Annotated in this window: 28 protein-coding genes and 1 pseudogene; 11 read left to right on the top strand and 18 right to left on the bottom strand. The window is 41.7% G+C overall.

Annotated features, from left to right (window positions below):
- The first annotated feature begins 162 nt into the window (after nt 1–162).
- The 5 genes from ACM5QX_RS25400 (at nt 163) to ACM5QX_RS25380 (ending at nt 5,217) form a co-directional block, all read left to right on the top strand.
- Nucleotides 163–306, top strand: a complete 144-nt coding sequence (locus ACM5QX_RS25400) for a hypothetical protein (protein WP_414756063.1) — start codon at nt 163–165, stop codon at nt 304–306.
- Nucleotides 307–434: 128 nt separating this feature from the next.
- The gene (locus tag ACM5QX_RS25395; RefSeq protein WP_414756062.1) at nt 435–587 is read left to right on the top strand and encodes a hypothetical protein; all 153 of its coding nucleotides are present in this window, start codon (nt 435–437) and stop codon (nt 585–587) included.
- Nucleotides 588–595: 8 nt separating this feature from the next.
- Nucleotides 596–3,103, top strand: coding sequence for a cell division protein HetF (gene hetF / locus ACM5QX_RS25390; protein WP_414756061.1), 2,508 nt, complete (start codon nt 596–598; stop codon nt 3,101–3,103).
- Between the two features lie 197 nt (nt 3,104–3,300).
- Entirely contained in the window at nt 3,301–4,677 is a 1,377-nt protein-coding gene (locus tag ACM5QX_RS25385; protein ID WP_414756060.1) for an ATP-binding protein, read from the top strand.
- A gap of 84 nt (nt 4,678–4,761) precedes the next feature.
- Entirely contained in the window at nt 4,762–5,217 is a 456-nt protein-coding gene (locus ACM5QX_RS25380) for a DUF2141 domain-containing protein (protein WP_414756059.1), read from the top strand.
- A 159-nt stretch (nt 5,218–5,376) separates the two neighbouring features.
- Here ACM5QX_RS25380 and ACM5QX_RS25375 read toward each other — a convergent pair whose 3' ends face one another.
- The 3 genes from ACM5QX_RS25375 to ACM5QX_RS25365 form a co-directional block, all read right to left on the bottom strand.
- On the bottom strand, nt 5,377–6,546 hold the full coding sequence (locus tag ACM5QX_RS25375) for a peptidoglycan-binding protein (RefSeq protein ID WP_414756058.1): 1,170 nt from the start codon (nt 6,544–6,546) through the stop codon (nt 5,377–5,379).
- Between the two features lie 437 nt (nt 6,547–6,983).
- Nucleotides 6,984–8,054, bottom strand: a complete 1,071-nt coding sequence (locus tag ACM5QX_RS25370; RefSeq protein ID WP_414756057.1) for a DMT family transporter — start codon at nt 8,052–8,054, stop codon at nt 6,984–6,986.
- Nucleotides 8,055–8,258: 204 nt separating this feature from the next.
- Nucleotides 8,259–9,911 carry a Ppx/GppA phosphatase family protein gene (locus tag ACM5QX_RS25365; RefSeq protein ID WP_414756056.1) on the bottom strand — a complete coding sequence of 551 codons (1,653 nt, stop codon included), beginning with the start codon at nt 9,909–9,911 and terminating at the stop codon, nt 8,259–8,261.
- Nucleotides 9,912–10,332: 421 nt separating this feature from the next.
- Between ACM5QX_RS25365 and ACM5QX_RS25360 the strand changes: the two genes are divergently transcribed.
- Both ACM5QX_RS25360 and ACM5QX_RS25355 read left to right on the top strand, forming a co-directional pair.
- Nucleotides 10,333–11,205: a 4-hydroxybenzoate solanesyltransferase gene (locus ACM5QX_RS25360; protein ID WP_414756055.1), complete on the top strand. Its 873-nt coding sequence runs from the start codon at nt 10,333–10,335 to the stop codon at nt 11,203–11,205.
- A gap of 446 nt (nt 11,206–11,651) precedes the next feature.
- Nucleotides 11,652–12,254: a hypothetical protein gene (locus tag ACM5QX_RS25355; protein WP_414756054.1), complete on the top strand. Its 603-nt coding sequence runs from the start codon at nt 11,652–11,654 to the stop codon at nt 12,252–12,254.
- Between the two features lie 900 nt (nt 12,255–13,154).
- On the opposite strand, the gene ACM5QX_RS25350 is transcribed toward ACM5QX_RS25355, so the two are convergent.
- The 4 genes from ACM5QX_RS25350 to ACM5QX_RS25335 form a co-directional block, all read right to left on the bottom strand.
- Entirely contained in the window at nt 13,155–14,798 is a 1,644-nt protein-coding gene (locus ACM5QX_RS25350; RefSeq protein ID WP_010997705.1) for an acetolactate synthase large subunit, read from the bottom strand.
- An 85-nt stretch (nt 14,799–14,883) separates the two neighbouring features.
- Complete coding sequence (locus tag ACM5QX_RS25345) at nt 14,884–16,251, bottom strand: NAD-dependent succinate-semialdehyde dehydrogenase (protein ID WP_414756053.1); 1,368 nt, start codon at nt 16,249–16,251, stop codon at nt 14,884–14,886.
- A 126-nt stretch (nt 16,252–16,377) separates the two neighbouring features.
- Nucleotides 16,378–21,792 carry an AAA family ATPase gene (locus tag ACM5QX_RS25340; RefSeq protein WP_414756052.1) on the bottom strand — a complete coding sequence of 1,805 codons (5,415 nt, stop codon included), beginning with the start codon at nt 21,790–21,792 and terminating at the stop codon, nt 16,378–16,380.
- 397 nt (nt 21,793–22,189) lie between these two features.
- Nucleotides 22,190–24,715 (bottom strand): cyclic nucleotide-binding domain-containing protein, encoded by a 2,526-nt coding sequence (locus ACM5QX_RS25335; RefSeq protein ID WP_414756051.1) that lies wholly within the window; start codon nt 24,713–24,715, stop codon nt 22,190–22,192.
- A gap of 301 nt (nt 24,716–25,016) precedes the next feature.
- Here ACM5QX_RS25335 and ACM5QX_RS25330 point away from each other — a divergent pair, with 301 nt between their 5' ends.
- Complete coding sequence (locus tag ACM5QX_RS25330; RefSeq protein ID WP_414756050.1) at nt 25,017–25,574, top strand: hypothetical protein; 558 nt, start codon at nt 25,017–25,019, stop codon at nt 25,572–25,574.
- Nucleotides 25,575–25,698: 124 nt separating this feature from the next.
- Here ACM5QX_RS25330 and ACM5QX_RS25325 read toward each other — a convergent pair whose 3' ends face one another.
- The gene (locus tag ACM5QX_RS25325; RefSeq protein WP_414756049.1) at nt 25,699–26,541 is read right to left on the bottom strand and encodes a D-alanyl-D-alanine carboxypeptidase family protein; all 843 of its coding nucleotides are present in this window, start codon (nt 26,539–26,541) and stop codon (nt 25,699–25,701) included.
- Between the two features lie 243 nt (nt 26,542–26,784).
- Between ACM5QX_RS25325 and mnmG the strand changes: the two genes are divergently transcribed.
- Together mnmG and ACM5QX_RS25315 are read left to right on the top strand one after the other, a co-directional pair.
- On the top strand, nt 26,785–28,707 hold the full coding sequence (gene mnmG / locus ACM5QX_RS25320) for a tRNA uridine-5-carboxymethylaminomethyl(34) synthesis enzyme MnmG (protein WP_414756048.1): 1,923 nt from the start codon (nt 26,785–26,787) through the stop codon (nt 28,705–28,707).
- 330 nt (nt 28,708–29,037) lie between these two features.
- Nucleotides 29,038–30,420 carry a hypothetical protein gene (locus tag ACM5QX_RS25315; protein WP_414756047.1) on the top strand — a complete coding sequence of 461 codons (1,383 nt, stop codon included), beginning with the start codon at nt 29,038–29,040 and terminating at the stop codon, nt 30,418–30,420.
- Here the strand turns inward: ACM5QX_RS25315 and ACM5QX_RS25310 are convergent.
- Complete coding sequence (locus ACM5QX_RS25310) at nt 30,415–32,403, bottom strand: ATP-binding protein (RefSeq protein WP_414756046.1); 1,989 nt, start codon at nt 32,401–32,403, stop codon at nt 30,415–30,417. The two genes, ACM5QX_RS25315 and ACM5QX_RS25310, sit on opposite strands and share 6 nt — an antisense overlap.
- A gap of 315 nt (nt 32,404–32,718) precedes the next feature.
- Complete coding sequence (locus ACM5QX_RS25305) at nt 32,719–34,083, bottom strand: ATP-binding protein (RefSeq protein ID WP_414756045.1); 1,365 nt, start codon at nt 34,081–34,083, stop codon at nt 32,719–32,721.
- Nucleotides 34,084–34,574: 491 nt separating this feature from the next.
- Between ACM5QX_RS25305 and ACM5QX_RS25300 the strand changes: the two genes are divergently transcribed.
- Nucleotides 34,575–35,624 (top strand): L-histidine N(alpha)-methyltransferase, encoded by a 1,050-nt coding sequence (locus ACM5QX_RS25300; protein ID WP_414756044.1) that lies wholly within the window; start codon nt 34,575–34,577, stop codon nt 35,622–35,624.
- 77 nt (nt 35,625–35,701) lie between these two features.
- Here the strand turns inward: ACM5QX_RS25300 and mtnA are convergent, their stop codons facing one another.
- The 8 genes and pseudogenes from mtnA to ACM5QX_RS25260 all read right to left on the bottom strand — a co-directional run.
- Nucleotides 35,702–36,745: an S-methyl-5-thioribose-1-phosphate isomerase gene (gene mtnA, locus ACM5QX_RS25295; RefSeq protein WP_414756043.1), complete on the bottom strand. Its 1,044-nt coding sequence runs from the start codon at nt 36,743–36,745 to the stop codon at nt 35,702–35,704.
- A 72-nt stretch (nt 36,746–36,817) separates the two neighbouring features.
- Nucleotides 36,818–38,863, bottom strand: a complete 2,046-nt coding sequence (locus ACM5QX_RS25290; RefSeq protein WP_414756064.1) for a cation:proton antiporter — start codon at nt 38,861–38,863, stop codon at nt 36,818–36,820.
- 125 nt (nt 38,864–38,988) lie between these two features.
- Nucleotides 38,989–39,888 (bottom strand): MBL fold metallo-hydrolase, encoded by a 900-nt coding sequence (locus tag ACM5QX_RS25285; RefSeq protein ID WP_011320262.1) that lies wholly within the window; start codon nt 39,886–39,888, stop codon nt 38,989–38,991.
- Between the two features lie 11 nt (nt 39,889–39,899).
- The gene (gene panD, locus ACM5QX_RS25280) at nt 39,900–40,283 is read right to left on the bottom strand and encodes an aspartate 1-decarboxylase (protein WP_010997719.1); all 384 of its coding nucleotides are present in this window, start codon (nt 40,281–40,283) and stop codon (nt 39,900–39,902) included.
- A gap of 178 nt (nt 40,284–40,461) precedes the next feature.
- A complete protein-coding gene (locus ACM5QX_RS25275) occupies nt 40,462–40,971 on the bottom strand; it encodes an inorganic diphosphatase (protein WP_190567359.1) in 510 nt (169 codons plus the stop codon).
- A 330-nt stretch (nt 40,972–41,301) separates the two neighbouring features.
- Nucleotides 41,302–41,487 carry a hypothetical protein gene (locus ACM5QX_RS25270; protein ID WP_041456303.1) on the bottom strand — a complete coding sequence of 62 codons (186 nt, stop codon included), beginning with the start codon at nt 41,485–41,487 and terminating at the stop codon, nt 41,302–41,304.
- 840 nt (nt 41,488–42,327) lie between these two features.
- On the bottom strand, nt 42,328–42,477 hold the full coding sequence (locus ACM5QX_RS25265; protein ID WP_414756042.1) for a hypothetical protein: 150 nt from the start codon (nt 42,475–42,477) through the stop codon (nt 42,328–42,330).
- A 200-nt stretch (nt 42,478–42,677) separates the two neighbouring features.
- A pseudogene (locus ACM5QX_RS25260) lies at nt 42,678–42,759 on the bottom strand (photosystem II protein D1); the annotation flags it as partial.

Genomic DNA, 42,759 nt, shown 5'->3' with positions numbered 1-42,759 from the left:
TTGTTCTACCCATATTTAGGCAATTCCGGATGAATCTGCACAATGATTCTGGTTATTTATGAACATAAAAAAAGCCCCCAGTCGGTGTTAGCCAGCTAGGGGAGTTAGTTATCAGGGTGCATCTACCAATTAATTGTTCTACCCATATTTAGGCAATTCCGGATGAATCTGCACAATGATTCTGGTTACTGGGTAAATATCAAAGATGGCTATTCCATGTTTGCCAACTGGGAAATTAATGATGAAACTTTTTTAAAAGTTAGACAAAATACTTATTCGTTAAGGTCTGTCTTTGAGAATTGGTAAATTTTCTCTGCCCAAGACAGTAGAATAATCTAAGTATATGCTAGTTATAGAAAAAACCCCCAGTGGCTATCAACCAACTAGGGGAGTTAAAGATCAAGGTGCATCTACCGTTAAAGTGTTCTGGGCAGATGCTAACCAATCCGGATAAAGTTGTAGATGTAGAACCAGCAAAACCTTTGAGTGGAGAAACATTCAATGGCTTGCTGCATCTAGATTTACAGGAAAAGAAGGAAATCGAATTGAAACTTTGGGGTTTCAAACTAGATTTAGGAGGCAGATAGGAGAAGTTGTGTCCCAGGAATTTCACATTTCTGTAACCCCAGTAGGGCAGAATGACTACTTGGTGCGGACGGAAGAAGTCGCGCCTGGGGTACCTTTGGCAGAAGAACTGGTGACATGGCCTGTAGCTGATTGGTTAGCGGCGGCTGGGCATTTGATGAATGACCCATTGAAATCAGTTTTACAGGGAGATGCGTTTCTTTCTATGGGGCGGGAAAGTGCGATCGCTCGCAACTCTGTTAATTTGGTAGCATTAGGTCAACAATTATATAATGCACTGTTTCAAGGTACTCTCAGAGATAGCTTAATTACAGCCCAAGGTATTGCTCAAAACCACCAACAAGTACTACGTTTACGGTTAGGTCTCAAGGATACTAGGTTAGCACGTCTGCCGTGGGAAGTAATGCACGCAGGCGATCGCCCCCTAGCCACAGGCCCTTATATTGCTTTCTCTCGCTACCAAAGTGGTATTTCCCCAACTTCTCGCGTACCTTCAGCCAACAGACTCAAGCTGCCAGAAGATGGGGTTGTGAGAGTTTTAATGATCCTCGCATCACCCACTGATCAAGCGAGTTTGGATCTGCTGAAACAAGAATCTATTCGACTGCAAGCGGAACTACATCGTCAGCTACCGAGATCAATCGAAGGTGGTAATTATCTCCCAGAAATTGATCTCACCCTACTCAACCAGCCAGGGAGGGAAGAAGTAACCCAGGCTTTAGAACAAGGCAGATATCATGTTTTGCACTACTCCGGTCATAGTAACTTAGGGCCGAACGGTGGGGAAATTTATTTGGTTAGTAGCCGGACTGGCTTAACAGAAACCCTATGTGGTGATGATTTGGCGGGTTTGTTGGTTAACAATAATATCCAAATGGCGGTGTTTAACTCCTGTTGGGGTACTTACACCGCTAGCTTTGATAATAGTGGCGACACAGGAGAACGCAACCTTACAGATAGCTTAGTTAAGCGGGGTATTCAAAGCGTCTTGGCAATGTCGGAACGTATTCCTGATGAAGTGGCATTGACTCTCACACAATTGTTTTATCGAAACTTGAGTCAAGGATATCCTGTAGATTTATGTGTGAGCCGGGTACGTCAGGGATTAATTTCTGCCTATGGTTCACACCAGCTTTACTGGGCATTACCAATTTTATATCTCCAACCGGAATTTGACGGTTTCCTTAGCCCCAAACTCTCGGCAGCTACAAGTGTTGGTTCACTGGATGAATATAGTTCATCTTTAGCAGCCAATACCGCATCTACTTACTCTGGTGTGCTGGATGATGGGGAAATGTCTTTACCAATTGAGGATATGATGCCCTCTGGTTTGGTGCATGACTCTTCAGGAGTGGATTGGTTAGGGGAAGAAACTTGGGGTGATCTTGTGGATGAGATTGAGTATGATGACCCAAGTTATGCCGAAGATTCAGCTTTTGTTTCCGATATATTTCGCCAACTAGACCAGCAAATTATAGGGGATGAAGAACCTGAAGTACCTCCAGAAGTTAGACAACCTTTGCCAGATAGTCATCTAGAACGACCGATTGCAACTGCACCCAGGGAAGATTTCTCCAGAATTGTACCTCCGGCAACTCATCATACTGCTCAAAACCTGAACCAAGACTTAGAAAATTTCCGCCTCCTGGCATCGAGAAATCGTGTCCGTCGCCAGCGTTGGCAGATTTTCGGGATGATTGGGGTGGGTGCGATCGCCATTATACTGATATTTAGTTGGTGGCAAAGTCGCCAGACATCAGTAGTACGCGACATACCCCCCATTCCCACCCCATCTTTACCAGTTGAGACTCAGCCCCCAACGGATTTACGCCAAATGCCTACGGGAATGGTGACAGCCACTGCCACAGAAAAATTGAATCAAGGTGATTTGGAACCAGGATTAGCAGCTGTAGAAGAATTACTCAATCGCAACGCACTACAACCCGCCCAAGCGGCATTACAATTAATTCCTTCCAACCAAGAAAAACAGGCATCAGTTAACTTCCTCAGAGGAAGATTAGCTTGGCAATCTATCCAAACAGGAGATAAAAAATACAGTATTGATGATGCCCGTCGTTATTGGGAAAGAGCGGTGAAAACTAACCCAAAATCGCTTTCATATATCAATGCTTTAGGATTTGCTTATTATGCTGAGGGTAATATCAATCGAGCCAATAACTCTTGGTTTCAAGCAATAAGTTTAGGACTTAAACAAGTGAATGCTGCTGATGTTGCCGAAGTTTCCCCTAAATCAGATGTACCGATTGAGGCTTTACCTGCCTATGCTGGTTTAGCATTGGGGATGTATAAAAATGCCCGTAACCGTAATTTCCCTCCCGATAAACAGGCGCAATATATAAATGAAGCCCTCAAATTACGACAAACCGTTTTAGAAAAAGATCCCATCAATTTTCAGCTAGACGAATTGAGCAAAAATTGGCTATGGACAGAAAATAGTCTCCGAGACTGGCGATCGCTTCTGCAACAAAAAAGCCCCAAGCAAAGTAGGGGAAGATGAGGAAATGGGGAGTAGGGACTAACTGACACATATAAAGATTTCGTGAAGTGCAGGCTAGATAGTCGCTATTGTGAAAATTTGTAAAAGTACTTTGGGAAAAATAAATATGGGGATACTGCTTTTTTAGTAATTGGCTGAACTGTAATTGTTCGGAGTGAAAAGTAGCAAAAATACTTAAGGCCCAAAGGAACAAAATTATGCTCGCCAGTCAAAGCGTAAAAAATGGTCATGATTTGAGCCTGAGATTAGATTCTACGTTACAAGAATTACCTGTGTGGGATATTGAGGTGGAAATTCATCTTCCAGGTAACAAATTGATTAGATTTTTTGAGCATGAGCCTTTATTGCCGGGAGTTATCTTAACTGATCATCAACAAGTTGTAGGGATGATTTCACGACAGAGTTTTTTTGAGTGTATGAGTCGTCCTTATAGTTTTGGCTTGTTTTCGATGCGCCCGATTGAAAGCCTCTACAATTTTCTCAAACCACAGGTTTTTACTTTTCCTGCACATAAGTTAGTTACAGAAGCTACTCAGGAAGCATTGCAGCGATCGCCTAGACTTGTCTATGAACCAATTTTAGTGAAAAGTTCATCAGGAAAGTATAAGGTACTTGATTTCCATCAGTTGCTTTTAGCTAACTCCCAAATTCATGCTCTCACCCTAGAAAAACTACAACACGTTAAAAAACAATCCCGAATAGCTAAGGCAGGATTTCGTGACCTGCAAAATAACTATACTCAACTACTGCAAAATGAGAAAATGGCGGCTTTAGGTCAGTTAGTCGCTGGTATTGCTCATGAAGTTAATAATCCCATCAACTTTATTGCTGGTAATCTTGTCCACACTATTGACTATACCCAGCAATTACTCAGCCTCATCAATTTATACCAAAATAATTATCCCCATCCTGTAGAGGAAATTGCAACTGCGATCGCTGAAAGTGAACTTGGCTTTATTACCAATGATTTACCTAATCTACTAACTTCTATGCGTAGTGGGTGCGATCGGATCGTACAAATTATTCGCTCTTTACGCAATTTCTCTCGTCTAGATGAATCTGATAGAAAATTGGTGGATATTCATGAAGGTATTGATAGTACTCTGCTAATTTTACAAAGTCGGCTCAAAAACCCAAACATTACTCACCCTATTAACGTTATCAAAGAATATGAGAACCTGCCTCTAGTTGATTGCTATGCTGGTTTACTCAATCAAGTATTTATGAATCTTCTCAGCAATGCCATTGATGCTTTAGAAGAATCCACAGTCAAATATCCGGGAATGGTAACTAAGCCACAAATTATCATTCGGACAGGAATCATAGATGATCAGCAAGTAGTAATTCGCATTGCTGATAATGGGATAGGAATTCCAGAAGAGGCAAAACAGCGATTGTTTGACCCATTTTTCACTACTAAACCTGTAGGTAAAGGTACTGGCTTAGGGTTATCTATTTGCCATCAGATTATCGTTGAGAAACATGGTGGACAAATGGATTGTGTATCTAGCTTAGGACAAGGAGCCGAGTTCATTATTAAAATTCCGCTTAAATTTCAAGGATTCGGCAAATGAATCAATATTTTTATACAAAATACTTGCGTATATTGACTGAATCGTGTCAGGATCAGTCTGCATAAACCCATAAATTAATATCTTATGAGCAAAAAATGGGCATTTAGCCTCATACTGCTGACAACTTTGGGAAATTTAACGTGGTCAGGGAGTGCTAGGGCTAATTTTAATGGCAAGCTGACTGTAGAAATTGATGGGTTAAAAAACAAACAAGGACAAGTCTGCGTCAGCATATTTACTAGTAGCCAAGGATTCCCCGGCGATCGCAAACGGGTGTTTGATAGGCAGTGTACTCAGATTAACGAAACACCCTTGAAACTTACTTTTAACAACTTAAAAGCAGGAACTTACGCTGTAGCTGCTATTCAAGATTTGAATGGTGATGGTACTCTCAATCGCAATGACTTAGGTATGCCTGTGGAACCCTTTGGGTTTTCCCGTAACCCGGAAGTTCGCACCAGCGCCCCCAAGTTTGGAGATGCGGCTTTTATTTTGGCAGGCAGCAACACTACTATTCAAGTACAGATGAAAAAGTTATAATTAGCCTCTTATCAGTGACTAAATCCCCATCTTTTTGTGAGTCCAAAATGTAGGGTGCGTCAGTATGAATAATTTCTTGGTACAGCTAGGTTTTTTGCACTGACGCACCCTACTAACCATCAATTTGGAATAATTTGTTTTTTGGTCTTCCCTAACTTTTTAGCGAGAATCTTCTGGAGTATTGTCTGCTAGGCTTGTTTTATCTACGTTCCGCATTCTATTCATCTGAGTTAGGGCATACCTTGCTGTTGCCTGAACTTCAGCATCAGGATCATCTAGGGCATGAGCTAACATCTGACTCATCTGAGCCATCATGTCATAGACGCGGGTCAAGTCACGAATGGCGTTTTGTCTGACTTGTGGGCTTTCATCCTGCATGGAGACGGCAAAAGCCTTGTTGATTGGTTTGAGTGAACGGACATTAATCTCTGATAAAGCAGCCAAAATTAAATTACGTTGTTGTGAATCGGCATCAATCAACATATTAACGAGTGGTTGAATTGCGCGTGAATCGCCCTGCTGTCCTAAATCCCAAATAGCTTTGTGTCGTTTTTTGGGGTCGGTACTGCGTAAATCTTGAACTAACTCATCAACAATGTTGAGTTTAGCAAGACGGGATGTCGTTTCAACAGGCATCACTGTTGCGGGGAATGATGCTGGCGCTGTTTGGGAAACGCTGGCTTGAGCAGTAGTTTCCTGATAATTAGATGTATGTGCTAACTCTTGTAAAACTGGGGCAATGGGATCTTGTTGATTGGCACTTAAAGCTTTTTGTGGTGCTGTTTTGAGTTGCTTTTGTGGTTTGTTGGGGTCGAACCGCCGTAATAAATATAGGATTGCGCCAATAGTTCCTAAAGTTCCTAAGCCCAATATTGACCACCAAAGAAAATCTCTAAAGGCTGAATTAGAGTTATTGGTAGTTGTGACGGGAGCTTCAGAAGATGAGGCGACAGCTAGTTTATTCTGATTATCTATCAAGGCTGTTTGTAAAACCCTTTTAGTGGCTAGATCCGCCACCCCATCAACTCTACTAAACACTTTAGCTTGCTGAAATTTTGCTACAGCCTTTTTTGTACTGTCACCGTATTTTCCATCAGCAATGCCACTGTAGTATCCTAGCTGCTTTAATTGCATTTGTAGTGTTTGCACATCCGGCCCTTGACTACCTGGCTTAAGAGCAACTTGCCCAGTCGTTGAAGTGGAACTGACTTGTGCGACTTCTAATTTTTCAGGTGCGAAGTTGGTTGTAGCTGTGCTGGCTTGAGTTGAGTAAAAACCCACACAAGAAACACAGGTAAGTATGACAATTGAGGGGTAGTTTAGCCTCATATTAAAAGTTAGAGCCTGAATGTGTTTTTAAAGTTATCAGGAAATTGATAACCTAAATCTATGTAAGTACTAATTTTTATTTTGACGCAAAAATCTAACCTTAGTTGCTAGTAATATACCTTATTTTGTCTAATTATTTTATTTTTTCTTCTGATTCAGGTAATCTCAAAACTCAGATTCTTGTGACTGTACTGGCTCTGCACACTCAGGGATTGATTATAGGACTTACGCACTCAGATTTTCTGTTGAGACCGGGTGTAAGGGTTTCAAACATTGATGGATAAGCCTTGATGATTTTTTATTGGCAAGTGTCTTATACCAATTCTCTATGAAGTTGGGCCAAATAAATCATGTAGAGACGTTGCACGCAACCTCTCTACAGTACAGAATAAAGTGCATCTATGGCTGCGCCAGACAAGCTACATCAAGAAACGGTATTAGGGTAGAGTTTCTGGCTCAGATTCTCTAACTTTTACAGCTAAGGGGTTGAGCTTTTTCGTAGTTGCTTCTGCGAGTATTGGCTGGGATTTTGCAGATATTTCCTCCATAACAGACTTTTTGTTCTGTCCTGCCAGGTTATCACGCTGATTTATGAGGTAGATGCTGATTAAAGTGAGGAATACTCCTACCCATTGCAAGGTAGAGAGAACCTCTGAAAGTAAGAGATGACCGAATAATAGGGCAAATATGGGAGTAAGGAAGGTGAGGGAACTTAGGCTAGTAAGACTACCACTAGAAGCGAAGTAGAAAAATAATCCGTAGGCGATCGCACTGCCAAAGACGGTAGCATAAGCTAAAGCCAGCCATTCCGAACCTACCAGATTTTCCCATTGTTGAGATTCTACAACTGCGGAAATTCCCCACAATGGCAAACCACCGATAATCATGTGCCAGCCTGTAGCCGTTACAGGGTCTACATACCGCGTCACAAATCTAATTAACACCGTTCCTACGGCCATTGACAAAGCCGCTAACAACATTAACCATTCACCACTGGCAAACAGGTTTTGCCAGTTGCCAATTGTCACCTCTGCACCTGTGCCTAGTAAACTGAAAATCCACTCATCAGGTAAGCCAATTAAACTAATTCCTGTGACTCCCAGACCTAATCCCAGCCATCCCCATAAACCAATCCGTTCTTGAAATAGCCACAACGACAGCAACGCCACCGCTAAAGGTTGGGAGTCAATCATGACTGAACCTAAACCCGCACTGGTACGGACTAACCCCTCAGCTAAGAACCCTTGAAATAAGGTTCCATCCACTAGCCCAAATAAAGCAATCCACAACCACCCTTGCCAACTATTAGGCTGGGGTCTACCTGACAGCGCGGCGGCAATTAAAATTAACACTCCCGCTGGTAGCAGCCGCACTCCCGCCATGAAAAACGGTGTGGTGTGGGGTATGACTCCTTTCATTGCTACCATTGCCGTCCCCCATAGGAAAAATGGAGCAATTAACAGTAGAGGGGCTATGGGAAATTTGGATGCACTGAGTTTCAGTTGCATGGTGTTGGTGATGCCTTTGGTTTACGGGTGCAGAGATTACTTTAACCAATTCTACCCAATTGTGTCTTTTTGTGAAGGAAATAATACTTAGGGGCTTTGGTCATGGGTAACGGGTAATTGGTAATTGGGAGAAGATTTTTAGCTATTACCTATGACCAGTCACCTATTATCACTCCTGAATTGATCACCAGCAACGTATATTGTTTAGGAGAAATTAGGAAGTAGATTTTTTTCTAAGTGGGTGAGTAATTTCACGCCAAATTCTGCTTCAAAGACTGCTTTTTTGTAGTCTAAACTCCATAGTTCTAAAGCGCAATCGTCATCGGGTCGAGATGGATAGATCAGCAAATTAAACTGCTGGAAGTGGTGATAATAATCACATTTGATTTGAGCGATCGCCCCAATTTGTCGCCGATCTAATGCTACTGCCAATCTTAACAGCGCACTTAATTGGCTCACGATTTGCCGATGCTCTTTACTCAATAGGTTTCGGTAATTTTCATGCTTTTTCTTGGGTGGTGATTTGCGGTGATAGCGGGCTAAATTGGCAATGATTTCGATCTCGGTTTCGTTGTAACCGAGTAGTTCACTATTGCGAATGAGATAGTAGGAATGTTTGTGGTGGGATGAATGGCTGACATGATGACCACAGTTGTGTAAAATTGCTGCCGCCCAAAGTAATCGCCGTTCGTTGCTGCCCCAGTGGTGTAGTAGTCCTTGGGTTTGGTCAAATAAACTCAGGGCAAATGTGGCTACGCGATCGCTATACTCTAAGTTAACTTGATACTTGCTGGCTTGTTTGAGTATACTACGCTGGCGAATTGAACTTTGAAACCGTAATCGGTCTTCAATTAGGCCGTGGCTTAACATCCAGTCAACAATTACCCCTTCCCGTAGTGCGCGACCACAAGCGGTTAATGAATCTACACCCAAAAGGGTCATAGCTTCTTGCAAGATGACAGCGCCGGCGAGTATGACTTCAGAGCGCTTTTCGGGCATTCCAGGGATAGCGGCTCTTTCGGCATTTGTCATTCTCCGCAGGCGATTTACCCACTCTCGCAAGTCTTTGAGGGTGAATTGATAGCCGTTGAGGGTAGAAGGGACTGTACCCGTTTTTTCCCGCGCATGAATCATGGCGATGGTTTCAACAGTGCCGGAAGTGCCAATTAAACGGGGAGATTCGCCGGGATTCAGGTTAGCTAGCACTTCTTCCACAGAACGTTCTAACATCCCCCTGGCGTAGGCTTGCAGGTATTGAAACTCGATATTACTGATGGGGTCTGTGGTGATTAACTCGCTTGTGAGTCGTACAGCACCAATTTTGGTACTGGTGAGAGTGCGCGGTTCTTGAGTGTCACCTAAAATTAATTCTGTAGAACCACCACCAATATCAATAATCAGGTGCGGTTGGTTATGAAATTCCATCCCCGACAAAACACCAAGGTAAATGCGTCGTGCTTCTTCTTGCCCAGAAATCAAGTCAACGCTTAAACCCAACTCTGTTTCTATCTGGTGTAAAAAATCTTTACCATTGGGGGCTTCCCGCACCGCACTAGTCGCCACAGCAATTAATGTTTCCGCATTGGCAGTTTTAGCCGCTTCTTGAAAGCGCTTCAACGTAGCGATCGCTTTTGCCATAACCTGTGGTTTTAACTCCCCAGTGGTAATATTGCGATCGCCCAGTCGCACTGTTTCTTTTTCTCTGGAAACAATGCTAAAAGCTGGTAGTGTCGGGTCAATCTTTACCACTACCATGTGCAGAGAATTGGTTCCCATGTCAATGGCAGCAATAATCCGGTGTTGCTGAACTGGTTGAGTGTTGACACTCTCCCAGCTAGATGAAACTAAATTCACCATCTAGTCTTCTCTCTGTATTCAGGATGGATGGTAATGAATGATGTGTCGGGGTAGTTGGCACTGATATTATGTTGCAACACACTTAATTTTCAGGTTGAGCGTAGTTGGAACTACCTGAAATTAAGTATATTCACCCTGCTGCTGACAATTTTCGTGACTATTTAATTAAATTTAGTTAAAGTTGCCACTGAAGATTATGTCTTTACAAATATCAAATAACGCTATTCTATAGATGTAAAGATGTGTGAAGTCGGGACTGGGGACTGGGGATTGGGGACTAGGGACTGGGGACTAGGGACTGGGAAGAGTAGAGAAAAACATAATAATCATAGGTAATCTACATCGATACCCAATACCCAATCCCCAACACCCAATCCCCAATACCCAATCCCCCATACCCAATCCCCCATACCCAATCCCCATGCTAGAGACTAACCAAGAACCTGTTTGGCTAACAATTTTCCGTCTTTTGCGGTGGCACAAACCAGAAGGACGATTAATTTTGATGATTCCAGCACTTTGGGCTGTGTTTTTGGCGGCGGCAGGCAAACCCCCTTTGCCTTTGGTGGGGGTAATTATCCTGGGTACTCTGGCTACCAGTGCGGCTGGATGTGTGGTTAATGATTTATGGGATCGGGATATTGATCCAGAAGTGGAGAGAACACGCGATCGCCCCTTAGCAGCTCGGACGCTTTCTATAAAAGTTGGTATTGCAGTTGGTATTATATCGTTATTTTGTGCGGCAATTCTCGCTTATTACCTTAACCCCTTGAGCTTTTGGTTATCTGTGGCTGCCGTGCCTGTAATTTTGCTTTATCCGGGTGCAAAGCGAGTGTTTCCTGTCCCGCAGTTGGTTTTGTCAATTGCTTGGGGTTTTGCGGTGTTAATTAGCTGGAGTGCGGTAACACAAAACATTTCTCAAGCAACGTGGTTACTGTGGGGGGCAACCTTACTGTGGACATTGGGATTTGATACAGTTTACGCTATGAGCGATCGCGAAGATGATCGACGCATTGGTGTTAATTCCAGTGCCTTATTTTTTGGTGATTATGCTCCTTTAGCTATTGGCATTTTCTTTTTAGGCACAATTATTTGCCTAACTTGGTTGGGTGTTGCCATCCATTTACATCTAGCATTCTGGATTACCTTAGGAATCGCTTCAGTTGGTTGGATTTGGCAGGTTTTACGTTTAAGGCAGCCACAATTGCCTAATCCTGCTTACGGTGAGATGTTCCGGCAAAATGTCTGGATTGGTTTTATTGTACTGGCTGGGATGATATTTGGTTCTTTGTGAGGAAGGGTGTAAGGGTATAGGGGTGTAAGGGTATAGGGGTGTAAGGGTGTAAGGCGTTTAAAATTGACATCCCCACTTAATACCTTGCACCGCTCTCTTATTGCGAAAATAACAAGGTAAAAGGCTAATTATTTCGTAGGGCAATGCCCACCACTTGCTGATTGATAAGCTGCAAGATGTTAGCCTACACCCTTGTCCAAACCCTTGATTTTTCATTTTCATCTGTAAGTCCCAATAACTTCACACTCAGAGGGACAAAGCGATGCTGTGTCCTTATTTTTCTACGTATTCCTACTGAACAATCTTTACCTGAATTTTATAAAAAAGCAGTATTTTCCGTACTTTTAAAAAGTTTTTATCAAAATATCTGCGATCGCCTCCGAAATATTACGAATCTAGTTTAGTAGTTGGGTATATAGCTATAGAAGTTAGACTCACCCAACTCTATGAAGCGATCACTTACATTGGGTCAGAACCCATCGCACCTAGTCAAAATCACGATGATAGTTTTATTGTCTCTTGGCAGCGTTGGTGTTGTTGGGGGAAGTTTCTTTCTAAGAAAAGCTTTTATCACTAGTAGCCAGTCGGAAATAGTCACAGATACATCACGCTACAAAGAAATACGCCATCAACTATGGTCTAGTCAGGACGACATTAAACACTTTCCTTCAGAAATACCTGCTGGAGTCGAAAATGAGCGCCTAGCCTATGCACCAGGAAGTTCACAAACTGGTAGTTACTTCCAAGTAAGGCTGAGAAAGTCACCAGAACAAATTCAACAATTACTCAACCAGTACCGCAAACTGGCTAAACATCAATATAGAGGCGGTGACACAAACGTTCACGCCAATTTACCTAATGGTGTACCGACTACGTTTTTCTACACCAGTGAATCTGCTGCCGAGTCTTTTCCACCTTCTTATGAAATACTTGTTTTAAATGCAAAGGATAAAGGTAGACCTGGTTTTAAGTGGAATCACGGTGATAGCTATGGCGTGGCCATTAATAGTTCAGCTTCAGAAATTATTTATTGGGCTGAAAAATGGTAATTGGTAGTTTAACTCATAAGATATGTATGGGACTTACGCATGAAAACGAAAGATCAAAGGTTTGGACAAGGGTGTAGGGGTGTAGGGGTATAAGGGTATAAATGATTGAAACCCTTACACCCGGTCTCAACAGATAACCTGTTTGCTTAAGTCCTAATGTGGTCATTATTCATTTGCTCCATTGGCTAATCATGGAAATTATTTGGGTTTAAATCAACAGGAAAAACAAAAAATTCTTTGTTTGCTTCAATGAGTGTTTTGTGATGAAGGTCAATTGCCTTTGATAAATTGCAATATTTAATCGGCACCCATAGTCCATCGCTGAAAAAATATATGACAACCCGATGATTTAGGTATTGATCCAACGGAAGTGGAATTTGCCAACTTGAATTCAACATCTAATTCTTAAGGATTATATAACGCATTATTTGCTTTATTCTTTCTCATACTATGGGCATAAAGCTAAAGCCTTATACTATCTGTAGTTAGGTTACTGAGTATCACAAAAGTTAGAAATTTATTTGATTATGTTAAATATTTAGTGGTTATATATATCTGCAAATCATGATAAAAAACTAATTTTGTGGTGGGTATTGCCCACCCTACGACTACGAGGATAAAAAATAATTATAAAAGTTTGGTGTAAAGTCTTCAGTAAACAAGTTTATGGAATAACTCCAGAAAAAATACTGTGATGATTCAATAACTTGATGGAAGTGCAGTTATATATTTTATTGGCACAAATTTCACTATAATTACTTTCTATGGTTTGCTGAGTCTTGACAACAATCGGCGACAACAGGAAAAGCCAAGAAAATAGTATTTGTAGTCAGCTTTTCAGTGCTGATAGAAATCAGAAATAAAGTGCTGACTACAAACTAAAACATTTCTAGAATATTACTAAACAGAACAACTTAACTCACCTGCTTTTTGTGTAAAGCGGCGATTTTCTCGGTAATCTACAGGACAATCAATCACGGCTGGTACATCTTGTGCTAGGGCTTCTTTGAGTACGGGAATTAAATCTAAAGCTGATTCAACTCTGTAACCTTTTAAGCCCATACTTTCGGCTAGTTTGACAAAATCTGGATTGCCGAAATGTACAAAGGATGATTGTCCTTTACCAAATTGATTTTCTTGTTTCCATTCAATTAAACCGTAGCCGCCATCATTGAAAATTAGAGTGACAAATGGTGTACCAACTCGTAAAGCTGTTTCTAATTCCTGGCAATTCATCATAAAACCACCGTCACCAGTAGCGGCGACAACTTTACGGTTAGGATAAACGAGTTTTGCAGCCAAAGCACCAGGAATAGCAATACCCATTGCGGCGAAGCCATTAGAAATAATACAGGTATTAGGGCTATGGCAATGATAATGACGGGCTATCCACATTTTATGAGCGCCAACATCAGAAATTACGATATCATCAGGCCCCATTACCTGCCGTAAGTCATAGATCAACTTTTGTGGCTTAATCGGATAACCATCATCATTGGCATATTGTTCGTAATCTTCCCGAATATTGCCTCTTAAGCTGATAGCATAAGGATTAGGTTTTCCTTGTCTATCTGCTACTTTTAATATTTCTACTAGAGAGTCAGAAATATCACCAATAACGGATACATTAGGGATATAGCTGCTGTCAATTTCCGCAGAATCTGCACCAATATGGACAATAGGAATTTTGCCTTCTGGGTTCCATTTTTTGGGTGAAAATTCGATCAAATCGTAACCAATAGCAATTACTAAATCTGTATTATCAAAGCCGCAAGTAATGAAATCTCTTTGTTGCAATCCTACCGACCATAAGGCTAAGGGATGAGTGTAAGGAATCACACCTTTACCCATGAAAGTATTAGCAACGGGGATATTCATTTGGGTAGCAAATTGGGTGACAGCATCACTAGCTTTAGCCCTAATTGCACCATTTCCTACTAAGATTAAAGGATTAACGGCTTGAGAAATAGCGGCGGCGGCGGCACGAATACTGGCGAAAGATGCGTATGTTTTTTCGATGTTGTCTTTCTGCAACGGTTTGCCCTCTACAGGCATAGCGGCAATATTTTCTGGTAAATCTATGTGAACTGCCCCTGGTTTTTCGCTTTGCGATCGCTTGAAGGCTTTACGCACAACTTCTGGTGTAATACTCGGTCGGACAATTTGTTTATTCCACTTAGTTACAGGGGCAAACATCGCCACTAAATCTAAATATTGATGGGATTCGATGTGCATTCTATCGGTTCCCACTTGTCCAGTAATCGCCACCAAAGGCGCACCATCTAGGTTGGCATCAGCCACCCCAGTCATGAGATTTGTTGCCCCCGGCCCTAAGGTAGAAAGACATACGCCGGCTTTTCCTGTCAAACGTCCATAAACATCTGCCATGAAAGCTGCACCTTGTTCATGACGGGTTGTAATAAATTGAATCGAGGAATGTTTAAGTGCTTCTAAAACGTGTAAATTTTCTTCACCAGGAAGTCCAAAAACATATTGCACTCCTTCATTTTCTAAACACTGTACTAACAGTTCTGCTGTATTCATTTTGAATTAATTCCTTATTTGCGAAAGAGTCAATAGTCAGTTGTCAGTGGCAAAGAATAAACAACTAACAACTGACAAAAACAACTTATTTCACCCAAACGGTTTTAACATTAACGAACTCGTGTATGCCTTGAATGCTTAATTCTCGGCCATACCCAGAACGTTTTATGCCCCCAAATGGTAGTCTGGGGTCGGATTTTACTAAACCATTAATAAATACTGCGCCTGCTTCAATTTCGGAAATCAGGCGATCGCGTTCTTGGTCGTTATTTGTCCAAGCACTTGCGCCTAAACCAAAGGGTGTAGCATTGGCCAGTTGAATTGCTGTATCGATATCTGGGACACGAAATAACAACGCCACTGGGCCAAAAAATTCTTCTTGGGCAATGGGCTGATCAACTGGGATATCTATGATAATTGTGGCCGGGTAAAAGTTGCCAGGACGATCTGCTAAAGGATAGCCACCGGTCAAGACTTTACCGCCACTTTTGACGGCAGTTTGTACTTGTTGGTCTAATTCTTGGAGGATATCGGGGGTTGCTAGTGGCCCTAAGTCTGTATCTAGATGTAAGGGGTCGCCAATTTTCAGCGCTGTGAATTTTTCTAACAGCAACTTTTCAAATTGATCGGCGATCGCTTCTGCCACAATAAAGCGTTTCGCGGCAATACAAGATTGTCCGTTATTTAACATCCGTGCTGATGTAGCTGTAGCGGCGGCTGCTTCTACATCAGCACTTTCTAACACAATAAATGGGTCACTTCCCCCCAATTCCAAGACTGTTTTTTTAATTTGTTTTCCCGCCGCCGCCGCTAGAGATGCGCCGGCTGGTTCGCTTCCGGTTAAGGTAGCAGCTTTTACTCGCTCATCAGCCATTAAATCGGCAACTTTCGCCGCACCGATTAACAGAGTTTGAAATACACCTCCAGGAAAACCTGCCCGATGGATAATATCTTCGATGGCTAAAGCGCACTGTGGTACATTCGATGCGTGTTTGAGTAAGCCGACATTACCTGCCATGAGTGCAGGTGCAGCAAAGCGGAACACTTGCCAGAAGGGGAAATTCCACGGCATGACTGCCAAAATTATCCCCAAGGGTTGGTAGCGGACAAAGCTATGACTGGCATCAGTTTTGACACTGACATCAGCCAGAAAATCGGCGGCATTTTCCGCATAGTAGCGGCAAACAGCAGCACATTTTTCGACTTCGGCAATGGCTGCTTTGTAAGGCTTGCCCATTTCCAAGGTCATTAACTTAGCGAAGTCAGCTTTTTCTTGCTCCAGTATATTGGCGGCTGCTTGCAAAGCTTGCGATCGCTCTGCAAAACTCGTATGTCGGTACTTTTCAAAAGCCTGGTCTGCCAAATCTAATTTAGCGGCAATTTCTGCATCGTTGAGTGGCTCAAAGGTTTTGAGCGTTTCCCCAGTGGCGGGATTGATGGTGGCGATCGCCATTGCCTAACCTCCCGTTTAAAAATAGCTTGAGGTAGCTTCTTAGTGTTACACATATTTTCCCAAGGAGGCTACCACCCAAATTTTAATCTTTTGGACAAAATTTAGTTCCTATATTTAAAAGCTTGCTCAACGAGTGAGAATCGGTAAGGTGATGACAAATTCAGTCCCTGCACCGAGTTGAGAATTTACAAATAGTGAACCATTGTGTTTTTCTACGACAATTTGCCGGGCGATCGCTAGTCCTAACCCTGTACCTTTACCAACGGCTTTCGTAGTAAATAAGTGGTCAAATATTTTTTGTTTCACTTGTTCATCCATCCCAATCCCATTATCAGCAATGATAATTTTCACTTGGTCATTATGAACTGTAGTAGTAATTGTAATTTGGTTAGGATGAGCTTTTATTTCCTCAAGAGTTTGTCCTTTATTTGCTGCTTCTAATGCGTCAATAGCATTGGCTAGAATATTCATAAACACCTGGTTTAATTGCCCAGGAAAACATTCAATTTGAGGTAAATTACCATAATCAGTTATCACCTCAATGGCGGGACGTTGTTCATTAGCTTTGAGCCGATGCTTGAGAATAAGAATGGTACTGTCTATACCTTCGTTGACATTAAAGCTTACTTTATGGTCTGTATCGGCACGGGAGAAAGTTCTTAAGCTGGTGCTGATATTTTTTAGTCTGTCGCTAGCCATCACCATTGCATCTATCATCTTTGGCAAATCTTCTAAGCTATAATCTAAGTCAATTTCTTCAGCATGGTTAATAATTTCTGCACTTTTGTTGGGGAAATTTGCTTGGTATAATCTTAGATGTTCAGCAATATCGGCAATTGTGGGTTTAGCTTGTTTTAAAGTCGCGGTAATAAAACCCAAAGGATTATTCATTTCATGGGCTACTCCAGCCACTAAATTACCCAAGGCAGACATTTTCTCACTTTGGATAATTTGTAATTGGGCTGCTTGTAAATCTTGTAATGCTTGTTGAGCTTTTTGATACAGGCAAGCATTTTCCAGAGATATAGCTGCTTGAGAGGAAAGCAAGTTAATTACTTGCAAGCGTTCTAGGGTAAATACTCCAGAGGTAATTTGATTCTCCAAATATAAAATGCCTAATAAATTGCTTTGTTTAATAATTGGCTGACATAATACACTTTTCGGTTGATGTTTGAGGAGATATTGATCTATCAGCCCAGGAATATCTATTTGATAATTATCAATTACCAGAGTTTCCAGGGTGTTTTTCACATAATTAATGATTGTTCCAGGGATATATTTACAAGTATCAATTGGTTGTAGAAGTAGAATGTTTTGAATTTTCCCTTCTGGTTTGTTCTCATAACTAATAAAAGTAATTGCTCGAACATACCAAGCATTGTCTTGGGGAAGGATTAAAACAATCTTTTTAGCTCCAGAAATTTCGAGGATAATTTTTGTCAAATTGACAATTAATTCTTCTAATTCGATGGTGCTGGATATTGCTTGAGCAGCTTTGAGGACAGAAGTAAAATCCAGGATATCAGAAATACTAGTGCTACTTGTGCCAGCAGTGTCAGTTGGGACGGCGATGGTGTTGCGGTTAATCGGTGCAATAGTTTCTAAGGGATTAAAGTTGAGTTGTCGCCGTTGCAAGATGGGTTTAAGCAGTTGAGGGTAGAGTTTTTCTAAGTTATCAATTTTAGCTTTTGCGCCCCAACGTGCATAACAATAATATGCCTCCTGCATATATATCTGGGCAACTTTGTCTTTGCCCCAGTCCAAGTAAAATTTAGCTGCTAGCTCATTGCTGAGTGCTTCTTCTTGAATGTATTGGGATTTTTTGGCTCCGGAGATAGCGTGATCGTAATATTCAATTGCTGAGGTTTTTTCACCCAAAACTCGATATCTTTCTGCTGCCACTAAATCAAGCTTATGCTGGTGATTCATGGGGGCATATTGCGCCCATCTTTGTAACTTGGCTTGGTTTTCTGCAACGTACTGTAATGTGGCTAATACTTCTTCTGAATTTTGTCTTAACTGTGCTAAAGCAATCAAAGAATCATAGAGATAAAATATTGGTTCACAGAAAAGTCCAGCAGCAGCCATTAAATGATCTTTAATCTTAATAGTAATGCTTTTCGCTGTCTCAATTTCGCCAAACAAGTAGCACAGCATCAGCTTGTACAAATAGAAAATATACAACCCATACCCATCATTGGCAGCTATTAACAGAGGGATAAATTCTTGTTCTTGCAAGGCTTCCCCAGACAAGATGGTGGGATGGACAGCAAAACCAAGTAAATTTAATGTAGATTGCCAATAAATGCGGACATAATTGGCTGTTGTTATTTGATTGAGTTGCTCCAACTCATTGCTGTAGGCGCGAGCATCTTCTTGTAAAGTGGCAAGGTGCTGACCACACCAAAAAGAATGGCTACAAAAATTGTGGGCATGATGACCGGCAAACTCTAGGTTGCCCACTTCTAGAGCGATCGCATAGCCTTTTTGCAAGAGTGGTAAAATCTCTTGGACATGAGATTTGCGTTGTAAAATATACAATGCCAAAACTAGCAAAACTTGGGGTTGAGTCGCCTTAGCGTCCACTTTTGACACTATTTGCAGTGCTAATTGACCAAATTCTGTTGCTGTATCCACATCTTGCAAAACATTACACAGCAGCACACCATAAGTACTATAGATATACCCTGTAGCTGGTGTATTTCCGTACTGGATGGATATTTTGACTAACAGCAAAGTGATTAATGGAAACAGGGGAGAGCCGGAGAGGTAAGCCACTGTCATGATGCTACTGGCAATCTGGACAATGGCAACTTTCTCCTCATCTGTGATGATGGGTAGGTGAACTAAATCTGCAATTGCTCTGTCACCAATCAGTTCCCTAATCTCTTGGATTTCCTGTTGAATAACTGCTGGTGTGGGTACTTCAGCAAAGGTTACCCCCAATTGTCGTAAGATTTTTTGGGCGATCGCAATTGCTTCGGCAAATTTATTCTGGGAAATATAAGCTTGAATCCTAATACGGTAAACGTTAACCTGTTCAATTAAAGTGTGCGCTTGGGCGGTGACAATATTAATAAACTGTTCCATCTGTGCAAAGTCACCACGCAGAGAAGCGACTTCCGCCGCAAATTCATGTAGATGCAAGGTGATTTCATACTGGTGCTGCCAAGCTTTCTCGCCCAACAATAACAAACCCACGGTAATATATTCATGAGCCGCTTGATAAGCTGTGGCACTCCTGGCTTTACGACAGGCGGTGAGATTGAGTTGGGCTAATTCATCTCGTTCTGTTTGTTGGGTAATTAAAGCAATTCCGTAGTTGAGTTGATTGACCAGTTCAAAAATTCGCTCTTCTCTAGCGACTGGAGAGATCTGTTTTAACAGCAGTTGTCCGATTTGGTAATGAGTCGCTTGTTTTTGGTCTTGGGGAATCAAAGAATAAGCAGCTTGTTGGACGCGATCGTGTAAAAATCGATATTCCACATTTTGGCTGTTGTTAACATGGGCATCTTGGCGATCATGATCCAAATAAAATTTGTAGACTTCGCTTTGAGGCAGAATTAATCCTTCCTGTAAAGCTTTCCATAAAGCATCTGCCGTATCTGCTGCTGATTTTTCTAAAACAATTGCTAAGGTATTTAAATCAAAAGAGTTACCAATACAAGCGGCTAACTTGAGTACATCTTGTGTTTTACTAGGAAATTTCTGCAACTTTTGTGCCATAAACTTCACCACATCATCAGTGAGGGATAGTTCATTGATTTGGGTAATATCACATTCCCAATAACCTTGATGGCAATTAAAAGTAATCAGCTGATCTTCGTGTAACGCCTTGAGAAACTGGGTGATAAAAAAGGGATTACCTTTGGTTTTACGCTCAATTAATTCCGTCAGGGGATGCGATCGCTCTGCTTTACAATGCAGGGTATCAGCAACTAAATGATTCGTATCACAGAAGGTCAGGGAGGCGAGAGTAATTTTATTAACAGTTTTTCCCGCTTTTTTCAGTTCTTCTACTGTCAAAATCAACGGGTGGGCGGTGTGGACTTCATTATCTCGATAAGCCCCCAACAACAGGAGATAACTCTGATCCTCCATCAGCAGTTTGATCAACTGTAGGGAACCCGTATCTGCCCACTGTAAGTCATCTAAAAACATCACCAAGGGATGTTTTGGGCTGCTAAAAATTGTAATAAACTTTTGGAACAATAAGTTAAAGCGATTCTGGGCGGCTATTCCCGACAGTTCCGGCGCAGGGTGTTGTTTACCGATGATGATTTCTAGTTCGGGAATCACCTCAATTAGCACTTGTCCGTTATTGCCTACAGTATCTAGGATCTTGGTGCGCCACTTAGATAATTGCGAGTCTGATTCTGATAACAATTGCCCCATTAAATCCCGCAGGGCTTGCACAAAGGCTGATAAGGGAAGATTGCGATTGAACTGATCAAATTTACCTTTGATGAAATACCCTTGTTGACGGGTAATAGGCTTGTGAACTTCGTTAACGACGGCGGTTTTACCAATACCCGAAAATCCTGCCGCTAACATCATTTCTGATTTGCCTTTGGTGACACGTTCAAAAGCTTGCAGTAAGACTTTAACTTCCGTTTCTCGCCCATAAAGCTTTTCGGGAATGAGAAAGCGATCGCACATATCCCGTTTACCAATTTCAAAAGCTGTAATTTTGCCGTTATTTTTGCATTGGTACAAACAAGTTTCTAAATCATGCTTTAATCCCAAAGCACTCTGATACCTATCTTCGGCATTTTTCGCCATCAGCTTCATGATGATATCAGATAACACTAGGGGAATATGTTGTTGGTGTCCCAAGGCGATCGGTGTTTTCGCTATGTGACAATACACCAACTCCATCGGATCATCAGAACTAAATGGTAACTCTCCCATCAATAGTTCATAAAGTGTTACACCCAAAGAATAAAAATCACTCCGGTAGTCGATTCCTCTGTTCATTCTGCCGGTTTGTTCGGGGGAAATATAAGCGAGAGTTCCTTCTAAAACATTGGGACTTCTGATTTCTTGCGTTTCTTTAGGTAATAATGAAGCGATGCTAAAGTCGATCAGGTGAACTTGTTTTGTTTGGGGATGAATCAGGATGTTTGCGGGTTTGATATCTTTGTGAATTACACGATTGAGGTGTAGTTCTTGCAGAATACTGGTTATTTGGATAGCGATCGCCAAAAATTCGATTATGGGAAGGGGAGTGGTTTTGATATATTCTCGTAAAGCAATACCTCCTGTGTCTTCCATCACCAAAATATAACCGTTACCATAGATTTCTAATGATAAGGGACGAATGATCCCGGTAACGTTGAGATTTTTGCTAATAGTGTATTGATTGCGAAACTGTAGTAATTCTTGGAAATTGGGATAATCGGAAGCTAGAACTTTAATGACTACTGGGAGCTGATCTTGCTCGCGGATAGCTCGATATACTCTTGTTTTGGAACCGGCATATAGTTGAGAACTAATTTGATATCCGGTGATGATGGGGTTGGAATATTGTTGAGTTGCCATTTATACATACCTCATAATGCAAACTTGTGTTTACTTCTCTAGCCTTAAGTCGCAATTCGCTGACGAAAAGCCTCACAAATTGCATACACACTTCGTTATTATTCCCATCAACTAGATGTTGACTAACAATGATCAGTGATCATTGATGAGTGATTGGTACTGATTACTGAGTGATCAGTGATATTAGCACTGGTAGGGCGTGTAGCTGGTACTGAGTCAGATATTTTCCCTCTGCTCCCTCCCTTATCAAATCATAGCTAGGACTTACGCATGAAAACGAAAGATCAAGGTTTTGGACAAGGGTGTAGGGGTGTAGGGGTATAAGGGTATAAATGCTTGAAACCCTTACACCCGGACTCAACAGATAACCTGTTTGCGTCAGTCCTAATAACAACACTTAAAGAACAATAATTATCCACATACTTATACCCAAAATAATAGCTGAGAGGTGTTGCCAAAGTAATGTTCTCAATGGTTGTCTGGAAATTTTTTGCGTCAATACTATCGTCAACAGCACGGAAAAAATCAGAGTTGCACCTTGTAAAAAGGCAATCACGGCTGGGTGCGCTACTAATATTGGTAATTGCTCACCACTCAGACCAAAGGTGGCAAAAGTAACGGGGAGAATCTTGCCACTTTCACCTAAACCTAAACGTAGATAGTGAGCGAAATTTCCCCCTAAAACTAATGGCAAATAACCATAAGCAAGTTCAATAAAGCGTCGAGGTTTACGGCGAGTATTGAAGATTTTAATTAAACTGTAGGTGGATAAAATAATAGCAGATGGCATTAATAATGCCAAAATTGATATTCCCAAATGTAGCCAAAATTGAGTTAAATCAAGTTGTAAACCTAGCCAATCTAACAACTCTGGTAAACGATGGAGATATATTCCCCCTAACAGCAAAAATAACAAAGCCACTTCATAATTGTGGGGTACATGAGTTGTCCAAAGTTCAATGCCAGGGGGACGCAAGTTAAACTCTACAGAGCGATGGGGACAAGCTTTAAGACAAGTCATACAAAGTACACAATCTCGGTTATCTTCCAACTGGGCTGGATGAGAATATAAAGGACAACCATCTGTTTCCATCCCTTCGCCTTTTTCGGGGCCGCCTTTATAACATTGATAGGTATTACAGGTAGCAGAACAGATACCTTGCTGCGCTCTTAGTTCAGTCATGGAAAGTTTAGCAAACAAACCATTCATTCCCCCGATGGGACAAAGATAGCGACACCAAAAACGTCGCTCAAACAGGGCAGAAAAAATCATTGCCCCAGAGGTAATTAATAATAGTAAACAAGCGGAAAGATAGGCTGTATTTTCTAAATGCCAAAGTTCTTCCCACAGGAAAATTAAGGTAAATAAACCAAATAAAAACCATCCACCCCATTTTTCTGCTTGTTCTCGCGGCCAGCGCTTGAGTTGGCGAGGGAATAGCCACAGAGAGAGTTTTTGGGTGATTTCGCCGTAAATCATGAAGGGACAGACAGCACACCACACACGCCCGAAAAAAGGGAAAATTAAGAGGATGAGAGGCCACCACCAAGCCCAAAATAAATTTAAAGCAAAATTGCGATCGCGTGTTTGCGGGCCGAGAAACAAAACGCCTACAATAAATGCAAACGCCGCAACCGTAAAACCATAGTTAATCTTGTCAGGCCACCAAGAACTGCGTAAAAATCGTCGCAACCCTGGATAAATATTTAAAAGATTGACCCGGAATTGTTTTTTCTTAGGTTCAGCCGCCCAGAATATTTCTTCGGTTAATTCCCTGCGTTCTCCTGCTTGGACAATTGCCCTTTCTACAAGGTTTTTTAGCTCCTTGAGATTACCGGGGAAATCGTAAGATTGTAGGCGGCGTAAAGCTTCTGGGGTAATATGGGGTTTCTTCACTCCACGCGATCGCACATACAAACTAGTGTAATATTCTACCTGGGCTTTAATATCAGCTTTCCTTACCCGTAGCGGTGGTACTTTAATAATATGTCCCACACAACGCTCAATCTTAGACTCGGTTTTTTCCGACACAAGTAAAATCCGGGCTTTACTTGTACGGGGTGTAGCAGCTGGTTCTCCTGGTCGAGAAACGGGAGTATATGTATTTGTTTGCAGTAACTGCGCTACAGGCTGTAATAACTCTGGGGGTAATTCTTGGATATTGTTGAGAATTAAACTACCTTCCCCCAACCACTCCAACAGTCCAGGTTTACCGCCTGCGCGACCAAATAAATCTGCACCGCTTGTCTGCAAAATCCCACAATTGATTTTAATAATCGGTTCCCGTCGCTTGGGGGAACTAAAGTGAATGAGAGTAGCGATATTATCTTTTTCTAAGCCTGGTTCGCCAAAGATTTCTACAGATTTGCGGTCAGCAGCCGCACCGCGAATTTGCTCTCGCAGGCGCACAGCGTAGCGACTCGTACCGACAATTCCCCGTTGCGCTTTGGTGACTAAATAGGGACGCAACGCCACAGAACGTTCTTGTTCATAAGTTAACGCAGATGTCACCTGGGCTAATTCCTGGGCTAATTGTCGAGAAAAAGCCTGATTAATTTCCGGGTATTGGCTAATTAAGTCCCGAAACTTAGCCGTAGGTATCGCCCACACATGAGATTCTGTCAGGGTGACAATTTTACATGGTGTTAATTCATCTAAGAGTAATTCTTGCAGATTGATGACTGCTCCAGGTAGAAACCCACGAGCTAAAACGGAACTATTTTGATTAGTAGTTTCACTTTCTAGTTGACCATCTTGGACAATATAAAGTGCTTCTGGGTGAGTGGCTTCTGAAACTAGAGTACTGTTGGCTGGTACAACTTGCTCTTCTAGAGTTTGGGCGATCGCATCCAACACCATCGATGAGAGAATACCTAAAGTTGTCCGTTCTCGTAGCCATATAACTGTGTTTGGAGATGTCATCCTGGGTTCTCCGTGCAGGCTGCTTGCTGTATAAAAGGAATTATCCCTGAAAATAGCTATCTGATGAGTTTATCTGATTTACCTAATCTTGGTGTTCCTTTGGCGCTTTTGGGTTTGATTGTGCTGGCGGCGGTGTTTTTTAGTCGCAGCCGTTAATTTACAAAGCATTACGTTTGTAATTTGTCACGAGAAATCCAGAGTAAATTTCCTCGCATAAGTTTTCAAGTTTTAGCTGATGTGTTAACAGAGATATTTTCTGCTCACAAAGCTAATCGTGAAAAACATATACAAGTAAACTGATATGCGCTTAAATTTTATAGATAGCAAACAAGCAATTTCTGTAAATTCTACTGTTTCCAAATTTGCCAGAGGTACATTAAATTTAACTCTTGTAGCCGGACTCGTTTCTCTTCCTAGCATCAGTAATGCTCAAACAGTAGTACCTAATCAACTACAGGGCGAATGGTCTTATGGTCGGATTTCATCTATCCAATACCAAGACCGCTATACAGGACAGTCAGCACAACCAAATGGTTCTAGCGATCGCTTTAAGGTAGCACCTAATGGTAATTATGAGCGTGCTAGATTACTCCAAATTAACACTTATGGTTGCGCTTCGTACCTATTTATTCAAGAAAAGGGCAAAGTCAAAATAGATGGTCAACAATTGACTTTTAAGCCAAGTGAAAGTCTGGTCAAAGGTCAGCAATGTAGTGCATCAAACACCTATCAACGACGCAATACAGCCAAGACAGAAACCTATAGTTGGTCTTTAGAGAGGAACGACCACGGACAAGAAGTTATGGTACTTGAAACCCTGGATGGCAAGGGTAAAGCTCATTACGGCCGTCCCCAGTAGCATTATAAGGTCTGATTGGTAATTATTTTCCCAATTACCAATTACCAAACCCCACAGAAATTATAACCACACAAACATACTAAATATAATCTTCAACAAACAATTGCTTTATTAACTCAAATAATTAAATTGGTGTCAACCAATAGCTAATTCCTCTAACAACTTTATTTTTTAAACCCAAGCTTGGCAGATTATCTGCATTAACACCAAGATAAGTCCAGTGTGGTATGTCATTTTCTACGGTTTGAAACCAACCATTATCATAAAGAGCTTGCCTTTGTTGAGCATTAGATACTCGTAAATCGATTGCTAAACCCCAAAGATGCTGTGATGCTCCTGGTGGTGCAACTACGCCAAGAATTGCTGTTTCTTTGCCTTCCCGGACTTTATCTAAAGTATATTTGTTAGCATATTTTCTCCAGAATCTTAAATTGGTGGCGTAGTTGCGAGTACAATCACTAGTACCATAGCCAGATTTGAGAGGAATATTTTGTTGAGAACGTGCTTTATTTAAAGCTGATGCTGCTGATTGTTGTAAGTAACAATTGCTAGTGCCTGTAATTTTCTCCATCGTTAAATTAGTTTGAAATATTTGCGTCTCCTGCTCGTTGTTAAAAACTACAGTAGAAGGAAATTTAACTGTTGGGTCTGGATCTACAAAAGCTGCACCATAGGCACGCAGCAATATATATTCATAGCTATTTGGCTGAGGAATTTCTGGTAGATTAGTAGCGATCGCAGATAAAAAACGTTCTTGTTCAGTTTGCGGAATGTTAGGAAGGGGTGTTGGTAATATCGGTTTTTTATATATTTCCAAACAAGATGTGGAATTATTGATTACACAGGCATTTAATGTTTGGTTTTCCTGGGAAATTTTGAAATAATTAATTTCATTACTAGCGACTAGTGTAAGCACCATAAAAGCGGTGACAAAAACAAATTTTAACCTTTTAATGAATCGCCGCATAAAATTACCAATAGTAGATAAATATAAAAAATCATATAATTATAGGACTTACGCAGTGTTACTAATTTTCTGGCTTTTTTGTCAATAGTCCATAGTCAATAGTATCTGTAGGGTGGGCATTGCCCACCATATCCGGGTTTTGCTGGGCAATGCTCACCCTAATATATGATTCACAAATCAAATATTAGTCTTATAGATTAGGTTAGAATCAGGAATAAATCTCAGCTTGTTAATCCTGTACGTATGACCATGCACAATTCAGTGGAATTTCAAGACGCTTTTGATGTCATTGTCGTCGGTGCAGGTCACTCCGGTTGCGAAGCGGCGCTCGCTACTGCTCGCCTCGGCTGTCGTACCTTGTTACTGACGCTCAATTTGGATAAAATTGCGTGGCAACCCTGTAATCCGGCTGTGGGTGGGCCTGCTAAATCCCAGTTGACCCATGAGGTGGACGCTTTGGGTGGGGAAATTGGCAAGATGGCAGACCGCACATATCTACAAAAGCGCATCCTCAACTCTTCACGAGGGCCTGCGGTGTGGGCATTACGCGCCCAAACTGACAAGCGGGAATATGCGGCTATCATGAAAAATATTGTTGAGAATCAAGAAAACTTGAGCATCCGCGAGAGTATGGTGACGGACTTGGTGCTGGGTGCTAATGATGAAGTGATAGGTGTGGAAACCTACTTTGGTGTAGCTTTCCAGTGTAAAGCCGTAATTTTAACCACAGGTACATTTCTAGGTGGGAAAATTTGGGTAGGTAACAAATCCATGCCAGCCGGGCGTGCTGGGGAGTTTGCGGCTGAAGGATTAACCGAAACCCTAAATCGTTTGGGATTTGAAACTGGTAGGTTGAAGACTGGTACACCCGCACGGGTAGATAAGCGGTCAGTAGATTACAGTAAGATGCAGATCCAGCCAGGGGATGAGGAAGTACGTTGGTTTAGTTTTGACCCGGATGTGTGGGTAGAACGGGAACAGCTACCTTGTCACATGACCCGCACCACCCCCGAAACCCATCGCCTGATTCGAGAAAACTTGCACCTATCGCCTGTATATGGTGGTTGGGTAGAAGCCAAAGGCCCCCGTTATTGCCCCAGTATAGAAGATAAGATTGTCCGCTTTGTGGATAAAGAAAGCCATCAAATTTTTATTGAACCAGAGGGACGGGATATTCCTGAATTATATATCCAAGGGTTTTCTACAGGGTTGCCGGAAAATTTGCAACTACAGATGCTACGTAGTCTCCCTGGGTTGGAAAATTGCGTTATGTTACGTCCAGCTTATGCTGTGGAATATGACTACTTACCTGCAACTCAGTGTTACCCCACACTGATGACGAAGAAGGTTGCTGGCTTGTTTTGTGCGGGACAGGTGAATGGTACAACCGGTTATGAAGAAGCCGCAGCCCAAGGCATTGTAGCCGGAATTAATGCGGCGCGGTTTGTCCGGGATCAGGAAATGATAGTTTTTCCCCGTGAGCAAAGCTATTTAGGCACTTTAGTTGATGACCTATGTACAAAAGACCTCCGGGAACCTTATCGGATGCTTACCAGCCGTTCCGAATATCGCTTGCTGCTACGTTCTGATAACTCTGACCAGCGCCTAACTCCTTTAGGCAGGGAAATTGGCTTAATTGATGACCGTCGTTGGCAAATGTTTACCCGCAAACAGGAGCAGATTACAGGTGAGAAAGAACGGCTGTATGCTACCAGAGTAAAAGAAAATGATGAAGTAGGCAAAGCGATCGCCTCTAATACCCAACAAGCCATTAAAGGTTCAATCACCTTGGCTGACTTACTGCGTCGCCCTGGCTTCCATTATGTAGACCTCGATAGATACGGGTTAGGAAACCCCGAACTTACCCCAGCCGAAAGAGAAGGGGCAGAAATTGACATCAAATACTCTGGCTATCTCGCCAGACAACAAAGCCAAATCGAACAGATTGCCCGTCAAGCACAGCGCCAATTACCAAGGGATTTGGATTACACAACTGTGGAAACCCTCTCCAAAGAAGCGCGGGAAAAACTGAATAAAGTCAAACCCATGACCATTGGTCAAGCAGCCCGAATCGGTGGAGTCAATCCAGCCGACATTAACGCCTTATTAATTTATTTAGAATTGCGTCAAACCAAGCACCAGACAGGATTAGCCGCTTTACCTTAACTTCATCTTTATCAAGGGTGAGTATAGTAGAGGGAGGGATGGGTATGATAGATGACAAGAATTCAGAACTGGCATCATCAACTGATCCCCGGTTTTGCGTTGGATTTAATACAATTAGGGTTTTTGTATGAGAACAAAAATCAACTATTTGGAAAAGGGGTGCAGGGGTATAGGGGTATGGTGATTCCAAGTTTTTGCACCTTCATACCCTCACACCCCACCAAAGCCAAGAGTCTCATTGCTTAAGTCCTCACATATTTTAAAAATCCTGATTCCCAGGCAGTAGGGGCGGTGTTGCCCCATCCTGGCAGCTACTACCCTAAAATGCTTATGTTACAAGAAGTTAGCACCCATCTCATTATTCCAGAACCGTCAGAAGACCTAATAGTTAACGAGCCTTGGTCGATAGAATTTTATGCTGATGGCTTGATGGATGAACTTTTTGCTGATATCGACGAAATTCTTGATGTGAATCTACCTCATCTGACTAATCAACGAGGTAGACAAATACGCCAAGCATCTCCAGTCAGTAGGATGAATGAAACTGCCGCCAGTGATTGGTTCCATAGTTCCAGCAACCCTTCCCATCACCAAACTTTAGAATATGAGCATTTGCAAACCCTAGATGTGCCGCAAATTGTTTTACCCAACTCACTCAATCGAGGTGTACAGAGTGTATCTTCCGTCATTAGTAGACAGGGAGGGAAGGTTGTAGTTGAGTCTCAATCTGTCAAACAGATGACGAAAATCCGTCAGCAAACTCAACTAACTTTGGGCAAAATGCTGATTGTGGGGACAACCCTTGGTGTGGCGATCGCGGGTGTACTATATATAGTGCAATCGGGTGTGTTAGTTCTACTCACTTCCAAACTCACCCAGCCAAATCTTAATGTACGACAAGCACAACTACTTCCTCAGCCAGATGTGCAGGGAGAGTTAGCTAACTATATGCTAGGAGCGCTGGCAGTTATCGATAAATCAGATATCCAAAATCGGCAACCAGCTAGTTCGGAAGTTGGCAGCAGGATGACTTATAATTCCACAGCCTCAGCTTTCAACAACAATCAGCCGCCGTCAGGTAATCTACCATCCCCCCTCACTGCCAATAATACATCGCCAGCACCTAGCCGTTCTAACGTTGTTGAGCGCATTTACATTCCTGTTTATCAAGCGCCCTTACCGATGCGCTACGCACCACCAGTAATTCCTGGCTCACCTTTACCACCAGTTGCGAATAATTCGGCTACGGGTCAACCAAACATAGTGAAAAATACCTTAACTCAAGTGCAACCAGCAGGCAAACCTGCAAACGTTAATATATTAGCCTCGGCTGTGCGTTCAGAACTCAAGCCTGTAGCTGTACGTAACGCACCAATTAACATCCAACCAGCACCTAAATTACTGCCAAACCTGCCTGTCGTTCCATTCGGTGCGAGTCTACCGAAACAGCCTAACACCGGTGGGGAAGCAGTACCTGTGGCATCACTCACCGTGAATGCTCCTGCACCAGCCCCTATCCACACCTTAGAAGGCTTATTAGAATTGGGAAATAAATCTGTCGCCTTATTTCAAGTTAATGGTACTAGCCGCCGTGTCAGCATTGGTGAAACTATTGGTGCTAGTGGTTGGACTTTAGTTGATGTCAATAATGGTGAAGCTATAGTCCGGCGTAATGGTGAAGTGCGATCAATCTATGCTGGGCAGAAACTATAATTGGTTAACCTGATTTGATGTCATGGGCAACGTAAACCAGAATGTAGCCCCTTTCTCTAAACCACTTTTTACCCCAATTTCACCGCCGTGAGCATTAATGATTTGCTTACATAGGTATAAACCCAAGCCTAAACCCAAGGAATTGCGAATACTACCACCCCGAAAATAAAGGTCAAATAACCGATCGCTCTGTTGTTGACTAATCCCTACACCGTTATCATTGACAGTGCAGTAAATCTCGCCATCTTGGGGAATAGCATTGATTGTTACGTGTAATCCAGGGGGATTATGCTTGATGGCGTTGACGATTAAGTTGGAAAACACTCGCCATACTTGCGTAGGATCGGCATTTACTAATGGTAAATCTGCGGTGACTAAATTTATCAAAGTGGCTTGATTATCTACCAACATGGGTTCTAAATCTGCGATCGCTGCTTCTACCACCATCTGTAATTGTACAGGCTGACATTGCAAGCTTAAACCCTGCACCTCACCAATATGAGCTTCTAATAAAGAGTTAATCAGATTGAGTTGGCGATCGCTACTTTGCACCATTCGCTCTAAAATTGAGCGAGGTACGGGGACTGGGGATTGGGGACTGGGGATTGGGGATTGGGGATTGGGGATTGGGGAAGGTGGGGCCCCCTCTGGGGATAAGGGGTAATGGGGATTGGGCGAAAATCTTGAAGTAAGTTCTCCCTCTGCTTCCCCTGCCTCCCCTGCCTCCCCTGCCTCCCCTGCTTCCCCTACCCCCTGCCCCCTACCCCCTGCCCCCTGCACCTTCCCCCCTGCCTCGTCATTAAGTAAATTCCTCAACACCATCAAAGTCCCTAAAACTGGGTTACGTAAGTCATGGGACACAGCATGGAAAAAGACTCTCAGTGATTCTTGGGCTTGCTTGCGTTGGGTAATATCTTCAACCAACCCCTCATAGTAAAGGAGATTTCCTTGTTCGTCACGAACGGCGTAGGCTTTTTCGGAAATCCAGACAACGCTGCCATCTTGACGATAAATCTGTGACTCAAATTCCGGGGCTAATCCAGACTCTTCCATCAACCGGACAAATTCGGCTCGGCGTTTAGGGTCAACGTATAATTGATGCTCAATATCTGTAAAATTTTCTGTTACTTCTTCGGGAGAAGTGTAACCATAAATACGTGCTAAAGCAGGATTTGCTGTAATGTAACGTCCATCAGGGCTGCTTTGAAAAATACCTTCAATGGCATTTTCAAAGATACTGCGATATTTAGCTTCTGCTAGCCGTAATTTATTATTGGCTGACTCCAGTTCTTTGCGGGCGTAAAATTCGGAGCGTTGCAGGCGATCGTATAAGTAAACTCCCAAATCACATATAATACAAAACCAAAGGATGTAGAGAATAAACGTAACGTTATATATTTCTGGATGGTAGGGGGCAGGAGTACTGAGCCTCAAAGCTGTGTTCACACCAAAATAGTAAACTAAAATTCCTACCTGACAAACTAAATGCAGAGTCCAGCGCACAGGCATGAGTGTAGCTTGACTTAAAAATAGCAATGACCAACCAAGGGTATCGGGTAAGGCAAAACCTTTGAGGGTGGCAAATAACTGTGATGCTAAACTCAGCGACCAAGATGAGCCTAAAAATAAAACACCTGGATGGCGATGACCGAACCGCGTTTTATGCAGAGTAAAACAAACCAGCAGACTTAACAACATAGCCGCATTGATCATTAGCCCTTGAGTTCTCAAAACCTGGGGTAGTGCCTTTAACTCCCGGAGGGGAAAAAATAGGTCATATACATTTCTGAGGGTAAATGTCAATAGACAACCTAGTACTAGCCATAACCACAGGTGTAGCCTCTGCCATAAAAAATGTTGCCTATTTATCAGCCATTCCTGTTGTTGAGAAAGATTTTGGTAAACAGTGGTGATTTCATCTAAGGTGAGTGCAGACAGAGTCTTTCTCCACAACCTCTGCAATTTGATCAAAAAGGTAGTCATGAGAGCCTTACTAACTTCACCTATACGATTGTAGGTGTTTCCTATTTCCAGACTGTTATAATAAGCTATTCTGCTTTTAAGTTGAACAATCTATCGTTAAGGCAGTTGACAGACCTTATTAGTAGTTATGCAATTTAGACGCGCCTTTGGGACTTACAGATAAAAAAATATCCACAATAGAGGGTGCGTCAGTATGAATACTTTCTTTGTACAGTTAGGTTTTCTCTCACTGACGCACCCTACTAAACGTCACTTTGGAATAATTTATTTTTTGGTGTTCCCTGAGAAATTTTAATGGGGTCATGGAATATATTTTTAACTACTTGAAGGCAGTGTAAACCAGAAAGTTAATCCTTGCCGAGGATTACTCGTGGCACCAATTTTTCCTCCATGTGCTTGAATAAATTGCTGACACAGGTACATTTTTAAGCAAATTGCTGTGGAACAGGGGGCTTGGGGATCACGGATTTGTAGATCGAAGAGGCGATCGCACTCTGACTTATTCATTGTGATACCATTGTCTTGAATAAGAGTCCGAATCATGCCATCTTCTACTGTGGTTTTGACAGTAAATTCCAACCCTGGGGGATTGTGTTGCAAACTATAACTAAACAAACTCATCACAACTTTTTCAAACCGAGTTTGATCAACCATTACCAAAGGTAAGCCCTCAGGAAGTAAGTTCTTGCACGTTGCCTGATTTTCTCTTAACAGTGGTTGTAAGTCTGTGATGATATTTTCCAGTAGTCCCCTAAATGGAACGAGTTCCCGATGTAGGGTTAATTCTTTTTCCTCACAGGAGTGGATTTCTAACAGCGAGTCTAGCATTCCCAATTGCCGATTATTACCTTGAATCATGCGATCGATAGTAGAACGTGGCACGGAAATGAGGGATTGGGGATTGGGGATTGGGTACTGGGGATTGGGAATCGTACTTTCTTCTAGTTCATGTTCACTGTTTCCCCTATTTTCCCTATTTCCTACTTTCCACTCGCTACTCCCCATTCCTAAATTCTCTAACACCATCAGATTACCAATCACCGAAGTACGTAAATCATGGGCTACGGTATGCAGTACAACATTTTTTATCCGTTGAATTTCTTCTAATTCCCGCATTTTTTGTTGTAATTCGGCGGTGCGTTCTTCTACCTGATGTTCTAAATTGGTGTTAAGGTCTGCCAGTTCCTGATATGTCAGCAGTAACTTGGCTTCTGTTTGTTTCCGTTCTGTGATATCTCTAACAATAGCTAAGACTTCATCCGTCCCACTCACTACCAAACGTGCCTCATAATCTCGGATTTCTAGAGGTGTTGGTAACTGATATTCGCAAGTCTGCAAAGTTCCTGTATCCAAAGTTTTAGTAATGATTCCTTGAATCATCGTAGCAATATCAGTTGGTAAGACATTTTGGATATTTTTACCAGTGAACTCTTCCCCAGGGCAGGGGAGATTTGCAACTTCTCCGTTCAAAGATAAAAAATTACCATCACGGCTGAGGCGAAAGATAAAATCAGGAATAGCATTTAATATAGCTTGATATTGTGCTTCAGTAGCCTGCAAGCGATTAATTAGCTGTTGTTGATCTTGTTGATGTCGTGCTTTTACAGTTTCATCCACTCTCTGTGCCTTTGATGTACCAGCAAACGAATTACAGTTAACAATGATCATAGCTACTTTCACGGTTTTTGCAGAGTTTGGATGCCCTGGATCTGATTTTTAATCGCACTTTGGCTGCTTCTTACTTCAGGTTAATTCCTACTGGAGCGATCGCATTCACCCAATCGGGTGAACCATTGATTCTTCTGTCAATATTTTATTAAGCAATGTAGTACTTGTAAAACAATGTCTTATAATGTAGCAGTCTTGATGAATTTAAATGCTAGATTTTCAAAAAAACTCAGCATTAAAACCGATTAAATCAAATGAAATAAAATGCTATTTCAATGCTAAATAATCAATTTAATTCTCTTCATCAACAAAAATATAGGAATCTGCTTTGATTATTGTTGGCATAGCCTGAGCTTGTGCATAAAAATCTAAGCATCTGTAGGGTGGGCATTGCCCACCAAAGTACCCATTATACCTATAATTCATAAATCAAATATTAGTCCTATATGAGATAATTTTATTTGTGTAAATTTGCTGTTTATAAGTAAGCGGAAGATAAAATAATGGCTCAAAAATTGCCTATTGATTCAAATATCAACTCTCCTAATCAAGTTCCTATATTTCGTACAGCCAAGCCTAGTTCCGAGTTCTACACAGTTTTTTCAGAAGCAGAAGTTTTAGGTATAGTTCAAGCCCTAGAATCCAGGCGAGAAATACCTCTGAAGTATTCATACAAAGGACAAGGTGCAAAAATATGGGATAGTTTTTATCTAAAATATATCGTCCCTACATGGTATCGAACATCAAATGTAGAGATTGATTTATTAAAAAGTAATTTTGCATATTTAAATGGTGATTATCAGCAATGCGAGAAAGTTAATATTATAGATGTGGGTGCAGGTAACTCATATCCAGTAAAAGCATTTATTAGTAGACTTCAGAAAATAGATAAAATTGATAAATATATCGCCTTAGATATTAGTGATGAATTACTCAAGGTCTCTAGTAAGAATTTTAAAAAATGGTTTCCTTTAATTGACTATACAAATTATGCAATCGATATAGAAAATAATAAAATTCCAGAAAATATATTCAAAAATCAACTCGAAAATACAGCTAATATATTTTTACATCTAGGTGTCACAATCGCCAACCATCACGACAGACATCAAGTATTCCAAAATTTTCGAGACAGTATGGCACAAAATGATTTACTGGTCTTTACAAATGAGATTGGTTCTAATTCTCAATGGGATGGCATAGCTAGAGGTGGTTGTAAATATCATGCAGATCAAGTGTATGGATGGCTGACAAACAACCTGGGGATGGAAGCAGAAGATTGTGAACTGGTAAGAAGATATGATCCAGCAAAAGACAGTATAGTTGCTAACCTAAAATTACGGCAAAATTACACAATTAATTTTAGTTATTTAGGAATAGATAAGAGTTTAGAAATATCTGCGGGTGAGGAAATTACTATTTGGCGACATCATAAGTTTGAAATACCCACCCTCATACAAGAAATCGAACAAGCTGGGCTAAAACTCGTACATTACAGTACTAATAAATATTCATCACATCTCATGGTAATTTGTGAGACAGCCAGTAAATAACAATTCAAAATTCAAAAACAGGAATAAATAATACCAATTAACCATTTGTAGAGACGCGATGAATCGCGTCTTCTTCACTAAACCACCGCTTGTTTTGAAGATTTAGTTAAATCACAAGGAGCAAAAGCACCATTCTCAGTGATGATGGCTGTAATTAACTCGGCTGGGGTGACATCAAATGCAGGATTGTAGAATTCTACGCCTGGAGGTGTCAAAGTAGTATCGCCGACTTGATAAATTTCTACTGGGTTGCGTTCTTCAATGGGAATTTGACTACCATCAGTTAATTCAAAATCAATTGTAGAAACAGGCGCAGCCACAAAGAAAGGAATATTATGTGCTTTGGCTACTATAGCTAAACTATAAGTGCCGATTTTATTGGCAGCATCACCATTAGCCGCAATTCGATCCGCACCCACAACAACAGCATCAATTAAACCCTGCTTCATACAATGGGCTGCCATATTATCGGTAATTAGGGTGACGGGAATACCTTCTTGTACACATTCCCAGGTGGTGAGTTTTGCACCTTGCAGACGCGGACGGGTTTCATCAGCAAACAACCTTTCTAAACGCCCTTCTCGCCAAGCTGAACGGACAACCCCCAAAGCTGTACCATAACCAGCAGTAGCTAAAGCACCTGCATTACAATGGGTGAGCAATGTCAGCTTTGTTGGGGTTTTGGGTAAGATAGCCAAGCCATGATCACCGATCGCCTGACAAGTTTGCAAGTCTTCTGCATTGATGGCTTGGGCAGTTTGTAAGAGATTTTCTTTAATTTGGGCGACTGTTCCTAAAGTCTCATAGGCAGTTTTCAGCATCCGACTAATTGCCCAAAATAAATTTACCGCCGTAGGACGGGTAGCCCGTAACAACTGTGCCACTTTTTCTAATTTTTGCAGAAACTCCTGGCGTTCGCTTGTCTCAATTTCCCTCGCCCCCAAATACATCCCATAAGCCGCAGCCACACCAATCGCAGGCGCACCCCGAACAATCATAGTTTGAATTGCCCGCGCCATATCTTCACTACGGTGAATCTCTACAACTGCATACTCATTGGGTAAACGAGTTTGGTCAATTAGTAAGACACAATTATTTTGCCAGATAACGGGGTAAATCATAGATGGGGATTGGGGATTGGGGATTGGGAATATAATATACCTTATCTCCCCTATCTCCCCAGTCCCCAGTTTCTACTGTGGAAAGTAGGCGATGATTATGGCTACTTTGGGATGATTACGGGCGATCGCTTCTGGTGCATTACCAAATAGGGCAAATAGTTGAGTTTTGTTCTCCACAGTCCCATTCAGTAATAGTAAATCGTTGGTTTTGAGTAACCGAGAAACTTGGCGGACAAAGTTACCTCTTACTTTCTGAATTGGTGTGTCGGCTGGTAGTCCAGTATCAGCTATCTCAATGGCTTCTCCTCGCAGTGCTACTACTTGTAAAAGTTGGAGAGAGGCTTTCAATTCTGTGGCTAAAGCCTTGGCTAATTCAATACTTTGTCCAAAGGTGCTGGCTTGGGCTTGTTGGGCGGTAAAAGCTAAAAATACTCGATTTGTGTGTTCAATTGGTAATGGGAAGCGGGATACTAAAACGGGGATAAAACTACGCTGAACAATTTTATCAATGACACCACCAAATAGATTTTCTTGATAGGTAGAGTAGCCTTTCCAACCGCAGATAATCGCACTCGCTTGCTTTTCTTCGGCTACACGGGCAATACCTTTGTCAATGGATTCGTCAATCCTGCCGATGGGGGTAACATTCACAACCGCCGCATGGGCAATCATTTCTGCGGTGGATAGGAGTTGGCTTTGTTTGGCTTTAGCATCTGGGGAAATTGGGTTATTTTCTTCTAGTAAAATATGGAGTGGTAACAAAGTACCAGAGGCAGATTTAGTCAGGATAATTGCCAACTGGAGTAGATTATCTTCGGTGTTGGGGTTAGCCACTGGAACTAAAACGCGATCGCCTATACTACCACCTGGACGCGTTTGAATACTATCGGCTTCTGGTTTGAGATTTCTGCCCCATTTCGCTGTTACCCAAGGAGAAGCAATACAGGTAACTAAAATCATGGCGATCGTGCCATTAACTGTTAGTTGGTCTACGAGCTTGATATTATAAGCCACTGTGATGGCGGCCAAAGTCGAGGCAGCTTGCGCCACTGATAACCCAAACATCACCATGATGTTGTTAAAGTTCATGCCAAATAACTTACCAGAACCCCAAGCGGGAAGAAATTTGGCAACAATAGCCACAGCCACCATCACACCAGATACTACCAGCGATCGCGGTTCTTGCACCAAAATCAAAGGATTAACCAACATCCCCACAGAAATTAAGAAGAACGGGACAAACAGGGTATTACCGATAAATTGAATCCGGTTCATCAACGGGCTAAGTTGAGGGATCAATTGAGTAATGGCCACTCCTGCCAAAAAAGCCCCTATAATTGGCTCAATTTGGACTAATTCTGCCCCATAAGAAACTACAAACAGGGTAGCCAAAACAAATGTAAACTCAGCTCCTTCATCATGTCCAAACCTTTGAAAAAACCAGCGTCCGATATGTGGCACACCCCACAAAGTGAGAAAGGTGTAAATAATTAACGCCGGAATCAGGAATAACCAAAAACTAAGAGTTAAATTCCCTTGATGCGCCCTGACTACCACCGCTAAAACCAAAAGCGCCAAAATATTTGTAATGAGCGTACCACCGAGAGTCGTCGTCAAAACTTGAGAACGCATAATGCCCAATTTGCTGGCAATGGGTAAGGCGAGTAAAGTATGAGAAGCGAAACAAGAAGCTACCAGAATTGCAGGTAAAAAAGTATAGCCAATTGCCATCATGGCTCCAGTTCCCAAAGCCATTGGGATTGCAAAGGTAGCTAGTCCAAAAATGACTGCCTTATCTGCGTTATATTTCAGATCATCCAGGCTAGTTTCCAGCCCAGCCATAAACATCAAGAATAGTAAACCCACCGTGCCTAAAAGCACAATAGTATTATCTCGTGCTAATAATCCCAATCCATTAGGGCCGACTACTACCCCTGCGAGAATTAATCCCACAATCCCAGGTAGTCGAATCTTCTCAAATAGTAGGGGAGCGACTAACATAATCCCCAAAATCATCAAGAAAACTGGTACCGGGTCTTTAATAGGTGTGGATAATACGGAAGCTAATGAATAATTAATTACACTTTGCCAAGAAATAGCGATCGCATCTAATATCATGGATGTTTTTACAGCACTATATTTGCATTGACTCAAATATTAGTACCTTCTCAAAACTCCCATCAAATTGGCACTATTGTTAGATATAGATTTTACAGCCTTGGTGAAATTACCCGGAAATTTCTTTAAAAAACCGGTAAAACCAAACCTTCACAAGCTAGTGAAGCGTTAGAAAAGGTAGACTGAACTTCCTTTTCCACCTGATCCAGAAAATCATCATGATCGTCTGGGTGATGGTGGGAGATAATTAACTTGCGTACCCCTGCCTTCTGAGCCATTTCTACAGCCGCTTGCCAGAGTAACTCAGCCGACTCATGTTCATGAGATGTTGGCGGTGTATAGGTAGCGTTAGCAATCAACAAATCAACATCTTGAATAATTTGCAAAACTTGTTCTCTTTCACCTTGTTCAGCACTCATATTTAAATCCGTGACATAGGCGACGCTATATTCTTGCCATGTAACACGATAGCCAATTGAACGCTGGGTTTGATTAATTAATGCTGTTCTAATAGTGACATCATCCAACTTCAATTCACTATCAGGAGTCAAGTGGTAAAACTGCAACTCCGACTGCATTACCTGTAACGGATAAGGAAAATGTGGTTGGAGCATTTGATCACACAAGGATTGTTTAATCGAAGCTCCATTAGACGCAGCCCCACCGTAAATGTGAAAGCAATTTCCGGCAATAAATGCAGGAGCAAAGAAGGGAAACCCTTGGATACGGTTTGATTGAGAATTGGTAAAAAATAAATGGGCTTCTAGCGGCTGTTGTAAGTGCTGCCAAGCTTTACCCAATATCCGTAAACCCGTACCACCATCAAAAATTAGGCGTTTACCAGCCACCTGCATTTCTACACAAGCAGTATTACCCCCATAACGGCTAGTATTACTGCTTGGGGTGGGAATTAATCCCCTAACCCCCCAGAACTGCACGATAAATTTACCAGCGAGACTACTTAGGTTAGCAGTAGACTCATCATTTAGGTAGCTTTGGGAACCTGACAGCTCAAGATTTGTCATTTTATTTGAATTTAGACCTGACTGAGCAGGTCATCGTAGCGCCGCACTTCTAAAGGTCGGTTTTTTTCATCTACAATGACTACCGTTGGAGTGTAACTTTTTAACTCCTCAGATGTAAACTGCCCGTAAGTCATTATAATCACGCGATCGCCTATAATGCCTAGACGGGCGGCAGCCCCATTTAATTCAATAATTCCCGAATGCGCTGGAGCCGGGATCGCATAAGTAATGAAACGTTGTCCATTTGCATTATTCACTACTTGCACTTGTTCATAAGGCAAGATGCCAGATTTGTCCAATAAGATTTGATCGATGCTAATACTACCCACATAATTGATGTTCGCCCCAGTGAGGGTGCAATTATGAATTTTTGCCAAAAGGAGGGTACGTTGCATTTTGGTTAAAATTTCTCCAGCAATTGTTGCACTTAGTTAATTGAGTAGTAAGGGGTAGGAGAAGCAGCAGGGGGGCAGAGGGTAGGGGGAAAGCAGAAAAATCTTTAAGTAAGTTCTCGCCTCTGCTCCCTACTTCCTGCCCCAATTCCTAACTTTTCCCACACCCCACACCCCATTATTACTTGTAAGCTTTAATGGATTTGTCAACTAGAGCTTTCACTTGATCAACATCTTGCCAACCGAGGATTTGAGTTACTTTTTTTTCTAAATTTTTGTAACTACGGAAAAACTCAGCTATTTCCTCCAAGCGATGTGGAGCTACGTCATTCAAAGATTTTACGTGAGCGTAGCGGGGGTCTTTGTCAGGTACTGCCAAAATTTTCTCATCGCGATCGCCACCGTCAATCATTTCCAAAAAGCCAATTGGTCTGGCCGCGATGACACAACCAGGAAAGGTTGGCTCATCAATAATTACCATACCATCCAGGGGATCGCCATCATCAGCTAAGGTATTTGGGACAAAGCCATAATCATAAGGATACTTAACCGAAGAATACAATACTCGGTCTAGAGCAAAGGCTTCCAAGTCTTTATCAAATTCGTATTTATTTTGACTACCACCAGCAATTTCAATCAGAATATTGATGACACCTGGTTTGGGTTGTGCTGGAATACGGGATAAGTCCACAAAAAACTCCTGTCTTAACTATTAAGTGCATTGGGGACATACTCCCCGTGTAGAATTTTATGGCCAAGATGGACTTCTTCCCAAAGTATTTATCTAAGTGCTGAGTCAGATATTCTTCCCCCTGCTTCCTATGAAAAAAAGCGCTGTGGAAAAATATCACAACGCAGCTAGAGTTATTCAAGATATTTCTATCTACTGAAAAGAAGCTTTTCCTTAAATTTGAGTATATATTACTCAAATTTAAGCTTAGAGCGCAGATTTGCTACAATCGGGCGAATGATACCCAAATTTGCGGCTCTTTGCTGATGAAATCTCATCATGCAGCAGTATTTAATCCTCCCCTTGTTGGGATTGATAAGTCATGGGTTGCTGATTATTCGAGACATCACCTGAATAGTGTCCAATCACGAACACAGGTAGGGTTAGAGTTACTAAAGCGATTATTGTTCCCACAATATCTGCCAAACGATGGGAGTACGTGTCGGAAGGACTGGCAGACTGGCTATCTGAATTCATACAAAGTTTAAAGTCAATCAAATTTCTGGTAATTTTGCTCTCTTGGTGAGAGTTTCTATACTATTTTAGCTATTTTCTACTGTCAAATGTGTAGCTTTTGAAAACATGAGCTAATTTGGCAGGTATCATAATTGTCATTTTTAACTTGCTGATTTTGTTACAAAGTTGATGGTAAAGATTTTCCATTTATTCTAGTCGTTGATTTGTTATGGTTCCTAGATATAATTGGTTGTCATTGGTTAACTTCGGGTTAAGAGGCAAGTATTGAAATTTTTTTGTTTGACATCTATACATACTAATTATTAACCGCAATAATATAAATTCGTCAATAATGTAACATCTTGAAATACTTTATTTAAGGTTTTTCTGGCAATTTATTCTGTTGGAAATAGCCATTAAAAATACGAAATATTACTGAAGATATAAATACACTTTTACCCACTGAATAAATACAAAGCTAAAGATATAAGAAAATATAAGCAATTAGATGGATCATAATTTTGATTGCCAAAATTACATCCCGAAAAAATACACATAAATTGTGAATGTGCTGAGTGTGTCAGTTATTTTTTATTTTCATTACCTTTACTATAGGCACTCATTCTAATCAATATGACCTTAGATTCGTCAATCTATATATAGGTAGATATAAGGGACTTCCAGATAAAAAAATATTCATACTGATCCACCCTACCAACCGTCAATTGAGGGATTCATCACGAGAATATATCTGCGTGCCTCCCTTTGGGTTCACCAGTCGCCTGTCCCGCAGCGCTGGTTCACCGTGTTCACCACAGGCTTACCATCGTTCGCGTAGCGTCTCCGTTAGGAGGGAGAAGTTCAGGTCGGTGGTTCGTTCGCTCTTGGCGCTCCCGAAGGATAGCCGCCGCTCCGGCTTCTCTCCGCGTTAAAAAGGCTAAAATCTGACGCAGCTTTACAAAGAAACGGTATAACCACAGCGATCGCACCATTGTAATGTGGAGTAGGCAAGTGTTAATACTAGGACTTACGCAATTGGAACGTTTTTAGGGTGCGTCAGAGTTGATACTAATTTGAAAAAAGAAGGGATTGTCAACAGATGTTTGGCAACTGACGCACCCTACTGGCGTGGCGCTAAAATAAGGAATATTTAAAGCAAAAAAGCGCCCCCGGTTAAGGAGACGCTTTTTTGTTGAGTTAGGACTTCAGAATTAACCGTTGATAGCAGGAGCGCTGATAGCAACAGGAGCAACTTCACCAGCAGCCAAGTCTAAGGGGAAGTTGTGAGCGTTA

Origin of the sequence: Anabaena sp. CCY 9910 (assembly GCF_963920875.1) — a bacterium.
Lineage (GTDB): Bacteria > Cyanobacteriota > Cyanobacteriia > Cyanobacteriales > Nostocaceae > Trichormus > Trichormus variabilis.
This window is presented reverse-complemented; position numbering and strand designations above follow the sequence as displayed.

Coding starts and splice junctions, on each gene's coding strand:
- ACM5QX_RS25330 (WP_414756050.1), top strand. CDS start 25,017: ATGCGCTTAAATTTTATAGATAGCAAACAAGCAATTTCTGTAAATTCT.
- ACM5QX_RS25345 (WP_414756053.1), bottom strand. CDS start 16,251: ATGGCGATCGCCACCATCAATCCCGCCACTGGGGAAACGCTCAAAACC.
- panD (WP_010997719.1), bottom strand. CDS start 40,283: ATGCAACGTACCCTCCTTTTGGCAAAAATTCATAATTGCACCCTCACT.
- ACM5QX_RS25400 (WP_414756063.1), top strand. CDS start 163: ATGAATCTGCACAATGATTCTGGTTACTGGGTAAATATCAAAGATGGC.
- mtnA (WP_414756043.1), bottom strand. CDS start 36,745: ATGATTTACCCCGTTATCTGGCAAAATAATTGTGTCTTACTAATTGAC.
- ACM5QX_RS25290 (WP_414756064.1), bottom strand. CDS start 38,863: ATGATATTAGATGCGATCGCTATTTCTTGGCAAAGTGTAATTAATTAT.
- ACM5QX_RS25370 (WP_414756057.1), bottom strand. CDS start 8,054: ATGCAACTGAAACTCAGTGCATCCAAATTTCCCATAGCCCCTCTACTG.
- ACM5QX_RS25300 (WP_414756044.1), top strand. CDS start 34,575: ATGGCTCAAAAATTGCCTATTGATTCAAATATCAACTCTCCTAATCAA.
- ACM5QX_RS25310 (WP_414756046.1), bottom strand. CDS start 32,403: ATGACTACCTTTTTGATCAAATTGCAGAGGTTGTGGAGAAAGACTCTG.
- mnmG (WP_414756048.1), top strand. CDS start 26,785: ATGACCATGCACAATTCAGTGGAATTTCAAGACGCTTTTGATGTCATT.
- ACM5QX_RS25395 (WP_414756062.1), top strand. CDS start 435: ATGCTAACCAATCCGGATAAAGTTGTAGATGTAGAACCAGCAAAACCT.
- ACM5QX_RS25325 (WP_414756049.1), bottom strand. CDS start 26,541: ATGCGGCGATTCATTAAAAGGTTAAAATTTGTTTTTGTCACCGCTTTT.
- ACM5QX_RS25375 (WP_414756058.1), bottom strand. CDS start 6,546: ATGAGGCTAAACTACCCCTCAATTGTCATACTTACCTGTGTTTCTTGT.
- ACM5QX_RS25360 (WP_414756055.1), top strand. CDS start 10,333: ATGCTAGAGACTAACCAAGAACCTGTTTGGCTAACAATTTTCCGTCTT.
- ACM5QX_RS25365 (WP_414756056.1), bottom strand. CDS start 9,911: ATGGTGAATTTAGTTTCATCTAGCTGGGAGAGTGTCAACACTCAACCA.
- ACM5QX_RS25350 (WP_010997705.1), bottom strand. CDS start 14,798: ATGAATACAGCAGAACTGTTAGTACAGTGTTTAGAAAATGAAGGAGTG.
- ACM5QX_RS25340 (WP_414756052.1), bottom strand. CDS start 21,792: ATGGCAACTCAACAATATTCCAACCCCATCATCACCGGATATCAAATT.
- ACM5QX_RS25380 (WP_414756059.1), top strand. CDS start 4,762: ATGAGCAAAAAATGGGCATTTAGCCTCATACTGCTGACAACTTTGGGA.
- ACM5QX_RS25355 (WP_414756054.1), top strand. CDS start 11,652: ATGAAGCGATCACTTACATTGGGTCAGAACCCATCGCACCTAGTCAAA.
- ACM5QX_RS25270 (WP_041456303.1), bottom strand. CDS start 41,487: ATGAATTCAGATAGCCAGTCTGCCAGTCCTTCCGACACGTACTCCCAT.
- ACM5QX_RS25385 (WP_414756060.1), top strand. CDS start 3,301: ATGCTCGCCAGTCAAAGCGTAAAAAATGGTCATGATTTGAGCCTGAGA.
- ACM5QX_RS25315 (WP_414756047.1), top strand. CDS start 29,038: ATGTTACAAGAAGTTAGCACCCATCTCATTATTCCAGAACCGTCAGAA.
- ACM5QX_RS25285 (WP_011320262.1), bottom strand. CDS start 39,888: ATGACAAATCTTGAGCTGTCAGGTTCCCAAAGCTACCTAAATGATGAG.
- ACM5QX_RS25335 (WP_414756051.1), bottom strand. CDS start 24,715: ATGACATCTCCAAACACAGTTATATGGCTACGAGAACGGACAACTTTA.